This window comes from Gracilibacillus xinjiangensis (assembly GCF_042651765.1).
GTDB classification, from domain to species: Bacteria; Bacillota; Bacilli; order Bacillales; family Amphibacillaceae; genus Gracilibacillus; species Gracilibacillus xinjiangensis.
In genome coordinates this window covers 980,416-1,038,086 of sequence record NZ_JBHSDT010000004.1, presented here as the reverse complement: position 1 = coordinate 1,038,086, position 57,671 = coordinate 980,416, and the positions used below count along the sequence as shown (strand labels likewise).

Below are 57,671 nucleotides of genomic sequence, written 5' to 3'. Positions count from 1 at the left end.
CTGTTACCCCCATTTCATTAATAAAATAACTATTCTAAACAGTATCATATCACTATATGGCAACATTTTCATTTCATAACATTCTCAGTCACTCTATTGTCACAATTTTTTTCTGTCCCCATGGAGCAATCGCAACTGTGACAATTAACTCACCTGACTGCTCGATCTCCAACCCTGTATTATCTTCAATATAATAGCGATTCAATCCATAGTCAACATAATACAAATTTTCAAAATCACTGTAATACTGATAAAACCCCGTTAACATTACTTGTCCGCTTGAAATACCCGGTGGTTCTGCTGTTACTTCTTCGACTTGATAGATGCCATCTTCATTTTCTGCTAGTGTGACAAAAACTTTGTCTCCACTTTCCATCTCCGAACTAATTTTCCATTTAACAGGGTCAATTTCTTCTGCTTCATACCTTAATGTCAGATAATCACCATAGAAAGGATCTTGGGGATCAACAGGTAATGTTTTTAGTTTTGCTTCTTCTCCAACTAAATCAATTAAATAAAATGCTACGGACATCCCTACTAGAAATAAAGCTTGAAGGCCAACGATAACATAGAATAAAATTCGCTTCATTGTTTGTCCACCTCATTATTTTTCGTTTTGACCGACCTTCGATTCTTTTCTAAAAAATAGGCCATGAAAAATAATAAAACACCACCTATAAAGAAGAAAAGTGACTTATCTAAAAATGCCCACGCTAAATGGAAATACGCAACAAATGTACTGATTAAAAATGAGACTGTTCCAAATCCAATTCTCCGGGAATCTTCCTGCTTATATCCACTAAACAATAAACCTAAAGAGAAAATAAATAATGATAACATTGATAAATAATCTCCAGGTGTTCCCGCATAAATCATTGGAATAAATAACACCAATGTTGTAAGTTCTTCGATTCTCTTCTGGACTGTGAATGCAATTGTAAAAATAAATAATGGAAGCCAAATGTAAAAATAAATCCATTCGACTGAGGTGAATTCAAGTATCCCTCCCAAGAAAAATGTATCAAAACAAGTTAAGATAAACACTGCCATAACACTAAAAGATTGAAAAACCGATGCGATTTCTTTCTTACTGAGTAAGATCCCCAAAAGATAAAGCAACAGAAAAAGAATGACAAAAAACTGATATTCAAAACCATTAGCCAAAACTAACACCAATGACTGCAACAGATAACTTATTGCAAACATACGACTGTACCATTTATTCGGGTGATGAAAAACAAAGTGTAAACACCCCGCAAAAAACAATAAGCCTAGTAACCAATAAAACGATTGGTGCACAAATCCATTATAAATCTGCCCTACAGTAATAATAGATATGGTAAATCCAAATAAGACTGGATGCTTATATACAACATAAAGTGCTAATCCCGCTATGGACCAAATAAGAAAAGGCACTGCATTATTATATATGTAATGATACATTTGTCCTGTTAAAAAAAGGCCTGCACCAAAAATAAACAAACCGATGACGATTAAACTCATACCGATTTTCTCAGATTTTTTTCGATAAAAATGATCGCCCATCATATAATAACCGATCATAAACAGGAGAATAATCATCATATTCACATAATCTGGAATACCATTTATATTTGATGCAACAAATGTCAAAAATCCTAGTCCAATAAATAAGCTGGAAAAGAGTAATAACAAAAATGATTTATCCTTTTCTGGATATTGATCAATAATTTTTTCATACTGGTCTTTTGTAATAATCTGTTCAGCTACCCATTTCTTTGCTTCCTTCGCAATATCCTGTTGGTTCATATTTTTTGTATCATACCTTTCTTTTATTTGCTAAATTACTTCGATAAGTAAGACTACGCCACACCCACTCTAATGGCCCCCGTTTAAATTTTTTCAGCCATAAATAGCTTAACACTATTTGAACTGGAAAAACGATGAAAGCAACTAATATTGTTTGGAAAGGATTCAAATCTCCGTACAATCCAAAACCAATCGAATAAAACAATAATACACCTATTACAGATTGAAAAAGATAGTTGGATAAAGCCATCTTTCCGACATAAGCAAACTTATCAAGAATAGATGGTATTTTTTTATAGATTAGCGAAATACTTACAACGTAGAAGATTGCAGAACTTGTACCACCTAACGTATCTTGCATAATAGATAACCATAATGGATTCCCCATAAGATATGGACCAGCTTTGAAAACGATAAACAGTACGAAACTTAGTACCCAAATCGTTCGCAATGTATGGTGATGTGCTTGTAAATCATGAAGCCACTTTTTCCTCGCAAAAATAACACCAATGAGGAAAATAGGTAATAAATTTGCGACAGTGAATAAAAGGTTAAAAATGTCGTTCGAATATAACCAGTTCGTTAAGTTTTGACGAAAGATGTCATTCCAGCTGCCTGCACCAAAACTCTGATAAGATGCTTCGATAGCAGCAGCATTAACCAAAGTCATATAGTCTCTTGCTAAATAGAGTAATCCTGTTAATAGGAGTGCAGGAATGAACAGTAAACAAATACTCCATACAACCAATGTGATATTTTTTCGATACATGAATAATAATAAGAGAAAACCAACAATACTGTAACTTATTAAAATATCCCCATACCAAATAATAAATGCATGAACGATTCCAACAACAAGTAATAACACTTGTCTCCGAGCCATAGTTTTCCTAGGGCTGATTCCTTTATTTCTGAGGTTCTCAAAAATTATCTGCATACCAAAACCAAATAAGAAAGAAAATAGAGAATAAAAACTTGCTTGAAAGAAAATATCAATGATCGCCTGCCATATTCCTGGTTCCCCTTCCCCCCAATAGTTCATACCGTTACCATATAAAAAATATGGACCATTAAATGTCGGAAGATTTACAATAAAGATACCGAATACAGCAAATCCTCTTGCTGCATCTATCCAGATTAGTCTCTGTTTCTCCTGAAGCGGAGCTATTGATTGATCCACTCTTCTCAACTCCTATGTATTATTCTGTATCTATTTTATCTTACAATTGTCCAATAAACTAGCATTATATAGGAATGATTAATTGTAATTTACTTTCACAAACTCACTTTTCACACATAAACTAAATAGGAAATTAGTTTATAGTTAACTGTTAACTTCTCAAGAAAGCTAGGTGAACATCATGCCAGCTATTGTCGGAGCAGTAAAGGTAATTAGTATTGATTCTTCTAGCATCTTTAACATAGGGGATGTATATAAAATACAGCCATACACACAGGCAAAAACTTTTGCTGGTGGCGGTTCATTCAATAGCGGTGATGGTATTCGGATTCATTTAGAGAATGCACAGACAAACATTGTTGACGATGATTACAATGATCAAAATATTACAGGTTTTTAGAAGGTGATTTTATTGCATTTAACTGTGAATCAATCAATCTATATACATTTTTTAAAGGTAGGTACTATTTCCAATTCTTCCGTTCTCCAAATCGGGAGTACAGGACAATTACAAGCACTGGCACAGCTGTATAATACGGGTGGGTTTGAAGCGCCCGCTGAAGAGGCAATGCCAAATGGAGAATCACAAGGTCAATCTCTCGTACCGCTGTCAGCACCTTAATCCAGGTCAACTAAGGAGGATGAGGATAACATGGATTATTCCGCAATAGCTTTTTATGTAAACCAGCTTCAGCAACATATTCAGCAACTTCAAAAGGAAGTCAACTCCTTAGAGTCTAGAATCCTGCAATTAGAGCAAAAGGAACAGTCCCCGAAAACCACAATCGAAAAATTAGAATATCATTTTGACCAATTAAAAATTGAAAAGTTGGATGGGACACTTCATATCGGTATTAGTCCAGAAGAATTAAATCAAACAGAAGACTTCTCCTTGCCATTTCCGAACCAGCCCCCAGCAAGTCATTTTCAAGAACTAAACAACTATGCGGATACAGAATTACCTACCTATATCAGGCAATTAGAAGAAGAGTATCAGTACAGATTAACTGATGATTATCGGCAAACATTAATTGATGATGTAAAAAAGCAACTGCCTGGCCGTATTTCTTACTATGCACAACAGAGCGGGAATGATCCTAACTCGGTTGTGCAACCAATTATAAAAGAGTTACAGCTAGGTTTGCGCAAATGGTTTGATCAACAATTATACAAGGAGTAGATGGTATTGTATTACAATGTGAATAATTGGAGCTTGGAAGTTGGTAATATTTCAATTATGGGGGTATCAAGTTCCTCGTTATTTCTAATTGGGGATAGTGAAAATATTCAGTTATCATCCATATTTGATACACCTCCCGAATCTTATATTGTTGGTGCCCAGTTCCCTATCCCGACACCATTGGAGGAAACAAGTGAATACACGAACGACTAAAGTTAAGGAAATAAATGTTAGCAGTGTGGCATATAGTTCTATCTTTAATATTGGTGATTCCAAATTTATCGAACCAAAAACCGATGTATTGGCTGTTCAAAGAGAAGGTGACGTACCGTCTGATAAAGGATTTAATTTAGAGCAATACCCTATATTCACGGTGGAGAATTACTTACAGCCGAATAAACTGCAAATAAACCAGCAACATATTCAGCATCATCCTACAATTAATGTATCCAAAATTGGTATGATTGGGATGTCATCCTCTTCTGTTTTGCAAATCGGAAACGTGAATACAGTTAAGGTTAATAGCAGAACTAAACATATACGTATAGTAAATGTAGATGAATAAATAGGAATAGATAATTCTTAATCAATAGAAAAAGAAGGAATAGAAAACCTATAAATTTCTATTCCAGTATCCAACTTTAGTTTTCTATAAATTTTAAGCAATTAATTAAAATGTTGTTTTACTACTTACGTAAATTCCGCTCAATGAAAGGTTGTGCAGGTATGCCTTCAATTGTTGGTCCAATTAAAATTAATAGTGTGGATGGTGGTGTTGTCAATTTTGGTGATAGTTTCTATCTTTCACCTAAAAGTGCGTCAAAGTCCGCAGCCGGGGCAGGTTCAAACAATACTGGAGACTTTCTCAACACCAATACCGGCTTTAACATAACGAACACAATTGATCCAGACGCTGTGGACCAGGTGATGAATGCAAATGCCTAAAGGGGCCTCCCCCTTTAGGCATTTATACTTCTACTAATAGTGCTTTATCAAAATAATAGAGATATTTGCTATGAACCGGCTGCTTCCAAATGTTTTCTAATGCTTTCGCGTACAATTCGACCTGGATTTTATATCGATTTCGTAATTTTTCTAGTATTTGCTCATTGATCTGGTCAGTAATCTGGTCTGTTTTATAATCTAATAAAATCCAGCCATCGTCTGTTTTGATTAAACAGTCAATGACCCCTTGTAAGAAGATACGTTCTTCTGCATCATTCCATGCAGGATATACTTCGTTTGCTGGAAGCGTTAAACTGAAGGGAATCTCTCTTTCGACTTCTTGTTGTAATAATATTCTGCCAATATCCGTATCAAAGAATTTTTCAATTGCTTCATAATTAATTGCTTGCCCTTCTTCTCTTGTCAATATCTCATTTGCTTCTAATTCGGCAACAAATTCTACTAAAGAAGCTTCATTCCATTCTCTGTCCAATGGTATATGCTGCATAACCGTATGCATAGCTGTACCAATTTCAGCCTTTGTTAACTGTTTCTTTTGTTGCATAAAACGAGGCCTCTTATTGATCGGCGCACGAAATGGTTCAATAATTGTTTGATCACTATAGCTGTCTTTTATCTCATGCTGTCGTTTCATTTCTGTGACAGTTTGTTTCGCACGGTATTGAATCGCATCCTGATATGGATAGGTATAATTTAAATTATTCTCAACCAGCAATTTTTCGTCATTATTTGCCAGAGAAACAGGTTGCCACTTGTTTACAGCCTCTTCCAATGTTTTCAGCGTTTCTTTACTCGTTTCTTCAATTTCCTGGTATTTACTACTGTGAACTCGTTCCAGCCACCATTTCGACTGATCCTCTAATATTGCTTGCGGAATTTCTATCACCATATCATCAGTACGTAACAGTTCACCGCTCTTATGTCTGACAAGACTTGCTCCTATCCAATCTAAATAAGAAGCAGATTCCAAACGGTAATAGTTTGGTAATACCCACTCATAGTGATTTATCATCGATTTCCATTTCTTTTTCTTTTTTTCTAATGAAGGGACAGTCCCGACAAGAACCAGCTTCTCTCTTGCCCGGGTCAAGGCAACATACAATACACGCATTTCTTCTGCTAATAATTCCCGGTGCATTTCCTTCTTTATTGCGTGATAGATTAATGTTGGATACATGATCCGTTTCTCAGGATCAATATATTTGGAAGCAAAGCCCAGTTCTTTGTGTAACAAGTATTTCTCACGTAAATCTTGTTGATTAAACTGTTTATTCATTGCACCTACAATTACTAATGGGAATTCCAGCCCCTTACTTTTGTGGATGGTCATAATCTTTACCACATCTTCTTGTTCACCTAAAGCTTTTGCTGCCCCGAGATCCTCGCCCTTTTCTTCCATTCGTTCAATAAACCTGAGGAAACGGAACAAACCACGGAATGAGGTAGACTCATAGCCCTTCGCCCGATCATATAATGCTCGTAAGTTTGCTTGACGCTGCCTTCCTCCTGGAATCCCGCCAACAAAATCATAATATCCTGTCTCCTGAAAAATTTTCCAGATCAGATGGGATAATGCACCTTGTCTTGCTTCTCTTCTCCATTTTTCCAACCTTGTAAGAAATGGTTGCAGTTTGTCTTTTATTTCTTTGGTATCGCCTGCCATGGTATATGCTTTTAATGCATCATAATAGGAAGCATTTCTTTCTGCTAATCTTATTGTTGCAAGTTCGTCCTCATTTAACCCAACGATTGGTGATTTCAATACAGATGCTAAAGGTATATCTTGCCGCGGATTATCAATCACTTTTAATAAACTAATCATTACTTGAATTTCAATTGCTGCTAAATAGCCTGTCGCCAGTTCTGCATAGACAGGAATTCCTTGTTTCTTAAACTCTTCCATAATCGTTGGAGCCCATGTCATTGAACGTAATAATATAACAATATCCCGATATTCAGCTTTTCGAGGCATCGATGTCCGCTTGTCCATGATTTCGATGGGTTCATCGTCTCTATGTCCGATCCATTTTTGGATTTTCTCCGCATAGGCTCTAGCTTCTAATTGCGCTTTTTCCAAGTCCTCTTCTATTTCTAATGAATCCTCATTTCGTTCTTCTTTCTCTGTCTCATTTAATTCTTGGTCAATAATAAATACTTCTGTATCAGGCTGTTTGAGGGGCACATCATCATAACCTTTATTGCCATAAATTAATTCAGCATCTTCGTCATACTCAATATCTCCAACTTCTGGATCAAATAGCTGACGGAATACATAATTTGCTGCAGTTAATACATCTCTGCGGCTACGGAAGTTTCGTGCTAAATCAATCCTATATCCTGCATCCTCTTCTTTAGCAAATCGGTTATATTTTTCAATAAAAAGGGTCGGTTCCGCATGCCTGAATCGGTATATACTTTGTTTAACATCCCCAACCATGAACATATTCCCGTATTCTGCTTGATTGGATACACTCATTAAGATTGTCTCTTGTACAATATTCGTATCTTGATATTCGTCAACCATTACTTCTTCATATTTTTGCTGCAGACTTCGGGCAAGAGCCGATGGGCGTTGGGATTGGTTATCTTCCAATAATAACTCTAATGCAAAGTGTTCTAAGTCACTGAAATCCACTAAGCCTTTTTCTTTCTTTGCTTCCTGGTAAGCAATACGGAATGATTTAATCATTTTTGTTACTTCTAATATTGTTGGATACAGTTTTCTCATATCTTCTAAATGGCTTGTTAAATTTCTGCTAAACCACTCCGAACTAATTTTATTCCAGCGTTTTTTTACATCATCCCGTATTGCTTTGACAGCATCTTTTTTTTCTTCATCACAATCCACTTTTTTTCGTGACAATGCTTTAAACTTGCCATTATTAAAGATAGATTGTACCTCGTCCCACGAGATCTCTATTGCCCCTTTTGCCTGCTGCACCATCAACATATCCTGATCTAATGCTTCTGCATAATGGTAAGGTCCGTCACTTTCTCTGGTTATGTCAAGTGCTGTATTTAACTGGGACTCAACTACATCTAACTGTCTATTCATTTCCTTCTTTAAAATATTTAACCATGATGGTTCTTCTGTTAATTCTTCTTCTATATCATATGTTTCGGCTAATTTGTCTAACCATCTGTCTGGATCCGGGTGCTGAATCGAGAATTCATACATTTTCAATATTAAATTCTCCATATCCAAATCATTCCGATCATTAGAAAAACGGTCCACTACTTGAAAAAATGCTTCCTGCTTTTCCATATCTTCCTGTCCATACCACTCTTCAAAAAGTTCCTCTAATACATCTTGTCTGATTAAATCAGCCTCTACACCATCTGCAATGCGAAAGTTTGGGTCAATATCCAGCTGGTAAGCATATTTGCGGACAAGATCCATACAAAATGAGTGTAAAGTGGAGATCGAAGCATGTTGTAAGAGAGATAATTGCTTTTTCAGATGGTTTGACTTCGGATCATTGGCTAATGCTTCTTCTAATGCTTCCCCAATACGATTACGCATTTCTTGTGCAGCTGCATTTGTAAAGGTAACGACAAGCAATTGATCAATATCGACAGGTTTTTCTTTATTAAGCAACTTCTGGATAATACGCTCAACTAATACAGCAGTTTTACCTGAACCTGCTGCCGCTGCAACTAATATATTTCTGCCAGATTGATAGATTGCTTCTTCTTGTTCTTTTGTCCATGCTGGCATTAACCTTCACCTCTTTTCATTGCCTCAAACACTTCTTCGTCTTTTAAATCTTTTAATTTATGATAGTTATTTTCAGATAATGTCGGGTCGAATTGACATACCGAACGATAGGAGCAAAACGTACATGCAACCTGATCCTGCTTTTGAAATGGATTTAGGCTTACTTCCCCATCAAGCATCGCTATTCCTGCACCTGCCATTAACTGTCGAATATAGGATTGCAGCTGGTCAAAGATCTCCTTATCGGCCACTTGGGAGCCTTTATAAAAACTGCCGGTCTTGCTAAAACCTGCCGGTACAATATTACTTCTGCCGGATTCTAACGATGTATCCATCATTTTCACTACATCTTCCTGCTCCAGCAACAGACCTTTCATTTTAAATTGTTTAAAGATCTCTGCCTCAATTTTGTCCTCTGCTAAATTATCTGCTAAGGAGAGCATCGGATTATGAACATGAAAATATAATACACCTGCTGGCGATGCTTCCTGGCCGAGCCACTGCCTAGCATTTGTTAAGACTACATCTAAATATGCCAGCATCTGTAATGCTAGTCCATAATAAACTTCAGATAAATTCAAGCCTTTGGAACTCGATTTATAATCAATAATTCGTAAAAATAGCTGATCTTGCTCAATTGCCTGGTCAACGCGGTCAATTCTCCCTCTTAGTAAGAGCTTATAGTCACCTTTTAAAGGGATTTCTAATGGAGCTAGCTGATTTGGATAACCAAAACCAACCTCTAAACCAATCGGTGAGAACAATGATTTTCTTGCCTGCTCACTTAAAATAAATGTTGCTCTTGCGATAATATTTTCCAACTTCCGTTGAATATATTGATATCTCTTCGAACTATGCAGTATTTGATGCTGCAGTACTGGCGCTAAATGTCCAATTGCCCGATTGGCATAGGTTCTCGCTTCTTTATCATAGATATCTGCGAAATTTCTTCCTTCTTTTTGAACCCACTCTGTTATCTGTTTTAATGCCTCATGGAAAAGCTGGCCAATATCTGGTGCGTCCAGTTTATATGTTTGTCTTTCTTCTAAACCTAAGTTATATCTGGCAAAATGCTGATAGGAACATCTGTGATAGGTTTCCAATCTGGATACACTTGCTTTAATTTCTTTACTGTATAACTGCTCCACTGTCTCTTTGGATAGGTTTTTCGGTCGATTCTGATAAAATAAGCCTTTTAACACCATTTGATTTGTTGCTTTATTCTCCGATTGCTCAATATACCAATTTAAAACATGATCCCAAATGGAATCAATCGGATAGCCTCGTAATATTCGAGCTAATTGAGCTGTCAGTGCTCCTCTAGTTTTCACAGGGGTTGTTATAAATCGTTTAGCATCCATCATTTCTTCCGGATCTTGTAAAGTAATTTTCTCTAAGCGTTCGGGGAAAATCTCCTCGATTCGCTTAACAAGCGGGGAAGCTGCCTTCATTTTGCCTTCTTCATTACTCAGCGGATAGCTAACCCATAAATAATCTGTAGGTAAAGTAAACGCACTATATACGTAAAAGGCATCATCTAACAGTTGACGTTTACTTCCTTCAGCTAACTGGATACCTTGTGTTAATAATACATTGCGCTCTTCTTCTGAGATCAGGCCATCTCCGCCCTGTTTCATCGGCCATGTTCCTTCATTTACACCAAGTAAAAATGCACATTTAATTCCATGCATTCTCGAACGGTCAATCGAACCGACAACAATATGATCAATACTTGGCGGGACATGGGAAAATTGCAATGTGTCAAAACCAGATTCTAAAATGTTACGAAATGCTTTTAAATCAATCGTTTCTTCCCCAGCTATTTCCGTTATCTCTTCTAACAGTTGAATAATTGCATCCCATACCTGGTCTTGTTCACGTCCTTTTTCAATTCGGCCTTCTTGATCATATTGATCACGGATTTTCTCTAATTGTTGCGGCACCCTGATCTGCTCGAGCCAATTAAACAAAACAATTGCTTTATCTTTTATTGTGCTCGCTTCCCTTAAGTCATTGTCAAGTGGACCAATAATTTCTGCTACTTGGTTACGATACATGTTTATTTTTTTCTGTATCGTTAATTCACGATCCGTTTGAGCCGATTGGTCAAATCCTCGGAATCGTTGAAAAAGCCAGGGCTGATCATTTAACCACCTGTTTCTCCCCCTGATTCCATACTCAAGCACATAGTTTTCTAATTGATCAATTGCTTCCTGGTCCAAACGATATTGTTTATCACCTTCAGGAATAAAGCCTGTCTTTAATAAACGGAATATCGCATCATAACGCCAATCTCCTTCAATTACATCAAGCAATGAACGGACACATTCTATGAGCGGATGATTGAGCATCGTCCTTTTCTCATCAACAAAGACCGGAATGCGATAGTCTTCAAAGACCGTTGTAATCAAATCATGATAGACTTCAGGCTCCCGTATCAATATGGCAATGTCTCTGTAACGGTAATTCTGATCTCGTACTAATTTGACAATTTCTTGTGCAGCACCCTCAACTTCTGCCCGAGGGTGCACTGCTTCCGCTAACTGAACAGGTGCTTTTTGTCCGAAGGGTACAGCAGGCCGATCGTCAAAATGCCTGTCCAAATGGACAAAAGCTGTCTCTTCTTTATTTTTTAGTATCTCCGTTTCGATTGATACATTATGTTTTTGTGCTAATTGTTCCATTTGAACATACGTTTCTTTTGTCACATGATATAAATCCAATGGGTCAATTACGGTATCATTTACTTGATCTATTGTTAATGTTATATTAACTTGTTTCGCCTTTTGCAACATTACTTCTATTACCATTAATTCCTGTGGTGTAAAATGATGAAAACCATCAATGTACACTTCCGTGTCATGTAAAAAGTCACTTTCCATTAATTTTCCAATTAATAATTGCAGTCTATCCTCATTATCCATATAAGCACCAGCTAGTGCTTGGACTAATTGATCATAAATGTAATATAAATCATCTAGTTTATTTGTCAGTGCTTTCTCTGTAATCGTTTGGTGCTGAAAACGATCCATTTCCATGATCTGCTCTGTGAGCATATCTGGTGTGATACAATACCGCTTAAATTCTGTAATCATATCTTCTAACTGTTTAAGGAACCCTTGTTTTTCTATTGCTTTCTGAAATACCTTCCACTCAGAGGTTCGCTGTTCAATGATTTTTCGGAGCATCATTTGTATACCTGTTGATGTAATGAATTTTTTCGTTGCCCCTCCATTTTTTTGCATTACACGCCATGCAAGACGAGAGAAACTGTACACTTGTGCCCGAATCGAACCATTGATTTGCGAATCATTTAACAAGGCATATTCCTGTTGAAATGTCATTTGATCTGGAACTAAATAAATAATCGGGGAACCTTGAGGATTTTTTTGAAGTTTCGCTTTGATTTCCGTTACACATTGTTCACTTTTATTTGCTGTTGAACTGCCAATAATATAGCGTAACAAAAAAACACCTACTCTCTCGGTCTTTTTACTGGTTTTTACTAACCTTTCTCTCCATTATACCAAACTAATGTTCTTTTGTTTAGCAAAAAAAATAGGCAAAGATGAGAAAAGATGAGAAAAGAACAGGTTGATTTTTGTTGTCCAGGAATAATCTCTTCCCCATGGCAGCATCTGCTCATATACTTTCATAAGCTGTCGCAGGCACGGTCTAGCCTCCTTTAAAAGACTTTGGAAACTTCAGACACGTGCTGCTTTTTTCTATTAGCAGACTGTATTTGAATAACTTACTTTAGAATTTTATTCAGATTTCCTCTGGTATACACCGTCGGGAGAGGAGAGGTAACTAAGCATCAGCCTGACATTCTCACAACCGCTTGTAGTAAGCGCTTACCTTTTATTAGCGGATTAATTGAAAATCAATGGCTGACATTGGCCAATACAATACGTCCACTTTTCCTACTACTGTTCCTTGATCAACAAATCCAATATCTCTGCTGTCATAACTTTTTCTGCGATTATCACCTAAAACAAATAACTTACCTTCCGGAACCTCTGACACTTCTGTAATCTCTTCCAAAGTGAAATCATTGGTTAATTTCCCATCAACTACTTCACGATATGGTTGCAGATATTCCTCTGCAACTGGTTCACCATTTATATATAATGTATCATCTTTATAAGCAATATGATCCCCAGGCAAACCAATTACTCGTTTGACATAGTCTTCTTTCTCATTTGCATGAAACACAATAACATCAAAACGATCAATATTTTTTAAATCATAAATCATTTTATTTACCATTAGTAAGTTCCCATCATACAATGTTGGCTCCATTGATTTGCCATTTACTACATAACTGGCAAACAGGTAAGAGCGGAAGAAAAAAGCAAGTAAAAGGGAAAATAGTATGATGCGGATAATGGACCACGTCTTTTTCTTTTTCATGGTATTCCCTCCAGCATTTTATTACTAATCTACCCCCATTCTCCCCTTTTTAATCTCTTTATTTCCATTTTTTCTGTTCGGCCCTTTTTTGCAACCGTTTTTCCATATACTTACCGGCTAACCAAAAAACAACAATCCCTATCCCGACAATAATTGACTTTACTGGATTCTTCGCAAAAGATACGATACTATCTCCAATGTACGAAACGGTGAAGACCATGACAGCCTTCCCTAAAAATACAGCTAAAATAAATTGATACAGATTAACTTTAGATAATGCTGCTACCAGGTTGATAACAGCAGATGGAGAAAAAGGGAAACAAAGTAATAAAAATAATGGACCAAATCCATGACGTTCCAACCAATCCATTACTTTTACTACTTGTTTGCTTTTACGTATCCAGCGAAACAATCGGACATTTTTAAAATGGCGTACAACAAGGAAAACAACAACTGAACCTAAACTTGCCCCGATCCATGAAAGCAAAAATCCTTTAAGCAATCCATAGGCTGCAGCATTTGTCATCACAAATACAACCAATGGCAAAAAAGGTAAAAAAGCTTCCAGAAACGGCAGAAGAAAGCCGGGAATCGGGCCTAAGCTTTCATAACTTTTTAATAAGAAGTTAACAAGCTGATCATAATCGTTTGCCTCAATTAATTTCTTTATTTGATCAATATCTATATCTCCAATATTCCTTATATTATATGTGAACATCCTTATTAAGAACCCCTTTTTTTCTAATTAAGTGAGACTTTCTCAGTGAAGCTTTTTCATCCCCCGCAAGGCCTGACGAAACTTTCAGAAAGCGAACACCATGATAGAAGGCAATCTGTTTTTGTTCATCTCTTCTATTTATTTTAATACTTCTTGCCTTTTTTTACTAATAAAAAAATGTTTGTTGCATTTTTGTTCATAACTGCATATAATAGAACACACGTTCCTAAAAAGGAGAGATAACGATGCGATACTTAGAAGAGCATGAATGGAAATTAGCTTCCCGTTTTTTGTTTATGTCTATGGCATTACGCGTGATTAAACATGACTTAACACAACTTCAACAAAATACTCCATTTAAAATCAATGAACCATATATTGCCCTATTAAAACAAATAGAAAAAAAAGCAACAAATGAGCGGAGAAATCTCCAAAAACAGATGTACAAAGAAAAAATCCAAGTAATTACAGCAGAAAAAAAAGAATCCTTTACCACTTACTTATTCATATGTAAAGGGAGAGAAGAGAAACGTAATTACTTTAACCCTGCCATTCGTAAAAAAGTGGAAAGTATTTTAAATGAATGGTTCTTAGAAGAGAAGGAAAGAGATGATAAACCAGAGAAGAAGGAACCGTTATCTTTATGATAACAGTTCCTTATTAACTTTATTATTATTGTGAGAGTAGACTCACTATTTTTTGTTTCCCGTCTATTTCCACTGCTTTTTTAAACGATTCGATGCATTTAATGCAGCCGCCTTTGTTTGTTCGTCTCTGCTATATATTGTGATATTGGAAGCATATCACTTAATTTATCTGAAATCATACAACGATATTGAGCTGTTTTGTTAATTTGATTTAGAATGACAGTATAGGAAACATCAACATTTAGGGTACGTCCGTTTTTAAAAATAATCTTCGTTTGATTGTTGGATAATCTCTCGGTACGATTTACATGTGTGTGGGAAATCCAGATACAAGACTTTTTAGTTGGGGATTCAACAGGGAAGAAATACATATTGCTCATTCTATCAATTACAATGGGAGGTTTATGGCTAGTATCTGTTAGCCGCCGGGCGCCTTCTAATAAACCACGAAGACTGATACCAAACTCACGGCAAGTCATATCCATTACTTTATATGAGTGGATATCTACCTCGTAATCATCTCCTTTCTCATATTCCATTATTCTCGTGCCATAATTCTCTCCTTTACTAACACCAATAACAGCCAGCGTTGTTGGGCTGATTTCACAACCTTTCGACATTATCATTTTGTTTCCTCCTCTAAAATAGTATTTTGTAACCATAAACAATCGTACCAAGACATGGATAAAAAGGGTATGCTTTTTATATGAAAATAGTTATATTTACCTATTAATATATCAATTTTTATGAGGTTGTGGTAAAATTAACAAAATAGATAGCTGTATTGCGGAGTTTATAAGAAAATTTGAATCAAGTAGGTGGTAAAATGTGGAATAAGTTCTTTCGGAAAAAAGATAAGAGTTATCCGGTAAAATCTATTTCTTATGATGAGGTCAAAGAAGCGGTAAGACAATATAGCAAAACATTGCCTAGCAATATTCCACTCAAGATACTCATCAAAGAAGACCGAACGGTAGATTTTGAATTATTAGCACCCTTTTTGAAAGCGTTACCTGACAAAGAATTCTATATGTCAGCAGAAACATACGAATTATTCGAAAAGGAGGATAGGCACATTGCTCTCGCAATAGACAAAATTCAGAAGGCTGTAGACCAATATGTTGCCCAAAAGCAAGAACTCCCTATTATCGACTATGATCCATACCGGAAAGTGAGTTATTATAAGTTAGAACAATTAAACTTGATCACAGACCGGCCTGATATTGATTTTTATATTACGGAGGAAGAGTATTTGATTACAAGAAAAAAACCACAATAATGTGGTTTATGCTTGAAGTACTATTGACTCCCATTGCCTTTCCGCTTGTTTCTCTGTGCTTGCTACTTCTTGCTTTAGCTTTTTCAATTGTTGAATGGTATTGGATACCTTTTGATACATGGACTCTACTTCATTTGCAGATTGATTAATTTTATCCTGTACAAACCAATCCATAACCAGTCCATCAAGGAAATAATCTGCAAAAGTTAAGCCGCCAGATATCCCAATATCTGCATTGAAAGATTTACCAATATCGGACAGTTCATGCGAAAACTTGCGCAATAATCGCTGCGCCTGATGTGTCGCTTGTTTCGCATCATCAATATGACTATGCTTTAAGGAAGTAGAAATAAGTCCACCACCAAACATATCAACTGTTCCCCAATTCTTTGCCTTTTCCAGTGAATCACTTGCAGTCGATAAAGCCCTTTTTACTTTATGTCCAGCATCTAAGGCTTCTTCTATTTCTGTTTGTTCATCTTTTATAGTCCCAATTTTCTCTAAAAGACGGTGAGCTTCTATCCCCTTTTCATTATCTGTATCTAACAAGTGTAAATATTTTTGTTGTAAGATTTCCTGATACCGGGATTCCGGATCACCTAAAGCTGCAATACGACGATCTAGTTCTTGTACATCTGTATTTAGATCTTGCATAGAAGATTTAGCCTCTTCGTAAAACAATTGCGCACTAACAACCTCTTGTTTTTCCTGATCTAATTTTTCATCTTTTTTCCCTGTAACTGTATAAAAAATGCTAGCAATACTAAAGCCTTCTAATTTTTCTACATCAATTTTTTCCTCTTGAAGCTTATGGTACAATTCACGTTCTCGCTCACGCATTTGCTCCAATTGTGACATTAATTGTGTTCTCTCATCCAAATACCGCTTTAACTTCCGCTTTTTTTCTTGTTCATCGATTAATTGTTGGTAAAATTCATCCATTCCTGATCACCTCTTGCTAATAAATACGAACTAGCTTAAGGTTTTGTTTCACGCTTTTCGATGATTTCTTCCATTTTCTCTATTCTTTCCCGAATCGATGGGTGGGACAATCTGAAGAAACGAATCCATGCCGCTGGTGCTATATCTGTTTTCGATTGCTCTGCTAATAGATAATAGGTATGCATCGCAGGTACTAAGTCTTCCGTGTGTTCAATGGCGAAAAAATCGGCTGTTGTTTCCATCTGTCGGGAAACAAATAAACTTACTGGTTGAATGATAGTTAATACAATAGAAGCAGTTAACAATAATTTTAGTAAACGTGTGATGGAATGATCATTTTTCCAGCGAATCGCCAATTGCTGCAGCAGAATCAACAAGATGAGACTAGATAACAAATACAACCCTGTCCCAATATATACATGTTTATATAAGTAGTGTGCGACCTCATGTGCAGTGATAAAAAGTATTTCTGCCTGATCCATTCCATGTAACATAGTGTCCCATAAGACAATTCTGGCATGTCCGAAAATACCAGTTACGTAAGCATTATATGTCGTTACCTTCTCACTTTTATTCACTACAAGAAAATCAACATTTGATAAATTCACACTATCTGTTAATTCCTCCATCTCTGAGCGTAACTGCCCACTTTGTAATGGCCGGAAATCATCGAAAAGCGGGTCAATCCAAATTGGTTGAATGAATACAATGAAAACAGCGATTGGCAATATAGAAAACCATAATATCGTTCCCCATTTTTTCGGCCACTTTTCCATAAATATACGACTGAAATAAATAAGCAAAAATAATGTGATGAAAAATAAGCCAGCCGATAACAATAAATCCAGAAACCATGAAAGGAAAGGCTGTGTAAGTGTTCCTTCACTTCTCGATAAAGAATACCAAGTCATTTGAAAAGGAAGACGTACAAACAAATCCAGCAAAACGAGTAAGGCTGACAGCAAAAAGGACTGAAATAAACGCGAATTATATCTACCAATCCAAAGATAACTGACTTCACTTTTTACTATGCAGTATAATAAGATCATTTGTAATGGAAGCATCGCAAAATAAAAAGCGTGTGATAATGCACCGTAGCGTGAATCACTTAAAGAATTTAGCGGATAGAAATAATAAAAGTAGACAAATAATCCGATGATAAACAGAAAATATGCAGAAAGTAACTTTTTCATAATGACTCCTTATTTATTAACTATATATACAATAGTGTTGACTGTTCAACTAATGATTAAACCGCCTCTCTATTCATTCTAAAAAAAGACTGTCCCCTTTATTCCTTATAGAGACAGTCTTCCGATTTGCAGTTAGTAAATTAGTCCAACAAAGTCTTCTTTCGTTATTTTACCAAGGTAATGAGATACATCTATATCACTTAGAGCTTGGTCTATTGCTTGACGTTCATACCGGATCCCAATAAGCTTCTGTTCTAGGTCTCCAACATCCCCAATACCGAAGAAGTCACCAAAAATTTTACATTGATCAATAATTCCTTTGTTCACATCTAAACGCACATCAACTAAGCCACCATCAAACTTATTGGAATGCTGGACATTAAATTTCGGTGATTTTCCATAATTCCAGTCCCAGTTCTGGTAACGTTCTTTTGATAATTGGTGAATATTAGCCCAGTCTTCTTCTGTCAACACATATTGCGGAACATCCTCTATGTTCTCCACATCAAATATATGACGTAATATATGTTTCTTAAATTCGTCCATTGATAATTTTTCTTCCATAAATTCAGAAATATTGGTTACACGACTGCGAATTGATTTAATTCCTTTTGATTGAATCTTTTCTGTTTTTACATTTAATGATTTAACAACATGCTCTATTTCGGAATCATACATTAATGTTCCATGACTAAACATTCTTCCACGAGTGGTAAATTGCGCATTTCCTGAAATTTTCCGTCCGTCTGCCACTAAATCATTGCGCCCTTTTAATTCTGCTGGAACTCCTAATGCCCGCAATGCTTCAACAACAGGTTCAGTGAACTTCGCAAAATTATGAAAACTATCCCCGTCATCTTTTGTAATAAAGCTGAAATTCAAATTACCTTGATCATGATAAACCGCCCCGCCACCTGACAGTCTGCGAACAACATGAATACCATTTGCATCAACATAGTCTGTATTAATTTCTTCAATTGTATTTTGGTTTTTCCCAATTATAATCGAGGGTTCATTTATGTAAAATAACAGATAAGAATCTGTTTCACCAAATTTTTTTAATACATATTCTTCGATCGCTAAATTAATACGAGGATCTGTTATGCCTTTATTATCAATAAATTTCATCTAAATCGCACTCCTTTTGTAATGGTTACTATTAAATTAGTATAAAAGAATTAATAGAAGAAAACAATTTTTTGAAATTGTACTAATACAAAGTATTGATTTTTTTATTTTGTTATAATACAATATAAATACGACACTTTGTATAAGTGTGATTGTGTGCGGAAAAGATATTGCAGTTTAAAACATGATTCCCTAACATGTTACCTGCACTTATCCCGCCATTTTAACCTATTTGAAGTCTTTTACCCTATATCTTTCGTTCCTTTCATCCTTCTTATCCTGCTGAAAGAGGATGATGAACATTCCCATCCAATTAATCAAGATATATGTAAAAGACAGACACCTGCAGCTAATAAGTAGCTGCTTTTTTTTATTGGAAAAATAACTTACTTCGCGCCCCTTCTAGTTATGGAACTTCTGAGCTTCATATCTCACGGATGAAGGTGGTGTTATGCAGTTATGAATGCTTCTTGGCTTCATATCTCGCGGATGAAGGTGGTGTTATGCAGTTATGAATGCTTCTTGGCTTCATATCTCACGGATGAAGGTGGTGTTATGCAGTTATGAGTCTTCTTGGCTTCATATCTCGCGGCTGAAAATGTAGTTATGCAGTTATGAGTACTTCTTGGCTTCATATCTCGCAGCTGAAAATGTAGTTATGCAGTTATGAGTGCTTCTTGGCTTCATATCTCGTGGCTGAAAATGTAGTTATGCAGTTATGGAACTTCTAGGCATTCTACCTGCTTCACTAACTGAATAAAGACAACCATTCATCTTAGGTACTATCCCTAATCATACATAACCTGTTTTCTCTGGAAAGATACGTTGACAAATCATCATCTATATCTATATAATGAATATCAATATCTGCATAACGAAGATTTGTCTATACATTTCGGAGTATAAGAGTAAAGGCGTTGAAGAGAACGAGTAACTTTAATGGAACTTACAGAAAGCAGCCGGTTGCTGAGAGGCGCAAAGGAAAGTTAAAGTGAAATACATCTTGGAGCTGTGTACCGAACCTTAGTAGGCTGCACCGGGGTTGCTTCCGTAATCAAAGCAAAAGTATCGCTACGGCTGTACTTCAGAGGAGAATTATGTGAGTAATTCTTAAATAAAGGTGGTAACACGTTTTCGACACGTCCTTTAGGCTCTTGCCTAAAGGGCGTTTTTGTTTTTACTCTTATAGAACTTGCAATATTAATTTATTAATATTACAAGGAGATGTTAACTCATGTTTTTAAAACCAGAGGAACAATTAGAAATTATAAAAAAGGGTGCCGAAACCATTGTAGATGAGACAGAATTATTAGCAAAATTAAAACGATCCTATGATGAAAAGACACCTTTAACAATAAAATTAGGATTAGATCCCTCGGCATCCGATATTCATTTAGGACATGCGGTTGTACTCCGTAAAATTAAGCAGATGCAAGATTTAGGACATCGTGCTGTTATTTTAATTGGAGATTTTACAGGGCGGATTGGTGATCCAACCGGCGAAGCCAAGGGACGTGTTGCATTAAGTGATGAAGTCGTGAAGGCAAACGCCAAAACATATACGGAACAAATTTTCAAAGTGCTCGATGAAGACAAATCAACTGTTCGTTTCAATAGTGAATGGCTTTCAAAGCTGTCATTTGAAGAAGTAATTAAATTAGCAGCTTCCACTTCTGTTGCACGTATATTAGAACGTGATGATTTCCAAAAACGTTATAAAAACCATGTGCCTATTGGAAAATTTTTCTATCCATTAATGCAGGCATATGATTCTGTTGAATTGAATGCTGACATTGAGCTCGGTGGAACAGATCAGACATTTAATGTGTTAATGGGCCGTACATTGCAAAAACACTTAGGTAAAGAAAAGCAAATTGCCATGTTTATGCCTTTACTTGAAGGTTTAGATGGTGTGGAAAAGATGAGTAAAAGCTTAGGTAACTATATTGGTGTCCATGAAGCACCTGAGGTAATGTTCAAAAAGGTAATGGAAGTACCAGATAACTTAATAATAAAATACTATGAATTAGCAACAGATGAACATCCGAATGATGTGGATCGTGTAAAGGAACGCTTGGAGAACGGGGAAAACCCGCGAAATATAAAATTAGAATTAGCAGAAATTATTACAACACTATATCACGGTGAAGAGATGATGCAGACTGCTAAGCAATATTTTGAAACAGCATTCCAAAAGCGTCAAATACCGAAAAATATCCCAACCTTAATTATAGAAGAGAAAAACCAGTTACAGGACATCATTCCCCAGTTGATTGAAAGGAATCTCGTTAAGAGCAAAAGTGAGTTTCTACGATTAATGAAACAAAACGGGGTTTCTATAAACGGTGAAAAGATAATAACAGATTCATTGTCGCAAGTTATTAACGAAGACGATGTGCTCCAGATAGGGAAAAAGAAGTTTTTGCAATTTAAAAGATAAATACAAAAAACTAGGGGGCAACCATTGCACCCTAGTTTTTTAAATATGCCAATATCTTCTCAACTGCTGCCTCCCCTTGATCAATACAGTCAGGTATCCCTATTCCCCGATAAGAACTTCCTGATACAAATAGACCTGGGAGATTTTCATTGATATCCTTATCCAACCGATCGACCATTTTTTTATGTCCGACACTATACTGTGGCATCGCATTTTTCCATCGAGATACAACAGAAAATAACGGCTTCCCTTCAATCTTCATTATTTTGTTGAGATCTGATAGAACTAATTCTTCTAATTCACTGTCAGATAAATCAACGACAGCTTCATCACCAGGACGGCCGACATAACAGCGCAGTAGAGCCATCCCTTCTGGCGCTGCTGTATCTGGCCATTTTTTATGTGTCCATGTACATGCGGTGATTCGGTAACTGCTGTTACGGGAAACTACAAAGCCTGTCCCGTCAATATCTTCTTTAATAGCGGATTGATCAAATGCCAAAGCAACATTTGCCACAGAGGTTGCTTTCATATCTTCTGTTTTTGATAAAAAATTGTAAGTCGGCAACATTTTCTTCATCATATTAAATGGTGTAGCAACCATCACAGCATCTGAATAGATGGTTGAATCATCAGATAATGATAGGGTATATCCATCTGTACCTTTTTCAATATGGTTGACCGCAATATTTTTACGGATGATACCATCATCTAATTTCGCCTCAATTGCTTCCACCAGTGATTGCAACCCACCTTTTATACTATAAAACATGCTTCGCTTCTTACCAGGCTGCGGTTTTGGCACTGTCCTTTGTAATCCTTTAACAAGACTACGATGATTTTGTTCCAACTCATAAAAATTTGGGAAAGTTGCCATTAGACTCAGATCATCTATATCTCCAGCGTAAATCCCTGACAATAATGGTTCAATTAAGTTCTCGACAAGTTCATCACCAAATCTTCTTCTGAAGAATTTTCCTAATGACTGGTCTTCTTTCGGTTCACCTTTTGGTAGGAAAAAATCAAATCCTGCCCTGATTTTCCCTGGCCAACTAAATAGATCAGAAGATAAAAAAGGTTTTACTTGTGTAGGAATTCCCATAAACGAACCTTGCGGCATCTGATGAAGTTTGCCATTAACAAGAATGTACGATTTACCCGAGCCATTTGTAACTAATTGTTCACCTAAACCTACTTCTCGAGCAAGCCTTTCGGCAGATTGTTTACGAATCAGGAAAGAATCAGGACCACGTTCAATGGTAAATCCGTCTCTTCGTTCCGTCCTGATTTTGCCGCCTAGCTGGCCACTCGCTTCTATTAAGGTCACTTGATAAGGTAATTGCTGCTCTTTTATCTGTTTATGCAAATAATAGGCGGCAGTAAGTCCTGCAATACCGCCACCTATAATCGTAATCTGCTTCATGATTGATCATTACTTTGGTATTTTTCTAACACAATTGTTGCTAATGTATGAATAAATTCCGGGTGAACATTTGGCATTTCTGGTCGATAATAATTCGCACCAATTTCCTCACAAACGACTTTACACTCATAGTCATTATCGTATAGTACTTCTAAGTGGTCTGCAACAAAGCCGACAGGCGCATAAACAAAGGAGCGGTATCCTTTTTGCTCAAATAGATCACGTGTTAAATCCTGTACATCTGGTCCTAACCATGGATCTGGTGTATTTCCTTCACTTTGCCAGCCAATTTCAACATTTTGAATACCCGCTCTTTCTTGAATCAACTCAGCTGTTTTTCTCAATTGGGCTGGATATGGGTCACCATTTTGTAAAATTTTCTCTGGTAAACTATGTGCTGAAACAACTAATACCGCTTTTTCTTTTTCAGCTTCATCCATTTTATTAAACTCTTCTAAGACAGCCTCTTTCCAATAATCGATGAATCCATCTGCATCATACCAGCTTTCAACAGATTTGATTGTTAATCCGTATTTCTCTGCCTCTTCCTTGGCACGGCCATTATATGATTTCACACTGAAAGTCGAATAATGAGGAGCAAGAACGATCGTTACCGCTTCTTTTATCCCATCATCCGCCATTTGTTTTACCGCATCTTCAACAAATGGTTCAATATGCTTCAAACCTAAATATTGAACAAATTCTACTTCATCCTGCACTTCATTTAACCGTTTTTCCAGAGCTTTGGCCTGTTCCTTGGTGATTCTGGCTAATGGAGAAATCCCGCCAATCGCATGATATCTTTCAGTTAAATCATCCAGCATTTCCTGAGACGGTTTGCGACCATGACGGATGTGTGTGTAATATCTTTCAATATCTGCTTCTTCATATGGCGTACCATACGCCATTACTAGTAATCCTACTTTTTCCTTTGCCATTTTTTGAACTTCCTTTCTCTCTCTTAACGTTTCGAATAACTATGAACAAACTCCGTTAATTTCTTCAATCTGGCGGGACTGATTTCAGGTGTCACCCCATGTCCAAGATTAAAAATATGACTTGGGTGTTGTTTCCCTTCATCAATAATTTGCTTTGTTCTCTCTTCTACAATATTCCAATCCGCCAACAAAAAGGCTGGGTCCAGGTTTCCTTGCAGAGCTTTGGTAACATCTAACTGTCTCGCTTCACTAATTGATAAGCGCCAGTCCAAACCAATCACATCTACAGCGAGGTCATTCCATTCTTTAATTAAATGACTTGCACCAACACCGAAAATGATTAACGGGACATTATTTTTTCTTAATTCAAGGAAAATACGTTCCATAACTGGCTTAATATATTTGCGATAATCTGCAACATTCAAAGCGCCAACCCATGAATCAAAGATTTGGATTGCTTGCGCTCCTGCATTCACTTGTGCTTCCACATAAGTAATTGTCATATCTGCAAGTTTATCCATTAAAGCAAACCATGCTTTTGGATCACTATACATTAATGCTTTTGTTTTATGGTAATTTTTAGATGGTCCACCTTCAATCATATAACTTGCTAATGTAAATGGCGCTCCACTAAAACCGATAAGCGGCACATTTAATTGCTCTTTTGTAAGTAAGCGGATTGTTTCTAACACGTATGGAACATCACTAACGGGATCTATCTTGCCTAATTTCTCTACATCCTTAAGTGATGTTATCGGATTTTCAATTACTGGGCCGATTCCCGATTTGATTTCTACATCCACACCAATCGCAGGAAGTGGTGACATAATATCCTTGTAAAGAACTGCTGCATCCACATCATACATTTCTACAGGTAATCTTGTCACATATGCACAAAGTTCTGGTTGATGGGTAATTTCAAATAAAGAGTACTTCTTTTTTAATTCACGATATTCCTTTTGGGATCTGCCAGCTTGGCGCATATACCAAACAGGAGTATAATCCGTTTCTTCACCTCTAAAAGCCTTTAAAATCGTATCATTAAATTTTGTCATTTTTCCTCACCCTTTTTGTCATTCCACTCTACTATAGAATGTTTAACGGTTTCTGTATAGTTTTTTAAAACATTGTTCACTAAATTGTAATTATTATAACTAAAAAACAATTTTAAATAACAATTATCTAAAAGTCAAACGTTATTGATGTAATATTTGACCGTTCGCCTTCCTTACCTGTCAACCGATTATATGGAACAACGTAATAATTCCCGCTATTAAATACACTGATTTGATCAATAGTGAATTGGCCTTCCCCTTCCACCTCACCAATTAGTGGATCTTCTCCATCTCTCTGTTCGTAAATTCGGTAGATTACTCGTTTATCGTCAGAGGCTGTCCAGTATAGTTTGCCTTTAAAAATAGAGAAACCACCAAATTTAAAGGAACCAGTAACATCTGAAATTGTCGGTAATTCGATCGGATCTTCTAAGTCATTAATATTTTGAGGAACGTTGAAGTTAGATTCCAACCCGATCTGTTTATCGATCTCCGTTAAAATTGCCTTCGTTAATTTAGTTGGTGCCTCACTGCCTGTTGTTAAGTAATTTTGCTCAGATATTTGCGAAAAGCCCATCCATGCTGTCACAACGTATTGTGGCGTAACTCCTGCAAACCACGCATCCTTTACTTCTCCAGCGACTAACGGGTGTTCTGTTGATCCTGTCTTTCCAGCAAGTGCACCGTTGAAGTCTCCGGCCTGGGCAGTACCTTTATCAACGGTTGCTTCAAGCATTCTTAACATATTCCAGGCCACCTGCGGGTTAAACACTTGATTTGTCTTTTGTTCAACTACAGAAAGTTTTTCCCCATTCCGATCTGTTATTGATTGAATACTGCGAGGTTCCAACCATTCACCGTTATGAATAAATGTTCTGTAAGACTCGGTCACTTGTAATGGAGTAACCCCATGTTCTAATCCTCCTAATGCAATCGCCAAGCCGTTATCCTCAACCATCATATTCATTTTCTCTAAAATTGATTTACTGTAACTTATGCCAATTTGGTCCAATGTCCAGACAGCTGGTGCATTCTTTGACTGTACAATTGCCTCATACATCGTTACTTCTCCTGAAAATGCACGATCAGCATTTTGAACACGATAGCCATTATAATCAATATCCTGGTCAGATAAATAATCATACGGCTGAAATGCTTCTAATTCCATTGCTGGTCCATATACTGCAATTGGCTTCATTACAGAACCTGGTTGTTTAGGTACATGAAGATGATTGACTTTGTTTAGTTCAAACTGTCTGCCTGCAATCAATGCTTTTAAATATCCTGTATTCTGTTCCATTAAAACAAACGCACCATCAACTTCCCCGCTTTCGGAAGGGAAATATTGATCTTGCTGCATGATTTCATATGCCATTTTTTGCATCATCGGGTCCATATATACTTCTATTGTATATCCACCACGTTTTAAAGCATCCCTGCTTAGACCATAAACTGTTTCAACTTCCTCTAACACATGAGCAAAATAGTCATCAAGCCATGGTTCTCTATCCTCTTCTTGTGGTTTAACTTTAACGTTCTTTGCCTGGAGGCTTAACATTTCTTCTGTAGAGATTGTTTCAAAATCAGCCATCTGCTGCAATGCGATGTCTCGTCTTTGTTTTGCTTTCTCTATATCTATATAAGGCGAATACGTATTTGGCGCTTTAACCATTCCAGCAAGCAGTGCACCTTCCTCAATCGTTAACTCTTCAATATTTTTGCCAAAATAGTAATTCGCTGCTGTTCCAACCCCATATATTCCATGAGCAAAATACACTTCATTTAAGTAAAGTTCTAATATATTTTTCTTACTGTAATTTCTTTCCAGATGAATGGAGGCCATTATTTCTTTTGTTTTTCGCATCCATGTTTTATCATTAACTAAGAAAAGGTTTTTTGCTAATTGCTGGGTAATCGTACTACCACCTTCCACTTTACTCATTGCCAGTATATCCCTGTAAACAGCTCGAGCAACCGAAGGAAAAGAAATGCCTGCATGACTATAAAAGCGTTGATCTTCTAATGCTAGAAAAGCTGCCTCAACATGATCAGGAATTTGCTCAATCGTAACGTAATCACGATTTTCTGTATATAACTTACCAAGTACAGTCCCATCTTCTGTCACTACTTGTGATGCTGTCGGTAAGATAACAGCTTTTTCATCAAAAAACAAAACGACCGCCGAAAATTATGAATAAATAACCAGATATTGCTATCAAGAACATGGAACAGATAATAATGGCAACCCACTTGAAACGTTTAATCCACTGGATGCCTTTATTCAGCCATTGTTTATATTGTTCCAAACTTTTACACACCTTTCTATGAAAAAAACACACTGATTCTATTTTATCATACTTAACATTCAAATACTTCTGAAACAGGACGGAGGAATAGGTAAATGAAAGCATATATGACAAATGGAACCTATGATTTTTTGGAAAAATTGAAGGAGAAGCATGAGATTGATCTTTTTCTCATCATGCATAATGGAGAAAAAGCAATTGCCTACTATGAAAGCAACGAACGTTCCATTTTCCAGACAAGCCGCAACTATGAAATAATCGCAAAAGAAGGAAATTTAGCTGAGACAGGATATGCTTCTCTGTTACACATGCCGATTACAGAAGAAGGACGACCACTATTTGAACACGAGTGGAAGGAGAAAGTCTCAGACATTGCGCAATTAAATGGAGTGATTTCGGTAAGAATATTGCGCCCTGTTAAAGGGAGAGAATACATTATCTTTACGGAATGGGCACACAATGACGCTTATCAAGTTCAAAAAAATTATTTCACCGAAAATGAAAAAAAACCATACAGTGCAGGAGCCAACTATGAAATGACATATAATGTTGGTGATTTGGAGGAAGAAGAGTAAAGCAAAAGTGGTTCTGATATCAATGAAAAAGCTGATCCCCCTAAAACGGAATCAGCTTTTCTTTTATTCTAATACTTCTGTTTCAAAGAAGTTTTCAAATTCTGTCTGAGGTTGTTCACCTACAATACGTGCAGACTCTTCACCAGCTTCAAAATGCACCAGTGTTGGAGTTGATTGAATACCGTATTTTTGCCATTGGGTCTCAAATTCTTTTAAGTTCATTTTCACCAAATCTACTCCGTATTCCTCCGCTAGCGGTACAACGACTGGGGTTGTTCTTTGGCAATGGATACAGTTCGGGTCATAGAAATATACCGTAACATCTTCACCGTTTTCTAATTTCTCTGCCAGTTCATCTGGCAAGATTTGATTCTGGTACATTGGATCATCCAATTGATCAATTGTGCCTTGGTCTAATTTCGATTTATTATATGGATTTCCCTCTGATGCTTTTTGGTTTTGATAGTTAACGACAAACCATAGTGCTCCGAATATTGCTACGAGCACTAGTACAAAGATGATCATCTTTTTCAAATTAAACTCTCCTTTGTTGTACAATTAAGACAAGGTGTATAACAAAAATTACGATAAATGCGATAAGTGCCTGGAACGGTATCGTTATAAATCCAAGGAACTCCACATAAATTCCATTACATGGAACTAGTCCACAAGCATCCCCTGCTGATGACATACTCGGCACTTGCTGAATAAGATAATGATAAGTAGATACACCAATTCCTATTCCGCTCATTATAAGTCCGGGAAAAGCATAGCGAATATCCTTTTTATAAAGGGCATAGCCGTAAATCAATACAAGTGGATACATTAATATTCTTTGATACCAGCATAGTTCACACGGTATATATCCTTGTACTTCTGAGTAAAATAAACTGCCTAACATCGCGACTAAACTTTGCGCCCATGCAATAAACAGTAACGTCTCTTTTTTCTTATCCATTTATACACCTCTCCTCCACCATTTTATTATACATAGATCAATTATAAAAACAAACATATGAGACATTTAACTAATATGTTTCACAGTTTCGTCAAATTTCACTACTCGAGAGATTTAATTACTTTGATGCAAAAAGGCACATTCGCTTTGTTCTATAATAGAACGGCAAAGAAATATGCATGGTAAAAGGCTTATCAGTCAACATTTACATAGAAAGACTATTAATCTCACAAAGAAAGGAAGCAACCCTATGAGCTGCTCCCCTTCTTAACCTACATATTGATAATAGATTTTCTTTGCTTTAACAATATCTTTCGTACCATGGATGAAAGTACGGCCATCTTTAAAAATAACTATTCGATAACTGTCTACTTCAAAAGAAATAAGAAAAGCGTTTTTCCTTACATTGACTGGTGAATGACGGTTAATATGTACCACTAGTTGATCCAAATCCATCTCTCTCCGATGATTCCCTCTAATTTGGACAGTGTCCCTACCGCATAAAACAGCTGTTTTCATTTGGGCATCGTAAGAGAGGTTTGGATACTCTCCAAGTACACATGAAGGGCATTGATCATCTTTTAACCGTTTCACTTCTAACTCCATTCGTTCATTTTTCCATAAGTCAAATCCGGTTAATTTTCCTGATAATGCTTCTAAATGATTGGTTAAAATTTTTAGCGCTTCTGTCATTTGGTGGGCAACTACCATTTGTACTGTAGGGCTAATAATCCCCACGGTGTCACATGTTGCACCATCATTAGGAATATGATCAAGCAAACAATGTAAACATGGTGTCAAGCCAGGTATGATGGTAAAAGTAACACCATAACTTGCAACACATCCACCATAGATCCACGGTTTCTTATGTTTTTGAGCAATGTCATTAAGGATTAATCGTGTGTCAAAATTATCTGTTGCATCAATGATTAGATCAACTTGCGGTACAATCTTCTCCAGTTCATCTACACCAGCATCTTCTACAATTGCTTCAATCACAATACTTGAATTTACCCGTTTCAGTCTTTGTTGCGCTGCAATTGCTTTCGGTGTTTGCCGTTCCACATCTTGCTCTGTAAACAATTGCTGTCTTTGAAGATTACTTGCCTCAACATAATCGCGATCAATTAATGTTAATTTACCAACACCCGCTCGCGCCAACATTTCTGCACTGCTTGAACCAAGTGCACCAACACCAATAATCAGTACATGACTATTCTCCACCATCGCTTGCCCTTTATTACCTATCGGCTCAAACAATATTTGTCTATGATAACGATTATCCACCAACACTAATCCCTTCCTGAGGACTGCTTGCGATGGCATATTGCTTCTTCCCGATTCGGCCAGCTTCATATCCTAATCTTCCTGCTTCAATTGCCAGTTTCATAGCTTTTGCCATTTTCACTGGATCATCGGCACCTGATACAGCAGTATTCAATAACACGCCATCTGCTCCTAATTCCATTGCATAAGCCGCATCACGAGGAGAACCAATCCCTGCATCAACAATGACAGGTACATTTGCCTGTTCGATAATAAATCTTAAATTTAATGGATTAATAATGCCTTGGCCGGAACCAATCGGGGAAGCTCCAGGCATAATTGCATGTGCACCTAGTTCTTCAAGCTTTCTAGCTAAAACAACATCATCAGAAGTATATGGTAATACCGTAAATCCTTCTTCCAGTAAAATTTCCGTCGCTTTTAAAGTTTCAACAGGGTCTGGTAATAATGTTTTATCACAGCCAATTACCTCTACTTTTATCATGTCACACAATCCGGACGCATCAGCCAACTTCGCAATACGAACAGCTTCTTCAGCATTTTTTGCTCCTGCTGTATTTGGTAAAAAGCGATACTTTTTCAGATCAATTTTTTCTAAGAAATTCGGCTGCTCTGCATCAAAGATATTCATTCTCCTAACAGCAAAGGTTAATACTTCCGTCTCGGAAACCTCTACAGCTTTTTTCTGTATCTCATAATCCGGATATTTTCCTGTTCCTAACAATAATCTTGAGGTGAACTGAAATTTCCCTACTTTTAACATGATTATCCTCCTCCAACAAAATGTACGATTTCTAATTGGTCTCCATTTGAGACACTTACTTTCTTATGATCTTGTTTTTTTAATATGGTTTGATTGTGTTCTACAATTAATGATTTGTCAGTTAGGCCTAAAGCTGTGATTAATTCTTCTATATTTTTCACATCTGTTTGCAATTCTAATGGATCTCCATTAATAATCAGCTTCATCTTCGATAACACACCCTTTACACAAATGCTCGCTGCACTCTGTTTAGAGCAAAGCTTGCAGCATATTTAGCAGCTGCTTTTCCTTCGATTAAATCCGCTACCATCATTCCTGTAATCGGTGACAACAAGATGCCATTGCGATAATGCCCTGCAGCAACATATACTCCATCCCTGCCAGGCACCTCTCCTATATAAGGAAAACCATCGCTAGTTTGTGGTCGAATTCCTGCCCAGAAGTGCTCTAACTGTGCATGTTCGATAGCAGGGATAATTTTCCTTGCTTTTGTTAGTAATTGTTGTACACCTTTCACACGAACCGTTTTATCTGTAATACCATGAAGAGATGTAGCACCGATGATAATGCTGCCATCATTTTTTGGTACTAAGTAGCATCCATCAGAGAATATCGTACTTTCGATTAATGGCTGGTCTGGTCTTACCGAAATGCATTCCCCTTTTACAGGAGTAATAGCTAAATCATAAGGTAACCACTTGGTTGTATCTTTACCTGTTGCCATCACTATTTGATCAGAATAATATAGACCATTTGTTGTTCTTACACCTTTTAGGCCATTTTCCTGTTCGATCAATTCACTAACTTGGGTATGTTCTAACAACACTGCTCCATGGTTTCGTGCAGCTTTAGCAAAAGCTAGTGTTAATTGAGGGGCAGAAACCTGACCATCATCAGGAAAAAATAAAGCAGCAAGGAAATTTCCTGTTAATCTTCTCTCTTTTAATAACGCAGCCTTCTGGGTAAGGAGAAGAGCTGACTCACCAGCTTTTCCTTGAAACCTGGCAATCTCTTTCAATTCAATCAATTGTTTCTCAGTAAATGCTAACTTCATCGTTCCTTTTTGGATTAATCCAATATTAATTCCACTCGCTTCTTCTAATTCCCTTGACAATTCAGGAAAAAAAGCACGGCTTTGTCTTGCAAAGTGAAATAATGCACTATCTGAAGAGAATTCCAACTGTGCTCCTAACATACCTGCAGCAGCACTTGATGCACCACTTCCGATTACATCATTTTCTATTACCAGGACCCGATATCCTCTTTTGCTTAATTGATAAGCAATCGAACAACCAATTACGCCACCACCTACAACAATTTGATCATAATGTTCTCTCAAAATGTTCCTCCTCCCAATGATTGAATCTTTCATAATAAGCCTTTGCCGCTTGCAAAGGCGCAGGCGATTCCCAAAAAGCGGAGATCATCGCTAATCCTTTTGCCCCTGCACCCAAGACTTCCTCCACTTGCTCTGGATGGATTCCTCCCACTGCAATTGTTGGGATGGAGATAGATTTTGCAACACGCTGTAATGCTTGAATTCCTCTAGGCTTTACTCCTTGTTTCGATTTACTGTGGTAGATGTGTCCATATAAAATAAAGTCAGCACCATCTTTTTCCGCTTTCCAAGCTTCTTCGATTGAATGTACAGATTTACCTATTTTTAAATCTGGAAATTGTTTTTTCACTAATGTTACCGGCAGACTATTGTAAGCTAGTTGAACACCAGTACACCCTTTCATCACAGCAAGGTCAACTCGATCATTTATGATGACTTTAGATAATGGGATACCGATACCTGCTAAGAAATCAAGTATTTGCATTAGTTCTGCAGCAGTTTTTGATTTTTCTCTTACATGAATATAATCAAAATAATGATGCATCGTTCTTAATTGTGCTAGTTCCTTTTTTGTTGATTTTCCATTCGTGATCAGGTGAATCCCTTTCATAGCAAAACCTCCAATCCATCCATATAGTGAGGAAAATGGCAGAAAAAAACCACCCTTCCAGTAAAGAAGAGTGGTGTTATGATTTCATAAGTAAAGTACTCACTTGTTCCACCACTTCCCTCCGCTAGTGTTAACCAGATCAGGTTCAAAGGGTCCGAATAAATTCGTCTCAGCCGCATAAGGCTCCCCTAGTGTTCAATCAATTATTCAATTAAAGGATATATCGCTTACATATACAGCATAACATATAATTGGAATTCCCGCCAATATCTATTCATGTCAAATGTTTATTTTACTCGAATATGGGAAGATATATATTAGAAAGAAAATAATGAAAGGATGTTATTACAAATGGCACAAGATCAAGAAAAACTGCAACAGTTATTAGATGGATTGAATGTTGATTTAGCAAACGAATATGCTGCAACTATCATGTACACGTATCACGCATCAGTGGTTTCAGGACTATACCGCTCATTATTAAAACCATTTTTTGAAGATGAAATTAATGATGAGATCGGACACGCTTTATACTTATCAGATAAGATTAAAACATTAGGTGGAACGCCTACAACTACTCCTGCAAAAGTAGAACAATTAACGGATGTACAGGAAATGTTAGAAGCTACACTAAAAGCGGAAACAGAAACAATTGAACGATATGAAAAACGTAAAAAACAAGCAGAAGAATTAGGATTTACAGAACTGGTTGTAAAATTAGATGATATGATTGCAGATGAAACACACCATAAAGAAGAAACAGCAAGATTACTTTCAGACAAATCATTTTTTAGCTAACCCTCTCCCATTATTTATAGATAGAAAACAGACTTCCAGTACAATCTGGAAGTCTGTTTTCTTTTTCCCGCTATGTTATAATTACTCGAAAAAGGAGGGGAAACCATGCTTCACGAATTATTTCAGGAAATAGATAATAATTATGATGAGATGATTGAAATCCGCCGATATTTACACCAGCATCCCGAGCTGTCTTTCCATGAATACAAAACAGCCAAATATATTCAGGAATTTTACAACAAATTGAACATACCTTTCCGGGCAAGTGTTGGAGGCAATGGTGTTGTTGCAAAACTTGTTGGTGCTAAACCCGGTAAAACGATTGCTCTAAGAGCGGATTTTGATGCCCTTCCAATAGAAGACGAAAAAAATGTCCCTTATCGCTCAAAGAATCAAGGGGTTATGCATGCATGTGCCCATGATGGTCATACCGCAACATTACTAACTATTGCGAAAGTACTAAATAAATATAAAGAACAACTTCCCGGCACGATTATATTTATTCATCAACATGCAGAAGAAGTAGCTCCTGGCGGTGCTCAGCCAATGATTGCTGATGGTGCCCTGGACGGAGTAGATTATGTATATGGTACACACCTTTGGACAAACACTCCTTATGGAATTGTTCAAACAGCACCAGGAAATTTTATGGCGGCTGCGGATAAGTTTACCATTACGATAAAAGGGAATGGCGGGCATGGAGGAATCCCGCATCAGACGAAAGATCCCATCGTCATTGGGTCACAGCTTGTCACTAATTTACAACAGATTGTTAGTCGAAAATTAGATCCATTGACTACTGCAGTTCTTTCTATCGGCAAATTTCATGCAGGGAACGCCTATAATGTTATACCGGATACAGCAGTAATGGAAGGAACGGTCCGAACATTTGATCCAGAATTACAACAACTGATTATTACTGAAATGGAAAAGATAATTAAAGGCACATGCCAAAGCTATGATGCAGATTATACATTTGATTATCAAAAAGGCTATCGTCCTGTTGTCAATCACTCCATCCATGCGGAACTAATTATTCAATCTGCGGAAAATTTGGAAGAAGTAAACAGCGCTGAAATGAGTGTTCCGAGTATGACCGGTGAAGATTTTGCATATTATTTAGAAGAAAGACCTGGGGCATTTTTCTTTACTGGTGCTCAAAAAAAAGACCAATTTGTACCACATCATCATCCAATGTTTGACTTTGACGAAAGAGCGATGAAGATTGCTGCCAAAACATTAATTAGTACAGTAATGGAAGCTAATCTACTCTAACCCCGCTACAAAAGAGGCTGGCAAAAGGAGTTAATCCATACTATAATCCGGACGGTTCAACTGAATTTGTCCGGATTATTTGCTTTCCAGGATCTATCATCCTCTATATGCCAGGTTACTGCTTTAGAAGAGAGACTTTCTATGGAATGGATGACCAAACCTAAACTTACCTTACGTGATGCCGTCTTTACAGGATGATCGTTGTTCCACTTATTCGTCTTGTAAACCATTAAAAGCTGAGGTGTTGCCCACGGAAAGCGAGTATTTTCCCCAGCGGTGAGCTAGCATTATCTATATTAGTACATTAGTGAGTGATATATACTTGTGTATTTATTGTTCGGTTGTTAGATTTTCTATTTTTGTTATGTTTCATCCCTCTTTATCTTCGATTAATCTTTGTATGAACATATTTCGGAATAAGGAAAATAGTAAAGATGATTGAAGCAACTACCATTAATCCGCCCGTTAAGTAACTTTCTACTATTAATAAGAAAATCGCAAACAATAACATTTGCACTGCCATTAATTGTTGAAGCCATTTAACAAACTCCTGTTGACGGACTTTTCGCGAGACAGGATACAAATCGAGCCAAAGAATTGTTGTATGATGCTTCCATAGTGGCATTAGTTGGATAATGGTCATATAGCTGAACAAAATAGCAAAGATAAGCTTAAGCCATATATTTGGAACAAAGAAAATCAGCAATGCCCCAATTATTAATAAACGGGTATAGATACCAAAATATTCACTACTTCTTGCACTTGTTAATCGGAATAAATAAGTGTAACTGTTTTTTTGATCAAATGGTACAGATCCTGTTAAAAGACGAGCAAAAAACGTCCGTTTCTTAACAGAAGTTTCTAAATGCGGTACATCTGTAAACATATTAGCCAAACGGTAAAATGACCGCATTCTTAAATAATCTCGCTCAATTAATAATTCCCAATTGATCGCCTTTTGCCTCTTTGACAGGGCTAAATTATAGGAGAATATAACCATTAACAATACTGTAACAATGATCAACAGCAATGTTTCTTGTTTTATAAAAAAATAGATTAATGCACTGATCAGTAAATAGCGGACAATGATATCCATTGTTCTCATTGAATTGTCACGAACTTTTAACATCCACCAATTGGCGGTTAAGCTCCACCCTTTTACAATCAATAGTATTAATAAAAGTAACCCATAAGTATTTCCTTCAAATTTGGTCAGGTATAAAGGTGCCAAAGCTGCAAAAATAAATAAAAATAAATAAATCTGCATAATGTAACTGTAAAATAATGTACGTGTAAAATAACCTTTTAATTGATGTTCAGCAGGAATAAGGAAAACAATGTCAGCCTTTTTCAGCATTGTTTGAATGGGGCTATGTGTTGTGACAACCCCTAACAGGATTGAGATAATAAGAGCTGCCGGAAACGTCTCTGGTAATTGCTCCAGCCATTTTTGATAATAAACCGCTAATGCAGACAGGATAAAAAACATGGCGATCGCAAGATGACCTGTGAGAATATATTTTAAATAACGATTTAATTCTTTCAAATGTGCTTTTAAGCGTTCGATAAACAATGCATTTGCATCAAGCATGGGCATCTGCTTCCTTTGTCAATTGGATATATAAATCATCTAATGTTGCCTCAGGTTGTCCAAACTCAATTCGTAGTTCTGCTAATGTACCTTTTGCTCTGATTTTGCCATCATGTAAAATAACAAAACGATCACAATACCGTTCCGCTGTCGCTAGAATATGTGTGGACATCAACACTCCTGCTCCATTTTCTTTCATTTGATTCATCCATTGTAAATAGGATTGAATCCCAAGCGGATCTAAACCGACAAAAGGCTCATCCACTATATACAATGCAGGCTCAACGAGAAACGCTGCCATGATCATTACTTTCTGACGCATCCCTTTCGAAAAGTGGATCGGAAATGCTTTTAATTTCTTTTCTAATCGAAACTCTTTCAATAATGGCTGGACACGTTTATGAAATGTATCTTCAGATAACCCATACGCCATTGCAGTTAATCGTAAATGTTCTTCTAAATTTAATTCATCATATAATACAGGCATTTCGGGAATATATGTAAATTGTGACCGATAGCTATCCTCAGCCTCATCAAACGTTTTCCCATTGATAGAGACTTTGCCCTTTTTTGGCTGCATTAAGCCAATCACATGCTTAATCGTTGTACTCTTTCCCGCACCGTTTAGTCCAATTAGACCGACTATTTCATTTGGATAAACATCAAAAGAAATACCATGAAGGACATTCCGATGAGTATAACCGCCTTCTAAGTTCTCAATATGTAATAATGATTTCATTCAACCCTTCCTTTCATTCACCAACGACCATGTTAGTAATCAATAAATTTATTTTAATATTCTTATCTATAGAAAAAACCTGCTTTTTTAAAATCTTACCACTTTATTAACAAGTTGCCAAAAAATTATAGTTTCGTGTCTGTAACTTAAAGAGATTGTTGCGCTTCTTTTCAATTATTTATACAATAGAGTCAGATGGAAAAAGCACGAACAATACTCTTAACAAAGGAGCGTCTATAATGACAGTACATAGAGAATGCATTTTTTGTAAAATTATAGAAGGTGAGATTCCTTCTGCAAAAGTGTATGAAGATAATGATGTCTATGCATTTCTTGACATTAGCCAAGTGACCAAAGGACATACACTAATCGTGCCAAAAACACATACGAAGGATATTTATGAAACAAATGAAGAAATTGCAGCGAAGCTATTTAGTCGTGTCCCAAAAGTCGCTAATGCGATAAAAAAAGCATTTCAGCCCAATGGCATAAATATACTTAATAATAATGAGGCGGCTGCTGGGCAATCTGTCTTTCATTTACACATTCATCTCATCCCTCGTTATGGGAAAGAAGATGGATTTGGTGCAAAATGGGTGACTAACGAAAGTGCATATTCAGCAAACGAACTAGCGGACATCGCAAGTACCATTCACGAGCAAATCAACTAATCCTTAAAGAAAGTGGTTTTATTCCAAAAGAAACAGTGAATAATAAGTATAAAAGGGAGTGTGTTATATGATAAATGCAAAGTCTTTATTATTCGGAATTGTTGTAGGTGGAGCAATAAGTGCAACAGCGACTTTATTAAGCACACCAAAGTCTGGCAAGGAATTGCGATATGATGTCAAATATAGAAGTGATGAAGCGATTCAAGCAATTAAACACTTCAAAGAGGATGGTGTTGACTTAAAGGAGCAAATCGCGAAAACTTCTAAAGAAGGTGCTGCTTTAATTAAAGATCTCTCAGCAGATGTGAAACAATCGATTGAATCCTGGAAACAAACGGTGGAACCCCATCAAAAGAATATTCAAAAATATTTAAATCAAATCGAAAAAAGCTTGAGAGAATTAGAAGAAAAAACAAAGAAACAAACGGAAGAAGTGTAATCTTTTCTATGGGAACGACTAAAACTAGTCGTTCTTTTTATATTTAAAATGAATTTGGATGAACTCTTTAATTAAATCTTCGTACATTCCTTCATCCCTTAATGCAAGCATTGTTTGTTCAGGATCAAGCTTCTCACATAGCCCTCCGACAAAGCGGATTAACAATTGTTCATAATTTAAATAACCCTCAAGCTTCCATTCAGAAAACGTTTGTGCCAGTTCGTCCAGCATTTTAAGCAGCATTTGATATTCCTTTTCTGTTACCCCCGATTCCACCAATAACCTTACTAGTGGATGCGAATCAATATTACTAATAGAAAGTAACAAATGAATATGAAATTGTTGTTTCTTTAATTCCCTTTCCATTTCCATATAATGAAAGACAACCTTTCTATTACTTCAAAATATATGCTGCTCTCCTTTATTTATACTCTTAATTTATAGAAGAAGTCAACACATTAAAAAGATATCGTTTACAATTTATTTTTTTTGTAAAATCTATTGCTTTTTACTTCAAATCATACTATAGTCGTGAAGTGCTTTTCTAACAGAGCATATACTGAACTTACAATGATAATTACAATTGAGATAAAACGAGGTGATTCCATGAATTGCTGGGATACAATAAACGTAGAAAAAAAGTTAGGGGTCAGCCGAATTATTATACTTTCATTGATTTTTGGGCTTCTATCATTTATTACATTATATCTACCGTTTACCTTTATTCATACAAAAGCGGTGATTCAAGATTATGGGTTTATCCCATTACTAGCAGGCTTAGCAATATTACCAATATTGCATAAATTATTTCACGTCATTCCATTAAAAATTTCGAACAAACAGTTAAAAATAACTTGGGCATTTGCTCTATACTTTATTCCATATTTAAAAGTTTGCTCCAATACAAAAACATCCAAGCCAATTTTGCTTATTGCATTAGTAGCACCAACTATTTTCATCACCATTCCTTGCATTATTGCCGGGTATCTTTATCCTAGTTATTATCCTTATTTACTGTTATATGGTGCGGTAAATTTAAGCTTATCTTACGTTGATTTTATCTATATCAAGCATTTGTGGAAAGCACCTAAGAAATGTATAATATCTAATGATGAGCAAGGTTATGACATTTTAATTAAACGCTAAAGACAAGGGAGTTATTCCCTTGTCTTTTTTTGTTCACCAAATGAAACCAATCAGACATACTGTTCAAATCTTCTTTTTTTTGTTAAAGTAATAATTGAGATTAAGGAGGTAGATTCATGCTTTTTGTGTTCGTAGTTTTTTCAGTATTTGTTTTATTTATTTTTAATTCATTAACTTATAGATTGTGTATGCAGACAGAAATGGGCGAAGAAAAACAACCGAACGTGTTTCGTACCATCAATGTCTTAATAACGATATTATTAATATCTTCTTATGTAGAAGTTATTTATACGTGAGGAAAATATGTAAAAAGAGAGGAATCTCTTAATTCGCTATTTTTTTTAGCTGAAAATATGTTATATTAATGCGAGAGTTAAAAAATAGCATTAGCAAATAGTAGGAGTGTATGCAGATGAAAAAATTATTAATGACAGTAACAGTCGCAGCAAGTGTTATCGCACTTTCCGCTTGTTCTTCAGATGAGTCTGAAACAGTTGTGGAAACAGAATCAGGAAATATTACGAAAGAAGCTTTATATGAAGAACTACTAGAAACAAACGGGGAACAAGCAATCCAGACTTTAGTTATTCAAACAATTCTTGAAAATAATTATGAAGTAAGTGATGAAGAAGTTGAAGCTGAAGTTAATTCTGAAATAGATACAATGAAGAGTCAATATGGAGACCAATGGGAAATGGTTATCCAAGGTAGCGGGTATGTAGATGAAGATGACCTGAAAGAACAAATGACAGAAGATATTAAATTAAAAATCTTACAGGAAAAAGCAATTACAGAAGATATTGAAGTAACAGAAGAGGAAATTAATACACATTACGAAAGAATGTCAACAGAATTAGTTGCAAGTCATATCCTTGTTGAAGATGAAGAAACAGCTAATGAGGTATTAGATAAATTAAATGCAGGCGAGGACTTTGCCGCACTAGCACAGGAATACTCTTCTGACGGCAGTGCACAAAATGGCGGAGATTTAGGACAGTTTGGTCCTGGTAGAATGGTATCTGAATTTGAAGATGCAGCATACAACTTAGAAGTTGACGAAATTAGTGAACCAGTACAAACACAGCATGGCTACCACATTATTAAAGTAACTGACCGTGTAGCAATTGACGATGTAAAACCATTAGAAGAGATTGAAGATCAAATTAAAAGAGAAATTGCCATGAGAAAAGTGGACAATGCTACTATGCAAACAAAAATGCAAGATTTAATTACAAATGCAAACATTGATGTAAAAATAGATGAGTACAAAGATTTATTTGCAGCACCAGAGACTTCACCAGAAGCAGAAGGTACTGATGGGGCAAACGAACCAGCGGACTCAGAAGAAAATGCTGAGACGGATGAATCAACGGAATCGGGAGATACTGCAGAAACAGAAGAAAATGCTGAGGACGCAGCAGATACGACAGAAGAATAAACAATACCCCTATCTCTTTTCACAAGAGATAGGGTTTTTCATTAAAGGAGTGGAAAAATGGCCAATAAGTATTATTTTTATCAAATGATTCCTATCCAATATTCATTAACCGATCAGCAAAAAGAAGAGATTCTTACTACATATCCTCCCCCAGCATTACCAACTGCTGAACCAGCCTTTAACTTACAGGAGACCAAAAAAGGAATGTCTGTAACGGCAAGAGTATTACTGAATGATTATGATATAAAACAAACAAAAACTAACAAATCCTTTTTAAAAATAACTTTCAGCAATCAGGCTGGTAATATCCCGGCTAAAATGTGGGATAATAACAATTCAGTAGAAACGACGGTACCATTACTGGAGAAGTCAGGTGTCTTTAACATCCAAGGCCAAGTAGATGAATTCAACGGATTTAAAAGTATAACCTTAAACCATATTACGCCATGTGATGAGAAAATAGATCCATTCCAATTACTGGCATATACGAAGCAAGATCTTAATGAGCTTACATCAGAATTATTTGCTTACATTTACGAGTTAAAACAACCTTATCAATCAATTGTACTTAATGCTATGGATAAATTATGGGACAGCTTCAAGCTTAGTCCTGCCGCTAAGGGATATCATCACAACTACTTAGGAGGCCTATTAAAGCATACAATCGGGCTCATGCGTTTTTGCAGATATATCACTGTGATAGAAGAGAATCCATTTCAGGCAGTAATTAAACTGATTCATAAAGTGGAAACCCAATACAAACAAGAGATATGGGAATCTCTCAAGCGTGATGAAGCTATGAATCAATTTATCTGGAAAGGTACGATTGATCATTTGTACAGTATGTTACATGGCATGTCTGAATATAAATATGATTCGATTAATTATGATGCGTTAATGACAAGCATACTGTTTCACGATATCGGTAAATTATTGGAATATGATTATGCCGGGAGAAGTATGGATGTCTTTCATTATCTATACCCTTCGGCTCAATTTGAAGAGCCTCACAGGAAACAATCAGGGATTGCAATGGATCGACTAGGTTCAATGGTTGGACACATTCCTTACGGTGTTTTACTCTTAAATAAGGTACTGGAAGACAACCAGATTGCAGTTAGTATGGAGGCAATTCATCTTATGTCACACTGTATTCTCTGTCATCACGGATTACCTGAATGGGGAAGTGCTGTTAGAAAACCGCTTACTATAGAAGGCTATATCATTCATATTGTGGATTACTTAGACAGCCGTTATGAAAATACAGAAAATGATGAGGAAAAATAAAGGGGTTTAAAGATGAACTGGCAATTTTGGAATCATATTAGTCCAGAGAACTGGCTAAAGATTGGTATTTCGATTGGGGTTTTTCTCTTATTCTTAATCTTAAGAAAACTGTTTACAAAATATATTTTTTATTTAATCGTAAAATTAACAAAAAGAGCGAAATCAGAACTACTCAATCAAGTGGTAGAAGCATTTGAAAGACCTTTAAGATGGGTATTTATTTTTATTGGTATTTTTATCGCAATAGATTTTTTCCCGTATCTTGATCAGGAAAATGATTTATTGATTCAATTATTAAGAGCTGGCTATATTATTGTTATTACATGGGGATTGTATAATTTATCCTCCAACAGTTCTATTTTATTTATGAAAATCAACAGTCATACAGCCATAGAAATTGACCAAATACTTATCCCGTTCTTATCTAAAGCTATTCGGGTGATTATTATTGTCATTAGCGTAAGTGTCATTGCAGAGGTATTTCACTACAATGTTAGTGGTTTAGTAGCAGGACTTGGTCTTGGAGGTTTAGCTTTCGCCCTTGCAGCACAAGAGGTTATCAAAAACCTGTTTGGCGGTATTGTAATTATAACAGAAAGGCCATTTTCCATCGGTAATTGGATTCAGACACCAACGGTAGAAGGGGTTGTGGAAGACATCAATTTCCGCAGTACTATTATTCGTACGTTTGCCGATGCATTGATTACCATTCCTAACTCTACGTTATCCAATGAACCAATAACGAACTGGAGTGAAATGGGTAAACGTCAAATTAACTTTCACTTAGGCGTGGAATATAGCACACCAAAAGAAAAGTTAGAGAACGTAACCAATCAAATTAGAGATTATTTAGTAAACAACCCAGAAATTCACCAGGAAACCCTTTTCGTTCGTTTTACTGACTATAATAGCAGCAGCTTAGATATTATGCTCTATTTCTTTACAAAAACAACGGTATGGGGCGAATACTTACGTATTAAAGAAGAAGTTAATTTTAAAATTATGGATATTTTAGAGAAAGAAGGAGTATCAGTTGCCTTCCCTTCACGTACAATTTATATGGATGAAGATCGTAAGCATATAATGAATAACCCTTCACCAATGGAGGAATAATAGAAAGCCAGATCGGTTTCCGCCGATCTGGCTTCGTTATAGTTGTAAAGCTGTTTCTGATTTCGTATAAGTTGTAAAATAAAAAACTTGATGTTCCTTACTTATCTCCTCTAACACTTGCAGAATAAACGCTTTTCGTTTCGGGTCAAAATGAACAAAACCGTCATCAATAAGAAAAGGCAGTCTTATTTCTGCTGAAGCGATCCTGCTTAATGCTAATCTTAGAGCAATATATAATTGATCTTTCGTTCCTTGTGATAATTCTGCAATGGTAAAAACAAATCCATCAGTATCCATTACCTTTATCCACTCATTTTCATTTGGTATAAAAATTTCTTTATACTTAGCATTAGTTAATTGAACAAAATAACTGCTCGCATATTCAAAAACTTTTGGGATATAATCCGCATAGTACTTAGCTTTTGCTTTTGCTATTTTTTCAGTTGCGATTTGATTTATCGCCCACTCCTTCGCAAGTTGATTTGTCCTTTCCTTTAATTGCTCATATTGATGCCTCATGATTGACGCATCTTCTTTCCCTTCTAACAATGTGATGGATGCCCGAAGATCACTCAGCTTCTGTCGATTACCTGACAGTATCTCTTTTTGCTGTTCGATTTGTTGCTGTAATTGCTGCAGCATTTGTTCTAATGTTACATCATCCTCATATTGCCCTTTTGCAAATTGTTCAATCTCCATCTCATCAAATAAAACGGATAAACTGTCTGTGAGTTGATTTTGCTTCTGCTCCAGCTCGCTTTTCTCTTCAAAGTTTTTGCCATTTGTTATGAAAGCTTCTTCCTCTGTGACATTCGCTTGCTGAAAAAGGTTGCTCATCTCCGTAAAGTATGGCTTTTGCTTTTCCAGATTGGATTGGATATCCACATCAATTTTCTTTATTTGCGATTGTAATTGATGAAGCTTATCCCTTCTCTTCTGTTCTGACTCTATTTCAACAGAAAAATCCTGTTCAGTTGTTTCTTTTTTGGACAAGTCTTCTTGCAACTGCTGCAGATAATGCTTTTTCCGTCTTAACTGGTCTCTAGCCTTGTTGTATTCAGCCAATTTTTCTTTCATTATAAGGAACTGTTGAAAAAGTTTCGACCAATATGTGATATTGATTGGTTCGAGAAAAGGATAGTGCGCAATCTGATCTGCTATTTTTTCATTTAATTGTTGCAGTCTTGCGCGGACAGAATAATATCTCTCTTCTAATTTTAACTGCTCCAGATTTTGTTTCTTTCTATTTCCAATTAATTGTGTTAGGGAATCCTGAATGATCTGTTGTTCCTCGATTACTGACTTTCGCTCAGTTAGTTCTTGTTCAGATAAATGGAATCCTGTTTGTTGCTCTGGCCTAAACCATTGATCAGTTAATCTACTTGCAATCTTTAAACCGAAAAATGGCAAGAATGTAATGACAGCCAATACCATAGCCCACTGTAGCTGGTTTTGCCACAGGAGCAAAATAGCAAAGGCGATCCCGGCAGCAAGTAATAACAAAGAGATAGTAGTCCATTTGTTTAACTGTCTAGCCAACTTTTTATAATTCTTTATTTGGCTTTGTTTATTTCTATATTCAGCCGAAGCATCTACTTCCTGTTTGTATTGGCTCAATATTGCTTCATCCATCAGATTTTGCTGCTCTTGTTCGATGTTTTTATCTAATTCAGCTAATAGCCGCTCACTTGATCGGATTTCTTCTCCGATATATTGTTTCTCCATTTCCAGTTGTTCTTTCTGTTTTGCTAAATCGGACCATAATTCTTCTAAATGAAACGGAAAAGAAATTTCCTCTAATGCTTCTATGGACAATGGAATACCTAATTGCTGTAACTTCGTCTCCAACTCTTCTCTATAGTGATTCACTTCCCTTTCCATCTTTTCAATCATTGGCTTATGGTATGTAATTTCCTCCATAAGGCTGGCACATTCTTGCAATGTTTCAAACTGCTCTGCGGTCAGCTGCTCATTTTGCAGCTGATTTATCTGCTGTGTTAATTCTTGTTTCGTTCGTTCTAGTACATTCGCTTCACTTTGAATTGGCAACAAATTCTCTTTTAATGTATAATAACGGGCTAATCCGCTTGCAGGAAATTTACTTGGGGCTCTTAATCTATTTAATTGCTGGCATAGCAAAAAATAGGACTCGATCATTTGATAATGTGTTCGTTTTTTTTCATATGTTCGGTAATCTGTTTGCATTTCCTGCAATTTCGCTTCCATCAGTTTTATTTCATTCTCTAATATCTTTATTTCTTCTAATTTCTTTTGATAGGTTGCTTCTTCTCTCTTTGTGGACACTAATTTCTCTTTCAGATCAGCCAGCTTGTCAAACAATTGATTAATCTCCGGTTTTTTCCCGTACGGTTTAAACAGTTCCAAACGCCTTTTATCTAGCTGTTTTTCTGTATAGTAAATTCGATCAGATCCAGTCATTCCAATTGCTAGCAATACTTCATTTAATGCTTCATTATTCAACTGATGGATTTTTTGCAAATCCATCGCATCAAATGTGTAAATTGCTTCATAATAACTTCGATCAATGCCTTTCCACTTTTGCTTCAGCCATTCTTCCTCTTTAATCTCTCCGTTCACTAAATAGATAATGGCATTGCCTTTATTTCTTCCATGTATTCGTTCAACTACTATATTTTCCGGAACAATTCCGGATATGGTAAGTTTACCACCTATTTGTGCACCTTGTTTCGGCATAAAAACATCGAGTTTTTTCATTGTTTGTCCAAATAGGATATATAAAATAAACTGCCTTAACGTTGATTTCCCTGCTTCATTTTCACCAACAATTTGTTGAAAAGGTGAGGAGTGAAAAGAAAATTGCTGATCTTGCCATTTTCCAAAACCATAAATATGTACATGTTCAATTCTCATTCGTTATCCTCGCTCTCATTCAATAAATAGTTGGCTTCTTCTTTTGCCAGTGAAAGTAGTTCTTTTTGTTCCTCAACGGAGAGATTGGTTAACCATTTCCTGCCTTCAGGGTGGGACCAAAGAGGGTCAATTATTTCCTCCAAATCATCAGCTTGATCAAATGTTTGTTGTAATTGCTGTAAAAATTGTTCCCCTTCGTTCCATTCATCCAATGTTTTCGCTTTGCTTATCTTTATGCCAATAACCTGGATCCAGTTTGTCTGGTTAGCAAATTGGTCGTTCCAAAATGCCATCCATTCTGCTAGATGTCCATCTTTCTGCCATTTTACAACTATTTCCCCTGCATGATGAAAATGTAATTCAATAAATACTCTTTCGGTTGTTTTTACTACTGTTTCCATAGCTTTTTCTAATTCACTAGTTGCTTCTGAAATATCATTCCAAACAGAGGCATCGATTGTCATTCTTTTAAATTGGATTTGATCTAGCCGGCAAAAGTCTAATTCTGCTCCAGACTCTGATAGAACAACATGGTAGCAGCCTTTTTCCCCTGTCTCCTTGATCGATCTGCCTTGAATATTTCCTGGATAAACAATTGGCGGGTTGTTCGATAATATTTCCCGTTTATGAATATGACCAAGTGCCCAATAATCAAAACCTGATTGTTTCATTTCAGTTAATTGGAAAGGGGCGTAATTGGCATGCTCTGTATCGGTATTTCCTAATGATCCGTGAAGACTAGCGATGTGAAAAGGAACATCGCCCTGCTTTTTATACTGTGGGACCATGTTTTTCTCTATTGCTCGATTATAATAGCTAAAACCGTATATTTTAGCCAGTGGTTGACCCTTTTTTATATAATCAAATGCTTCCACTTGCTCCTGTTCAAATACACTCACATTAGCTGGGTAATTTCGCGGAAAGGTTTGACTCTTAATAAAGTCATGATTTCCAAATGATAAAAATACATGGATACCATGTTCTTTTAAGCGACGAAACCCTTGTAATACTGTCATATATGCCTTCATCGATTGATCCTCTTGATCGAACAGGTCACCAACAATCAATACAAAGTCAACTTGCTTATCTATTGCAAGTTCAATTAGTTGGTTAAATGCGTGAAAAGTACTTTCTCTCACTTGATCTAAGATAGTATTTGGCAAATGTCTCAACCCTTTAAATGGGCTATCTAAATGAAGATCTGCACAATGAATAAAAGAAAGCTGTTGTTCCAACCATTTCACCACCTTTCTTTTATTCTATCAAAAGCAAAACAGGAATGCACGTTCGATTATATAAAAAGGCCAGACTCTTTGTTAGTCTGACCTTTAAAACTTTATTCTTTTTTTGATAATTGGAGTGCTTTTTTTATATCCTTTAAGGAAGTGGAAGTACCATACATTAACACACCACCTCTGTAAATTTTGGCACCAATTATTGCAAAAGCAAAGATCGTAATAATCAGTATCATAATACTTAAACCAATTTCCCATACCGGGATATCTAACATACCAACACGTAAAAACATCGTCATCGGTGAGAAGAATGGTACATAGGATGACATTGTTACAAATTGAGAACCTGGATTTGATAAGCCGATCATCGAAATCATAAATGCTCCTACAATTAGTAAGGTAACTGGCATCATCATTTGCTGGACATCTTCTGTACGACTAACTAATGAACCTAACATTGCAGCCATTGTTGCATAAAGAAAATAACCAAGCAAGAAGAAAATAATCGCATAGATAAATGTAGAGAGACTGACATCAGACAGTCCAAATACCTCAAAGAATCCGCCAACTAGTTCTTCTTGTTTTTGCTTAACAATAATATAACCTAATCCTAAAAATACCGTCATTTGGGTTAAACCCACTAAGCCAATCCCTAAAATCTTTGCAAACATTTGACTAACCGGGGACGAGCTTGAAATTAATATCTCCATAACACGTGAGGTTTTTTCATTGGCAATATCTGTTGCAATCATATTCCCATAAGCTATAACCGCAAAATAAAGCAGAAAAAGTATGATATAAACTAAGCCACGTGCACCGCTTAATTCCTCCTCTGTTTTAAAGGAGGTCCCTCCATCATCTGTTACAATATACTCTGTATGAAATATTACTGGTTCGCTGATAGAGGCAATTACTTCCTGGTCAAGGCCTGCTTGACTTGTTGCCATTATTCTTTTTATTTGTTCCAACTCTTGCGTGAGCTTTGCCTCTGCCGTTACATTCATCCTATCATTCGTGTAATATGTAGCTTCAGGCAAATCTTGTTCATTTATTGTAATATGGAGAACACCGATATACTCTCCCTCTTTTACCAGCTCTTTTCCGTCCTCTATGCTAGCGATAACCTCGATTTGGACACTTGCTTCATCTGTCTCCAGGCTTTCTTTCAACTGGTCAGCAATTGCTTGTTCTTCTGAAACAACCGCGACAGATCGTGCCGATTCTGAAGTTTCTTCACCCTCAAACATATCAATAATTGAGGTGATATTTGCCAATACTAGAATGAATAGAAGGAATAGACCAGTTGTAATTAAAAATGACTTCTTTTTTACTTTGGATAAATAGGTATGTAAAAATACTGTCATAAATTTATTCATAAGACTCACCAGCCTTTTCAATGAAAATATCATTCAAGCTTGGTTCTTCTAATTCAAATTTTCGAATAAATCCTTTTCCAAGTAATGCTTGTAAAATGTCCTGTGATACCTCTTCATTCTCGATTTGACAATTTACCCCTCCTGGATATGTTTGTACTTTTCTAACCCCGGCAATCTGGTTAACAAAGCTGAGATCATAATCTGCCTCAATCTTTAAATTCTTTTTACCAAATGATCGTTTTATTTCCCGCAAATTCCCTTGCAAAATTCGTTTTCCATTTTGAAGCATACACAAATTCTCACATAATTGCTCAACATGTTCCATTCGATGTGATGAAAAAACGATCGTTGTACCAGCTTTTTTCAATTCAATTACTGCATTTTTTAACACTTCTACATTAACTGGATCTAAGCCGGAAAAAGGTTCATCTAAAATTAGCAATTTCGGTTTATGTATGACAGCAGATATGAATTGGATTTTTTGCTGGTTTCCTTTTGACAGTTCTTCCACTTTTTTATCTAAATACTGTGGCACTTTTAATCTGTCTAACCATGTTTTTAACTCCACTTGTGCATCTTTCTTTGCCATTCCCCTTAGTTTCCCTAAGTATACGAGTTGCTCCTGAACTTTCAACTTTGGGTATAACCCTCTTTCCTCGGGTAAATAGCCGATCAAATCACTTTTCCGATAATCAATTTTCTCACCATTCCATGTGATCGAACCGCTAGTCGGATCAATTAAATTAAGTATCATTCGAAATGTCGTTGTTTTTCCTGCTCCATTAGCACCTAGAAAGCCGAATATGTTTTTTTCCTGAATTTCCAATGATAATTGATCAACAGCAGTAAACCCGCCAAATTCTTTACTTACATCTTCTAATAATAAAGTCACTTAGGAACACCCCTTTCATAAATATATATACGTTTGATTTTCTTAAAAGTTTCACCGTTTCGATTACTAATGGAAGGAATAATTTATTAGATAACATATTTAAACCCTGATACGCTTAAATGAGGTATCAGGGTAAAATGAATATATTAAGGATGGAGCGTTACCTTTTTCTTTGTTATATCCCAAGACTTTGGTTCAATAGGTTGGATATTGGTACGATTAGCAATAAACTCAGGTCTTGGTGTAATATTTGCAAATGGTTCAACTAATTTATTTTCAACACTGTTAAATACAAAAAATACATTACTTCGAGGCATTGGTGATACATTACTGTTAGACCCATGCATGGTATTAGATTCAAAAAATAACACAGATCCTGCAGGTCCTGTGGCACTATCAATTCTGCCGCCCTTCTGTAATAACCAGTTGATACTGTCATGGTCCGGGACACCGATATTTTGCATTTTCAATGACTGCTCAAAGTGGTTCTCCGGTGTTTCACCAACACACTGAACATAATAACGATGGGAACCAGGGATCAGTAACAGAGGTCCATTGTACGAATAATTATCTGTTAGAATAATACTGCAGCTAACTGCACGCATGTTTGGCATTCCATCTTCCATATGCCATGTTTCAAAATCTGAATGCCAGTAGAAATCTTTCCCTTTAAAGCCAGGTTTAAAATTTATTCTCGATTGGTTTATGTAAACCTGACTGCCAAGCAGCTGCTGAGCAATGTGGACAAGTCGTTCATGGGAAGAAAGATTGTGGAAGAATTCGTCATTATTATGAACATCAAATACCGAACGAATCTCATCACCACCTGATTCTCTTACGACATACTTTTCATCAGAATCTTTATTATCTTGCATATTGCGTCTTAATTCTTGCTGAAGAATAGTTACTTCTTCTTCCGAAAAGAAATTGGGCATAAATAAGTAACCATTATCTTCATAAAAATCTAGCTCCTGGGCATTTAAAGGCCCATCTCCCTTATTGGAGTTATGAATAATTGGATCTTTTCTTTCTAAAATGGAAGGCATTCCTTTGATTCTAGAAGGATACAAATCTTTCATCGTTCAATCACTCCTTGTCGGTATTAGATTTTACGTCTTCAGTATAATCTTTTAGAATTTGGTAAACAACATTGATAACAAAGCATGTAAAGGGATATACCATATTGACAGCTGCTCAAGAACGAATACATACATCCTGCTACATCTTTCCACCTTTTTCGCTATATTTCTTCAAAAAAGCCAATTACTCTTATTACTGTCGATAAATCTGTAATACTATACTTTATAAATTATATAAATCGTTTATACTTTAGTGTTTAACACGTGAACTTTTTAACAATAAGGGCATAAAAAAACAGGACTTTAAGATTTGCTTAAAGTCCTGCCAGGTTAATTACGCTTCCTGCGCACCATATAATTCTTCGAGTGGTTTTGTAATGATACGGCTAATATCATTAATTAATACATTGACACGCTGCTCTTGCTCCATTAACTTGGAAATGTCCTCATGCTGTTGGACTAGCTCTACAACGCTTTTTGCTTTTTCTACTTCCTCTTCTGTAATTTCCAAACCTTGCATTTGTTTTTGCTGCAATTCTAATTGTGTATTTCTAAAATTATCAAACATTTGTTTAGATGATGGATCATTCATTACTTTATCATATGCTGATTTTAACTCTTTGAACTCATCACTTTCCTGAATTGCTTTTTCCAATTCATGTGCACTATCATGGATATTTGCCATAAAAATAAATCCTCCTAAATTGATTCGCGTTACATGCTAACTGTAAAATTTGCGAACATAACAGCTAACCGCTTATTAATTACATCTACTTCCCCACTATAACAAAGATTCACCACTTATCCAACCAATACAAATAGAATTCCTTGAATGAGTCCAATTATCCCTCCAAGTAATGCCCCTAAATATGTAATCAACTTAAATTCTTTCCGTGATATGGAAAGTATAATATCTTCAATTCTCGCTGTTGGAAAGGAAGCAACTTGTTTTTCGACCATCTTCTCGACTTCTAAATTCTTTAATATTACTGGAACTTTTTCTGTCATTTTATCAAACATCAGATCAATTACCTTCGGAATAATACTTTCTTCAATTTTTGTTTGAACAGGGATGATGAAAGTATGGACAGGCTGTTCTAGCCATTTCTCTAAAGGGATATTACGAACAGCTAAGTCACGAATTCCATCTTGGACAAAGTCTTTCTTCAATAATGGTCGAAAGTCTGACAATCGTTTCTGTTTAAACTTCAAATATTCTTTATCGATAACATTTTTTAATAGTAGATAACCATCTTCTGTTTGCAAGTAATTGGCGACTAATGCTTGCACTTTCTCTGACAGATCATCCCCGCTGACCATTGATAATAACATATTGCCAAGGAAACCTTTCGACTGGGCATATTCATTAATAACTTGCTCCATTTTCTTTTTGGTTTCGGGTTGATGAATGAGTTCAATAATTTGCTGATGAACATAATTTGTAAGTTGCTCCATCTGTGCTTTTAACTCTTCATCCACCTCTGTTGTGATCCAGTCTTGCAGCGACTTACTAGCATGCCCATCAATAAACTCTTCATACTTACTTATAACAAAATCACCAATCTTCTGCTCAACCACTTCTTTATTAACTGACATTTCCAATTGGTTGAGAAGTTGATTCATTGTAAATCCCTTATTTAGAAAATGATGAAATTCTTCCTTTAAAAGGATGGTTACTTGATCTCTCACTTCCCTCTCTTTCAATTTGCTTTGGAGACTGTCTGCTGTTACTAGATGATTCACAACTAACTGCCCTAACTGGACTGCCAGCTGATCACGGCGTTTCGGAATGACCCCAGGAGTAAATGGCACTCTCCATTTCCCGATATACTTTGCCTCATATGGACGAAAGAGCATTTTAATCGCAAGTGAATTGGTTAACCCGCCAATCAATCCTCCAATAATGATCATTGCTGCTAATGTAATAAAAATATTCAACTAATTATACCTGCCTTTCTCCCTAAAATGTATAGTACCCCTGTTTCACGCATAGAATGGACTAACTATGAGATAAATAGTAAGGGATGGATGTCTTATGTTATATAAGCTTCAAGTAAAGGAATATCCGAACACGAAAAATAGGATTATTGTGCCTAATTCCATCTATACCGTTCATAAAAAAGTCCGAAAAATGGTGAATGGACCTAATTACGTTAATTGTGACTGGCTAAGCCATAACAAAGACAATACTACTATTTTCATTTCCTCTGAATTAATGCGCCAGTTACAATTTAAAACAAATAAATTTTATCAATTCAACATAATTGAAACATCATGTATGGTTTATTACCAATTCGGAATATTAACAGCTGGTTGGCAGCAAATTGAACGTCATGCATCTATTTTTCAGGAAATGACACATATTGGCAATCTTTATGGCTTTGACACCCTGCTATTCGGCTATAAAGATATTGATTTCCATATAAATAAGATTAAATGCTACCATTTTGAGAAGAACCGTTGGACAAGTACTATTCAGCCATTCCCGCGAGTAATTTACAATCGGCTCCCAAACCGCAAACTGGAGGCACATCCTGTAGTGAAACAAACAAAACAAATGCTGCAAACAACTTCTATTATATTTAATCCTGAATTTTTTAACAAATGGCGTGTTTACGAAATATTTATGCAAAATAATTCTGTCCAATATTTGTTGCCCCATACGATTTTCCAGCCATCAATAGACACTCTTGGAGAATGGATCGACCATTCTGATATTTACCTGAAACCAGTTCATGGCAGCAAAGGAAACGGAATTTTCCATATTTATAAAAATAATCGTGAATATATGGTTAGTCATTTCATCAATAACAAGCTCGAACGATCCTCTCACTCGACAACAGACTCGATCATTAATAAATATTTCCCATATGGGTTGAAAGATTATGTCATCCAGGAAGCTATTCCTTTATTCGAGAAAGATAAGAGGAAGGTTGATTTTCGTATCCATACGAATAAAAATGATAAAAATAAGTGGGAAGTATCTCTTCATTATGCAAGACAAGTGGATGATCACTTTATAACAACCCATATTTCAAGAGGTGCTTCGATAATAAGTATTTTTGACTTCTTTTCCGAGAAGGATGCAACTATGCTACTACAAAAACTTGAACAGATTGTTCTAACATTGAGTGGAATCATTGACAATTATTATAATGGGGGGACCGGTGAGCTTGGTTTTGATTTAGGAATTGACCAAGAGAAGAAAATATGGCTTCTTGAAGTAAATGCAAAACCTGGTTGGACCGTATTCGATTACCCTGAGTATCACAATGATAAGCACAATATATTTCGTTTATTATACCGTTACGCTTTTTTCCTTCAGAATAAGTAAGGATGAACATAGATTAGGTAAGACAAACTATAACAAAAAGGAGGAATATGTATGGCAAAACCATCTTCAAAAAAAGAAAAAGACTCCCGTGCAGAATATGAAGCAGATGTAGATCGCATGATTAATGAAGGAATGGCTGGTGGAACAACCTACTCCATACACGGCAGAATGCAAATCGAACAATCCAGAGAATTACCAAAAGAACATCAACCATTCCCTGCAGAAAGTGAAGATTAAATTAGTTATAATCGCACATACCAGAAATGTGCGATTTTTTTTAATCTTTTGCGATCAGCTTTTTCTATAATATTTGTTATACTTATAAAATGAACAAGTATTAACGAAAGAGGCTAATATCTATGATAAAGCAATTACAAGAAATGTTTCCGCAACTAATTAAAGCTACTGACAATATGATCAAGGAATACAATGACTATAAATGGTTTTTGACAAATGAGAATGATATTATCGGTATATCGAAATTAGAGCTGTCACAACGTGAGGAAGCGTTGTTAAACATCTTACTTACACCTTATCATGCAAATGAACCTCCCACGAATCATCGGGAGAAATTATGGATGGACGTTCTGTTTCATCAAGAGATTCCTCAAGCGTTGATGGATGACAACACTATGGAAAAATTTCAATTTGTATATTTTTCTTTTTCTGACGAAACCATTGACCCAGATGGGTTTCGAGAAGCTATATATGGACTTTTCCCTCAAAAAACCCCAATCTTATGGGAGAATAACCAAGAAGGTGTCTTAATCATTGAAGAAGAAAGTATGACAGATGAATTTATATCTTATTCAGAAATTATTGAAGTTTTAACAACAGACTTTTATATGAATATACAACTTTTCATTGGACCATTCATTTACGAAATTAAGCGCGCTTCGGATTTTTACCAATGGATTAAGAAATGTTATCAGTTAACAAAAAGGATGAAGCGATCTGTCATTCATTATAATGAAGCTATTCCTTATGTAATCTTGCATGATCTGACTGTAAAGGAACAGCGATTAATCCATGATTCCATTTTAGCAAAAGTGAAAGATGATAAGGAACTGTTAAGAACTGTCCAGGTTTTCCTGGAATCTAATTCGAATATAACACTAGCTGCTAAAAAAATGTTCATGCATCGTAACAGTTTGCAATATCGAGTCGATAAGTTTATCGAAAAAACTGGCATAGATGTAAAACAATTCGACGGGGCATTGGCTGTTTATTTGTGCTTAATCATGCAAAACAAATGGAACTAAACGTACTTTTTGTGCATTGCAGACAAACAAATGTTCAATGAATGCGTTTTCTGTAATCATGCACAAATGGCTTGCCATTTTTTGTGCACGGTAGCTATTTACGTAGAGCTGGTTTATTTGTAAACTAAGTACATAGATGAAACGCTTTCAAATAATAGGAGGGAATATAAAATGGCAGAATTATCCTTAAGAAATATTGATAAAATATATGACAAAGGCGGATCGAAAGCAGTAGATAATTTCAACTTAGAAATTGCAGATAAAGAATTTATCGTATTTGTTGGTCCATCTGGTTGCGGAAAATCAACAACTCTACGTATGATTGCAGGTTTGGAAGAAATCTCTGGCGGGGAATTTTACATTGACGGAAAACTTATGAATGAAGTTGCACCAAAAGACCGTGACATTGCGATGGTATTCCAGAACTATGCCCTATACCCACACATGAATGTATATGACAACATGGCATTTGGTTTAAAATTACGTAAATTCAAAAAAGACGAAATTGAGCGCCGTGTAAAAGAAGCTGCTCGTATTCTGGGTCTGGAAGCATACTTAGATCGTAAGCCAAAAGCACTTTCCGGTGGTCAACGTCAGCGTGTGGCATTAGGTCGTGCGATTGTCCGTGATGCTAAAGTATTCTTAATGGATGAGCCTTTATCAAACTTGGATGCGAAACTACGTGTTCAAATGCGTGCGGAAATCCAAAAACTGCACCACCGTCTTCAAACAACTACTATTTATGTAACACACGATCAAACAGAAGCAATGACAATGGCAACTCGTCTTGTTGTATTAAAAGACGGTATTATCCAGCAAGTTGGTGCACCTAAAGAAGTATATGATAAACCAAACAACATCTTCGTTGGTGGTTTCATCGGTTCACCAGCAATGAACTTCTTTAATGGTACATTAGAAGAAGGAAATATCGTTTTAGGAAACACCAAAGTAGTAATACCTGAAGGGAAAATGAAAATACTTCGTGAACAAGGATATATCGGTAAAGAAATTGTTTTAGGTGTACGTCCTGAAGATATCCATGACGAACCTGTATTCCTTGATGCAAACCCTGGAGCGAAAATCACTGCGACAATTGATGTTGCTGAGTTAATGGGTTCTGAATCATATCTGTACTCTGAAGTAAATGGACAAGAATTTGTTGCACGTGTTGATTCTCGTACAGATATTCACGGCGGTGAAAAAATCGATCTTGCATTTGATATGCATAAATGTCACTTCTTCGATAAGGATTCTGAACAAAGAATTAAATAATAGGATAATCAAAAGCGCAGACCATTCGGTTTTGCGCTTTTTTGCTACTTTAAAAGTTTCTCACTTATGACGATTTCCTCCATATAGTTACATGACGAACAAACACCGAGATGCACACATTGATGATTGTCTTCAGTTCCGGGAACCCCGTCAATTAATTGTGCGTCTTGGATATCAATATATGCGGCATAATCACCATAATAATCGACGACTTTACCTGCATCATGCATATCTTTTTGACATACAGAACATTTCTTATCCATTTTCTCTAAACCATTACATAAATAGCATAGGTACATTTTAATCCCTCAAATAAAATAAAATTTAGAGAAACTTGGTTTGTAGCCAAGTCATATGGTGATAGTTTTCCTTAAATGAATAACTTTAGCCATAGATAGTACAATGGTACATTGGAAAGAGAGACGCTATAAAGCTGCGTCTCTCCTTTTTAATTATTATGATTGTTGCCCATTGCTGAATTGTTGCTGAGCAGTTCTTACTAAACGTTTCGTGATTTCACCACCAACAGATCCGTTAGCACGTGAAGTTGTGTCTGCTCCTAAATTTACCCCGAATTCTTGTGCTATCTCAACTTTCATTTGATCTAGGGCTTGTTCTATGCCAGGCACAAGTAATTGATTTGAGTTGTTAGATGCCATCTTTGATCACCTCCTGTACACATATTGTGAACAAAAGTGAGATCTGTATGCTTTATTTTTTGTAGTAATTTATAACATACCATCCAGTTATATTATAACTTACTTAGGATAAGTCATTTCTTCCGGCTTAATCCATTCATCAAATTGTTCTTCTGTCAACAAGCCTAACTTTACGGCGGTCTCTTTTAATGTAGAATTGTCTTCATATGCTTTTTTCGCTATCTTTGCAGCATTTTCGTATCCTATATGAGGGTTTAGTGCTGTGACAAGCATTAAGGAATCATTTAAATTCTTTTCAATTTGCTTATGATTAGGTTCTAATCCGAC

60 protein-coding genes, 1 riboswitch and 1 other annotated feature (1 of these 62 running past the window's edge) are annotated in these 57,671 nt (G+C 36.2%); of the genes, 23 read left to right on the top strand and 37 right to left on the bottom strand.

The features are described from left to right. Positions 1-88: 88 nt before the first annotated feature. The 3 genes from ACFOY7_RS09015 to ACFOY7_RS09005 are packed head-to-tail and all read right to left on the bottom strand — an operon-like array spanning position 89 to position 2,968. Positions 89-589 carry a GDYXXLXY domain-containing protein gene (locus ACFOY7_RS09015; protein WP_390251535.1) on the bottom strand — a complete coding sequence of 167 codons (501 nt, stop codon included), beginning with the start codon at positions 587-589 and terminating at the stop codon, positions 89-91. Next, the gene (locus ACFOY7_RS09010) at positions 586-1,788 is read right to left on the bottom strand and encodes a DUF2157 domain-containing protein (protein ID WP_390251533.1); all 1,203 of its coding nucleotides are present in this window, start codon (positions 1,786-1,788) and stop codon (positions 586-588) included. The genes ACFOY7_RS09015 and ACFOY7_RS09010 overlap by 4 nt, the downstream gene beginning before the upstream one ends. Positions 1,789-1,798: 10 nt before the next feature. Beyond that, on the bottom strand, positions 1,799-2,968 hold the full coding sequence (locus ACFOY7_RS09005) for a DUF418 domain-containing protein (protein ID WP_390251531.1): 1,170 nt from the start codon (positions 2,966-2,968) through the stop codon (positions 1,799-1,801). A 181-nt stretch (positions 2,969-3,149) separates the two neighbouring features. Between ACFOY7_RS09005 and ACFOY7_RS09000 the strand changes: the two genes are divergently transcribed. The 6 genes from ACFOY7_RS09000 to ACFOY7_RS08975 all read left to right on the top strand — a co-directional run bounded on the left by ACFOY7_RS09000 (position 3,150) and on the right by ACFOY7_RS08975 (position 5,093). Next, positions 3,150-3,368, top strand: a complete 219-nt coding sequence (locus ACFOY7_RS09000; protein WP_390251529.1) for a spore germination protein — start codon at positions 3,150-3,152, stop codon at positions 3,366-3,368. 3 nt (positions 3,369-3,371) lie between these two features. Beyond that, positions 3,372-3,590, top strand: coding sequence for a spore germination protein GerPB (locus ACFOY7_RS08995; RefSeq protein ID WP_390251527.1), 219 nt, complete (start codon positions 3,372-3,374; stop codon positions 3,588-3,590). Positions 3,591-3,620: 30 nt separating this feature from the next. Next, on the top strand, positions 3,621-4,148 hold the full coding sequence (gerPC, locus tag ACFOY7_RS08990; RefSeq protein WP_390251525.1) for a spore germination protein GerPC: 528 nt from the start codon (positions 3,621-3,623) through the stop codon (positions 4,146-4,148). Positions 4,149-4,154: 6 nt separating this feature from the next. Beyond that, positions 4,155-4,361, top strand: coding sequence for a spore gernimation protein GerPD (locus ACFOY7_RS08985; protein ID WP_390251524.1), 207 nt, complete (start codon positions 4,155-4,157; stop codon positions 4,359-4,361). Next, positions 4,342-4,713, top strand: coding sequence for a spore germination protein GerPE (locus ACFOY7_RS08980; protein WP_390251522.1), 372 nt, complete (start codon positions 4,342-4,344; stop codon positions 4,711-4,713). Before ACFOY7_RS08985 ends, ACFOY7_RS08980 begins: the two co-directional genes overlap by 20 nt. Before the next feature lie 161 nt (positions 4,714-4,874). Next, the gene (locus tag ACFOY7_RS08975) at positions 4,875-5,093 is read left to right on the top strand and encodes a spore germination protein (protein ID WP_390252072.1); all 219 of its coding nucleotides are present in this window, start codon (positions 4,875-4,877) and stop codon (positions 5,091-5,093) included. A 22-nt stretch (positions 5,094-5,115) separates the two neighbouring features. Here ACFOY7_RS08975 and addA read toward each other — a convergent pair whose 3' ends face one another. The 4 genes from addA to ACFOY7_RS08955 form a co-directional block, all read right to left on the bottom strand. Then, positions 5,116-8,832: a helicase-exonuclease AddAB subunit AddA gene (addA, locus tag ACFOY7_RS08970; RefSeq protein WP_390251520.1), complete on the bottom strand. Its 3,717-nt coding sequence runs from the start codon at positions 8,830-8,832 to the stop codon at positions 5,116-5,118. Beyond that, positions 8,832-12,299: a helicase-exonuclease AddAB subunit AddB gene (addB, locus tag ACFOY7_RS08965; protein WP_390251518.1), complete on the bottom strand. Its 3,468-nt coding sequence runs from the start codon at positions 12,297-12,299 to the stop codon at positions 8,832-8,834. Before addB ends, addA begins: the two co-directional genes overlap by 1 nt. A 397-nt stretch (positions 12,300-12,696) precedes the next feature. After that, positions 12,697-13,245, bottom strand: coding sequence for a signal peptidase I (gene lepB / locus ACFOY7_RS08960; protein WP_390251516.1), 549 nt, complete (start codon positions 13,243-13,245; stop codon positions 12,697-12,699). 58 nt (positions 13,246-13,303) lie between these two features. Further along, positions 13,304-13,963 carry a TVP38/TMEM64 family protein gene (locus ACFOY7_RS08955; protein ID WP_390251514.1) on the bottom strand — a complete coding sequence of 220 codons (660 nt, stop codon included), beginning with the start codon at positions 13,961-13,963 and terminating at the stop codon, positions 13,304-13,306. Between the two features lie 245 nt (positions 13,964-14,208). Between ACFOY7_RS08955 and ACFOY7_RS08950 the strand changes: the two genes are divergently transcribed. Then, entirely contained in the window at positions 14,209-14,610 is a 402-nt protein-coding gene (locus tag ACFOY7_RS08950) for a YhjD family protein (RefSeq protein ID WP_390251512.1), read from the top strand. A 98-nt stretch (positions 14,611-14,708) separates the two neighbouring features. Here ACFOY7_RS08950 and ACFOY7_RS08945 read toward each other — a convergent pair whose 3' ends face one another. Then, a complete protein-coding gene (locus ACFOY7_RS08945) occupies positions 14,709-15,236 on the bottom strand; it encodes a competence protein ComK (RefSeq protein WP_390251509.1) in 528 nt (175 codons plus the stop codon). Positions 15,237-15,436: 200 nt separating this feature from the next. Between ACFOY7_RS08945 and ACFOY7_RS08940 the strand changes: the two genes are divergently transcribed. After that, complete coding sequence (locus ACFOY7_RS08940) at positions 15,437-15,889, top strand: DUF3939 domain-containing protein (RefSeq protein ID WP_390251507.1); 453 nt, start codon at positions 15,437-15,439, stop codon at positions 15,887-15,889. A gap of 6 nt (positions 15,890-15,895) precedes the next feature. Here the strand turns inward: ACFOY7_RS08940 and ACFOY7_RS08935 are convergent, their stop codons facing one another. From ACFOY7_RS08935 to ACFOY7_RS08925, 3 genes are all read right to left on the bottom strand, one after another. Next, positions 15,896-16,831, bottom strand: a complete 936-nt coding sequence (locus ACFOY7_RS08935; protein ID WP_390251505.1) for a hypothetical protein — start codon at positions 16,829-16,831, stop codon at positions 15,896-15,898. 35 nt (positions 16,832-16,866) lie between these two features. Further along, the gene (locus tag ACFOY7_RS08930) at positions 16,867-18,024 is read right to left on the bottom strand and encodes a M48 family metalloprotease (protein ID WP_390251503.1); all 1,158 of its coding nucleotides are present in this window, start codon (positions 18,022-18,024) and stop codon (positions 16,867-16,869) included. 132 nt (positions 18,025-18,156) lie between these two features. Beyond that, complete coding sequence (locus ACFOY7_RS08925) at positions 18,157-19,152, bottom strand: lipoate--protein ligase (protein WP_390251501.1); 996 nt, start codon at positions 19,150-19,152, stop codon at positions 18,157-18,159. Between the two features lie 908 nt (positions 19,153-20,060). Then, positions 20,061-20,302 (top strand) — a binding site (T-box leader). A gap of 84 nt (positions 20,303-20,386) precedes the next feature. Here ACFOY7_RS08925 and tyrS point away from each other — a divergent pair. Further along, positions 20,387-21,592, top strand: a complete 1,206-nt coding sequence (tyrS, locus tag ACFOY7_RS08920) for a tyrosine--tRNA ligase (protein ID WP_390251499.1) — start codon at positions 20,387-20,389, stop codon at positions 21,590-21,592. Positions 21,593-21,623: 31 nt separating this feature from the next. Here tyrS and hemY read toward each other — a convergent pair whose 3' ends face one another. The 5 genes from hemY to ACFOY7_RS08895 all read right to left on the bottom strand — a co-directional run bounded on the left by hemY (position 21,624) and on the right by ACFOY7_RS08895 (position 27,314). Then, complete coding sequence (hemY, locus tag ACFOY7_RS08915; protein WP_390252071.1) at positions 21,624-23,018, bottom strand: protoporphyrinogen oxidase; 1,395 nt, start codon at positions 23,016-23,018, stop codon at positions 21,624-21,626. Then, positions 23,012-23,953: a ferrochelatase gene (hemH, locus tag ACFOY7_RS08910; protein ID WP_390251497.1), complete on the bottom strand. Its 942-nt coding sequence runs from the start codon at positions 23,951-23,953 to the stop codon at positions 23,012-23,014. The genes hemY and hemH overlap by 7 nt, the downstream gene beginning before the upstream one ends. 23 nt (positions 23,954-23,976) lie before the next feature. Beyond that, positions 23,977-25,008, bottom strand: a complete 1,032-nt coding sequence (hemE, locus tag ACFOY7_RS08905) for a uroporphyrinogen decarboxylase (protein WP_390251495.1) — start codon at positions 25,006-25,008, stop codon at positions 23,977-23,979. Between the two features lie 127 nt (positions 25,009-25,135). Beyond that, a complete protein-coding gene (locus ACFOY7_RS08900) occupies positions 25,136-27,181 on the bottom strand; it encodes a transglycosylase domain-containing protein (protein WP_390251493.1) in 2,046 nt (681 codons plus the stop codon). After that, positions 27,171-27,314, bottom strand: a complete 144-nt coding sequence (locus ACFOY7_RS08895) for a hypothetical protein (RefSeq protein WP_390251491.1) — start codon at positions 27,312-27,314, stop codon at positions 27,171-27,173. The genes ACFOY7_RS08900 and ACFOY7_RS08895 overlap by 11 nt, the downstream gene beginning before the upstream one ends. Positions 27,315-27,409: 95 nt before the next feature. On the opposite strand from ACFOY7_RS08895, the gene ACFOY7_RS08890 reads away from it, so the two are divergent. After that, positions 27,410-27,889, top strand: a complete 480-nt coding sequence (locus tag ACFOY7_RS08890) for an antibiotic biosynthesis monooxygenase family protein (RefSeq protein ID WP_390251489.1) — start codon at positions 27,410-27,412, stop codon at positions 27,887-27,889. A 63-nt stretch (positions 27,890-27,952) separates the two neighbouring features. On the opposite strand, the gene ACFOY7_RS08885 is transcribed toward ACFOY7_RS08890, so the two are convergent. From ACFOY7_RS08885 to ACFOY7_RS08855, 7 genes are all read right to left on the bottom strand, one after another. Beyond that, entirely contained in the window at positions 27,953-28,423 is a 471-nt protein-coding gene (locus ACFOY7_RS08885) for a thioredoxin family protein (protein WP_390251487.1), read from the bottom strand. A gap of 1 nt (position 28,424) precedes the next feature. Continuing rightward, a complete protein-coding gene (locus ACFOY7_RS08880) occupies positions 28,425-28,847 on the bottom strand; it encodes a disulfide oxidoreductase (RefSeq protein ID WP_390251485.1) in 423 nt (140 codons plus the stop codon). Between the two features lie 267 nt (positions 28,848-29,114). Next, positions 29,115-30,173 (bottom strand): MoeB/ThiF family adenylyltransferase, encoded by a 1,059-nt coding sequence (locus ACFOY7_RS08875; RefSeq protein WP_390251483.1) that lies wholly within the window; start codon positions 30,171-30,173, stop codon positions 29,115-29,117. Beyond that, a complete protein-coding gene (locus ACFOY7_RS08870) occupies positions 30,127-30,897 on the bottom strand; it encodes a thiazole synthase (RefSeq protein ID WP_390251481.1) in 771 nt (256 codons plus the stop codon). The genes ACFOY7_RS08875 and ACFOY7_RS08870 overlap by 47 nt, the downstream gene beginning before the upstream one ends. A gap of 2 nt (positions 30,898-30,899) precedes the next feature. Continuing rightward, complete coding sequence (thiS, locus tag ACFOY7_RS08865; RefSeq protein ID WP_390251479.1) at positions 30,900-31,103, bottom strand: sulfur carrier protein ThiS; 204 nt, start codon at positions 31,101-31,103, stop codon at positions 30,900-30,902. Between the two features lie 17 nt (positions 31,104-31,120). Next, entirely contained in the window at positions 31,121-32,236 is a 1,116-nt protein-coding gene (gene thiO, locus ACFOY7_RS08860) for a glycine oxidase ThiO (protein ID WP_390251477.1), read from the bottom strand. Further along, positions 32,220-32,846, bottom strand: coding sequence for a thiamine phosphate synthase (locus ACFOY7_RS08855; RefSeq protein ID WP_390251475.1), 627 nt, complete (start codon positions 32,844-32,846; stop codon positions 32,220-32,222). The genes thiO and ACFOY7_RS08855 overlap by 17 nt, the downstream gene beginning before the upstream one ends. Before the next feature lie 99 nt (positions 32,847-32,945). Next, positions 32,946-33,046: riboswitch (TPP riboswitch) on the bottom strand. A gap of 151 nt (positions 33,047-33,197) precedes the next feature. On the opposite strand from ACFOY7_RS08855, the gene ACFOY7_RS08850 reads away from it, so the two are divergent. Together ACFOY7_RS08850 and ACFOY7_RS08845 are read left to right on the top strand one after the other, a co-directional pair. After that, a complete protein-coding gene (locus ACFOY7_RS08850) occupies positions 33,198-33,644 on the top strand; it encodes a ferritin-like domain-containing protein (protein ID WP_390251473.1) in 447 nt (148 codons plus the stop codon). 105 nt (positions 33,645-33,749) lie between these two features. After that, a complete protein-coding gene (locus ACFOY7_RS08845) occupies positions 33,750-34,919 on the top strand; it encodes a M20 family metallopeptidase (protein WP_390251471.1) in 1,170 nt (389 codons plus the stop codon). Between the two features lie 56 nt (positions 34,920-34,975). Here the strand turns inward: ACFOY7_RS08845 and ACFOY7_RS08840 are convergent, their stop codons facing one another. The 3 genes from ACFOY7_RS08840 to ACFOY7_RS08830 all read right to left on the bottom strand — a co-directional run bounded on the left by ACFOY7_RS08840 (position 34,976) and on the right by ACFOY7_RS08830 (position 37,249). Next, on the bottom strand, positions 34,976-35,149 hold the full coding sequence (locus tag ACFOY7_RS08840; protein ID WP_390251469.1) for a hypothetical protein: 174 nt from the start codon (positions 35,147-35,149) through the stop codon (positions 34,976-34,978). A gap of 149 nt (positions 35,150-35,298) precedes the next feature. Beyond that, positions 35,299-36,510 carry an ABC transporter permease gene (locus tag ACFOY7_RS08835; RefSeq protein WP_390251467.1) on the bottom strand — a complete coding sequence of 404 codons (1,212 nt, stop codon included), beginning with the start codon at positions 36,508-36,510 and terminating at the stop codon, positions 35,299-35,301. Next, complete coding sequence (locus ACFOY7_RS08830) at positions 36,503-37,249, bottom strand: ABC transporter ATP-binding protein (RefSeq protein ID WP_390251465.1); 747 nt, start codon at positions 37,247-37,249, stop codon at positions 36,503-36,505. Before ACFOY7_RS08830 ends, ACFOY7_RS08835 begins: the two co-directional genes overlap by 8 nt. Positions 37,250-37,488: 239 nt before the next feature. Here ACFOY7_RS08830 and ACFOY7_RS08825 point away from each other — a divergent pair, with 239 nt between their 5' ends. Both ACFOY7_RS08825 and ACFOY7_RS08820 read left to right on the top strand, forming a co-directional pair. After that, positions 37,489-37,920 carry an HIT family protein gene (locus ACFOY7_RS08825; protein WP_390251463.1) on the top strand — a complete coding sequence of 144 codons (432 nt, stop codon included), beginning with the start codon at positions 37,489-37,491 and terminating at the stop codon, positions 37,918-37,920. Between the two features lie 67 nt (positions 37,921-37,987). Beyond that, positions 37,988-38,359 carry a YtxH domain-containing protein gene (locus ACFOY7_RS08820; protein ID WP_390251461.1) on the top strand — a complete coding sequence of 124 codons (372 nt, stop codon included), beginning with the start codon at positions 37,988-37,990 and terminating at the stop codon, positions 38,357-38,359. 24 nt (positions 38,360-38,383) lie between these two features. Here the strand turns inward: ACFOY7_RS08820 and ACFOY7_RS08815 are convergent, their stop codons facing one another. Further along, on the bottom strand, positions 38,384-38,725 hold the full coding sequence (locus ACFOY7_RS08815; protein WP_390251459.1) for a DUF1878 family protein: 342 nt from the start codon (positions 38,723-38,725) through the stop codon (positions 38,384-38,386). 240 nt (positions 38,726-38,965) lie between these two features. Here ACFOY7_RS08815 and ACFOY7_RS08810 point away from each other — a divergent pair, with 240 nt between their 5' ends. The 5 genes from ACFOY7_RS08810 to ACFOY7_RS08790 all read left to right on the top strand — a co-directional run bounded on the left by ACFOY7_RS08810 (position 38,966) and on the right by ACFOY7_RS08790 (position 43,343). Continuing rightward, entirely contained in the window at positions 38,966-39,505 is a 540-nt protein-coding gene (locus ACFOY7_RS08810) for a DUF3267 domain-containing protein (RefSeq protein WP_390251457.1), read from the top strand. Positions 39,506-39,621: 116 nt separating this feature from the next. Then, complete coding sequence (locus ACFOY7_RS08805; protein WP_390251455.1) at positions 39,622-39,801, top strand: hypothetical protein; 180 nt, start codon at positions 39,622-39,624, stop codon at positions 39,799-39,801. 116 nt (positions 39,802-39,917) lie between these two features. Then, a complete protein-coding gene (locus tag ACFOY7_RS08800) occupies positions 39,918-40,943 on the top strand; it encodes a peptidylprolyl isomerase (RefSeq protein WP_390251453.1) in 1,026 nt (341 codons plus the stop codon). A gap of 57 nt (positions 40,944-41,000) precedes the next feature. Beyond that, positions 41,001-42,230: an HD domain-containing protein gene (locus tag ACFOY7_RS08795; protein WP_390251451.1), complete on the top strand. Its 1,230-nt coding sequence runs from the start codon at positions 41,001-41,003 to the stop codon at positions 42,228-42,230. Positions 42,231-42,242: 12 nt separating this feature from the next. Next, on the top strand, positions 42,243-43,343 hold the full coding sequence (locus ACFOY7_RS08790; protein WP_390251449.1) for a mechanosensitive ion channel family protein: 1,101 nt from the start codon (positions 42,243-42,245) through the stop codon (positions 43,341-43,343). Between the two features lie 36 nt (positions 43,344-43,379). Here the strand turns inward: ACFOY7_RS08790 and ACFOY7_RS08785 are convergent, their stop codons facing one another. The 7 genes from ACFOY7_RS08785 to ACFOY7_RS08755 all read right to left on the bottom strand — a co-directional run bounded on the left by ACFOY7_RS08785 (position 43,380) and on the right by ACFOY7_RS08755 (position 52,755). Next, positions 43,380-46,235 (bottom strand): ATP-binding protein, encoded by a 2,856-nt coding sequence (locus ACFOY7_RS08785; protein WP_390251447.1) that lies wholly within the window; start codon positions 46,233-46,235, stop codon positions 43,380-43,382. Beyond that, positions 46,232-47,470 (bottom strand): metallophosphoesterase family protein, encoded by a 1,239-nt coding sequence (locus ACFOY7_RS08780; RefSeq protein WP_390251445.1) that lies wholly within the window; start codon positions 47,468-47,470, stop codon positions 46,232-46,234. Before ACFOY7_RS08780 ends, ACFOY7_RS08785 begins: the two co-directional genes overlap by 4 nt. 101 nt (positions 47,471-47,571) lie before the next feature. Beyond that, entirely contained in the window at positions 47,572-48,846 is a 1,275-nt protein-coding gene (locus tag ACFOY7_RS08775; RefSeq protein ID WP_390251443.1) for an ABC transporter permease, read from the bottom strand. After that, positions 48,839-49,738 carry an ABC transporter ATP-binding protein gene (locus tag ACFOY7_RS08770; RefSeq protein WP_390251441.1) on the bottom strand — a complete coding sequence of 300 codons (900 nt, stop codon included), beginning with the start codon at positions 49,736-49,738 and terminating at the stop codon, positions 48,839-48,841. Before ACFOY7_RS08770 ends, ACFOY7_RS08775 begins: the two co-directional genes overlap by 8 nt. A gap of 146 nt (positions 49,739-49,884) precedes the next feature. Beyond that, the gene (gene thpD / locus ACFOY7_RS08765) at positions 49,885-50,817 is read right to left on the bottom strand and encodes an ectoine hydroxylase (RefSeq protein ID WP_390251439.1); all 933 of its coding nucleotides are present in this window, start codon (positions 50,815-50,817) and stop codon (positions 49,885-49,887) included. Between the two features lie 334 nt (positions 50,818-51,151). Beyond that, complete coding sequence (locus ACFOY7_RS08760; RefSeq protein ID WP_390251437.1) at positions 51,152-51,502, bottom strand: YlbF/YmcA family competence regulator; 351 nt, start codon at positions 51,500-51,502, stop codon at positions 51,152-51,154. Positions 51,503-51,618: 116 nt separating this feature from the next. Continuing rightward, complete coding sequence (locus tag ACFOY7_RS08755; protein WP_390251435.1) at positions 51,619-52,755, bottom strand: DUF445 family protein; 1,137 nt, start codon at positions 52,753-52,755, stop codon at positions 51,619-51,621. Positions 52,756-52,852: 97 nt separating this feature from the next. On the opposite strand from ACFOY7_RS08755, the gene ACFOY7_RS08750 reads away from it, so the two are divergent. From ACFOY7_RS08750 to ACFOY7_RS08735, 4 genes are all read left to right on the top strand, one after another. Then, positions 52,853-54,151 (top strand): YheC/YheD family endospore coat-associated protein, encoded by a 1,299-nt coding sequence (locus ACFOY7_RS08750; protein ID WP_390251433.1) that lies wholly within the window; start codon positions 52,853-52,855, stop codon positions 54,149-54,151. Positions 54,152-54,202: 51 nt separating this feature from the next. Continuing rightward, positions 54,203-54,388 carry a hypothetical protein gene (locus ACFOY7_RS08745; RefSeq protein ID WP_390251431.1) on the top strand — a complete coding sequence of 62 codons (186 nt, stop codon included), beginning with the start codon at positions 54,203-54,205 and terminating at the stop codon, positions 54,386-54,388. A 122-nt stretch (positions 54,389-54,510) separates the two neighbouring features. Further along, a complete protein-coding gene (locus ACFOY7_RS08740; RefSeq protein WP_390251429.1) occupies positions 54,511-55,413 on the top strand; it encodes a PucR family transcriptional regulator in 903 nt (300 codons plus the stop codon). 171 nt (positions 55,414-55,584) lie between these two features. Beyond that, positions 55,585-56,685, top strand: a complete 1,101-nt coding sequence (locus ACFOY7_RS08735; protein ID WP_390251427.1) for an ABC transporter ATP-binding protein — start codon at positions 55,585-55,587, stop codon at positions 56,683-56,685. A gap of 44 nt (positions 56,686-56,729) precedes the next feature. Here ACFOY7_RS08735 and ACFOY7_RS08730 read toward each other — a convergent pair whose 3' ends face one another. The 3 genes from ACFOY7_RS08730 to fumC all read right to left on the bottom strand — a co-directional run. Then, on the bottom strand, positions 56,730-56,948 hold the full coding sequence (locus ACFOY7_RS08730) for a hypothetical protein (protein WP_390251425.1): 219 nt from the start codon (positions 56,946-56,948) through the stop codon (positions 56,730-56,732). 192 nt (positions 56,949-57,140) lie between these two features. Beyond that, complete coding sequence (locus ACFOY7_RS08725; protein WP_390251423.1) at positions 57,141-57,344, bottom strand: small, acid-soluble spore protein, alpha/beta type; 204 nt, start codon at positions 57,342-57,344, stop codon at positions 57,141-57,143. A gap of 99 nt (positions 57,345-57,443) precedes the next feature. Next, positions 57,444-57,671: the 3' portion of a class II fumarate hydratase gene (gene fumC / locus ACFOY7_RS08720; protein WP_390251421.1), read on the bottom strand. 1,158 nt of this gene lie beyond the right edge of the window; the window shows 228 of its 1,386 coding nt (coding positions 1,159-1,386); its start codon lies off the right edge, out of view; it ends in the stop codon at positions 57,444-57,446.

What these genes read in the sequence shown, in the direction of transcription:
- ACFOY7_RS08855 (WP_390251475.1), bottom strand. Translation starts at nt 32,846, where the DNA reads ATGAAAGGGATTCACCTGATCACGAATGGAAAATCAACAAAAAAGGAA.
- ACFOY7_RS08810 (WP_390251457.1), top strand. Translation starts at nt 38,966, where the DNA reads ATGAATTGCTGGGATACAATAAACGTAGAAAAAAAGTTAGGGGTCAGC.
- ACFOY7_RS08795 (WP_390251451.1), top strand. Translation starts at nt 41,001, where the DNA reads ATGGCCAATAAGTATTATTTTTATCAAATGATTCCTATCCAATATTCA.
- thpD (WP_390251439.1), bottom strand. Translation starts at nt 50,817, where the DNA reads ATGAAAGATTTGTATCCTTCTAGAATCAAAGGAATGCCTTCCATTTTA.
- ACFOY7_RS08930 (WP_390251503.1), bottom strand. Translation starts at nt 18,024, where the DNA reads ATGAAAAAGTTACTTTCTGCATATTTTCTGTTTATCATCGGATTATTT.
- ACFOY7_RS08940 (WP_390251507.1), top strand. Translation starts at nt 15,437, where the DNA reads ATGTGGAATAAGTTCTTTCGGAAAAAAGATAAGAGTTATCCGGTAAAA.
- hemE (WP_390251495.1), bottom strand. Translation starts at nt 25,008, where the DNA reads ATGACAAAATTTAATGATACGATTTTAAAGGCTTTTAGAGGTGAAGAA.
- ACFOY7_RS09010 (WP_390251533.1), bottom strand. Translation starts at nt 1,788, where the DNA reads ATGAACCAACAGGATATTGCGAAGGAAGCAAAGAAATGGGTAGCTGAA.
- ACFOY7_RS08975 (WP_390252072.1), top strand. Translation starts at nt 4,875, where the DNA reads ATGCCTTCAATTGTTGGTCCAATTAAAATTAATAGTGTGGATGGTGGT.
- ACFOY7_RS08890 (WP_390251489.1), top strand. Translation starts at nt 27,410, where the DNA reads ATGAAAGCATATATGACAAATGGAACCTATGATTTTTTGGAAAAATTG.
- ACFOY7_RS08870 (WP_390251481.1), bottom strand. Translation starts at nt 30,897, where the DNA reads ATGTTAAAAGTAGGGAAATTTCAGTTCACCTCAAGATTATTGTTAGGA.
- ACFOY7_RS08880 (WP_390251485.1), bottom strand. Translation starts at nt 28,847, where the DNA reads ATGGATAAGAAAAAAGAGACGTTACTGTTTATTGCATGGGCGCAAAGT.
- ACFOY7_RS08745 (WP_390251431.1), top strand. Translation starts at nt 54,203, where the DNA reads ATGGCAAAACCATCTTCAAAAAAAGAAAAAGACTCCCGTGCAGAATAT.
- ACFOY7_RS08785 (WP_390251447.1), bottom strand. Translation starts at nt 46,235, where the DNA reads ATGAGAATTGAACATGTACATATTTATGGTTTTGGAAAATGGCAAGAT.
- ACFOY7_RS08955 (WP_390251514.1), bottom strand. Translation starts at nt 13,963, where the DNA reads ATGTTCACATATAATATAAGGAATATTGGAGATATAGATATTGATCAA.
- ACFOY7_RS08725 (WP_390251423.1), bottom strand. Translation starts at nt 57,344, where the DNA reads ATGGCATCTAACAACTCAAATCAATTACTTGTGCCTGGCATAGAACAA.
- addA (WP_390251520.1), bottom strand. Translation starts at nt 8,832, where the DNA reads ATGCCAGCATGGACAAAAGAACAAGAAGAAGCAATCTATCAATCTGGC.
- ACFOY7_RS08750 (WP_390251433.1), top strand. Translation starts at nt 52,853, where the DNA reads ATGTTATATAAGCTTCAAGTAAAGGAATATCCGAACACGAAAAATAGG.
- ACFOY7_RS08825 (WP_390251463.1), top strand. Translation starts at nt 37,489, where the DNA reads ATGACAGTACATAGAGAATGCATTTTTTGTAAAATTATAGAAGGTGAG.
- gerPC (WP_390251525.1), top strand. Translation starts at nt 3,621, where the DNA reads ATGGATTATTCCGCAATAGCTTTTTATGTAAACCAGCTTCAGCAACAT.
- lepB (WP_390251516.1), bottom strand. Translation starts at nt 13,245, where the DNA reads ATGAAAAAGAAAAAGACGTGGTCCATTATCCGCATCATACTATTTTCC.
- ACFOY7_RS08760 (WP_390251437.1), bottom strand. Translation starts at nt 51,502, where the DNA reads ATGGCAAATATCCATGATAGTGCACATGAATTGGAAAAAGCAATTCAG.
- thiS (WP_390251479.1), bottom strand. Translation starts at nt 31,103, where the DNA reads ATGAAGCTGATTATTAATGGAGATCCATTAGAATTGCAAACAGATGTG.
- ACFOY7_RS08775 (WP_390251443.1), bottom strand. Translation starts at nt 48,846, where the DNA reads ATGAATAAATTTATGACAGTATTTTTACATACCTATTTATCCAAAGTA.
- ACFOY7_RS08875 (WP_390251483.1), bottom strand. Translation starts at nt 30,173, where the DNA reads ATGCCATCGCAAGCAGTCCTCAGGAAGGGATTAGTGTTGGTGGATAAT.
- ACFOY7_RS08815 (WP_390251459.1), bottom strand. Translation starts at nt 38,725, where the DNA reads ATGGAAAGGGAATTAAAGAAACAACAATTTCATATTCATTTGTTACTT.
- ACFOY7_RS08935 (WP_390251505.1), bottom strand. Translation starts at nt 16,831, where the DNA reads ATGGATGAATTTTACCAACAATTAATCGATGAACAAGAAAAAAAGCGG.
- ACFOY7_RS08835 (WP_390251467.1), bottom strand. Translation starts at nt 36,510, where the DNA reads ATGCTTGATGCAAATGCATTGTTTATCGAACGCTTAAAAGCACATTTG.
- ACFOY7_RS08840 (WP_390251469.1), bottom strand. Translation starts at nt 35,149, where the DNA reads ATGGTTTACAAGACGAATAAGTGGAACAACGATCATCCTGTAAAGACG.
- ACFOY7_RS08850 (WP_390251473.1), top strand. Translation starts at nt 33,198, where the DNA reads ATGGCACAAGATCAAGAAAAACTGCAACAGTTATTAGATGGATTGAAT.
- ACFOY7_RS08845 (WP_390251471.1), top strand. Translation starts at nt 33,750, where the DNA reads ATGCTTCACGAATTATTTCAGGAAATAGATAATAATTATGATGAGATG.
- ACFOY7_RS08945 (WP_390251509.1), bottom strand. Translation starts at nt 15,236, where the DNA reads ATGATAATGTCGAAAGGTTGTGAAATCAGCCCAACAACGCTGGCTGTT.
- ACFOY7_RS08735 (WP_390251427.1), top strand. Translation starts at nt 55,585, where the DNA reads ATGGCAGAATTATCCTTAAGAAATATTGATAAAATATATGACAAAGGC.
- ACFOY7_RS08740 (WP_390251429.1), top strand. Translation starts at nt 54,511, where the DNA reads ATGATAAAGCAATTACAAGAAATGTTTCCGCAACTAATTAAAGCTACT.
- ACFOY7_RS08805 (WP_390251455.1), top strand. Translation starts at nt 39,622, where the DNA reads ATGCTTTTTGTGTTCGTAGTTTTTTCAGTATTTGTTTTATTTATTTTT.
- ACFOY7_RS08790 (WP_390251449.1), top strand. Translation starts at nt 42,243, where the DNA reads ATGAACTGGCAATTTTGGAATCATATTAGTCCAGAGAACTGGCTAAAG.
- ACFOY7_RS08830 (WP_390251465.1), bottom strand. Translation starts at nt 37,249, where the DNA reads ATGAAATCATTATTACATATTGAGAACTTAGAAGGCGGTTATACTCAT.
- ACFOY7_RS08950 (WP_390251512.1), top strand. Translation starts at nt 14,209, where the DNA reads ATGCGATACTTAGAAGAGCATGAATGGAAATTAGCTTCCCGTTTTTTG.
- ACFOY7_RS09015 (WP_390251535.1), bottom strand. Translation starts at nt 589, where the DNA reads ATGAAGCGAATTTTATTCTATGTTATCGTTGGCCTTCAAGCTTTATTT.
- ACFOY7_RS09000 (WP_390251529.1), top strand. Translation starts at nt 3,150, where the DNA reads ATGCCAGCTATTGTCGGAGCAGTAAAGGTAATTAGTATTGATTCTTCT.
- ACFOY7_RS08800 (WP_390251453.1), top strand. Translation starts at nt 39,918, where the DNA reads ATGAAAAAATTATTAATGACAGTAACAGTCGCAGCAAGTGTTATCGCA.
- ACFOY7_RS08820 (WP_390251461.1), top strand. Translation starts at nt 37,988, where the DNA reads ATGATAAATGCAAAGTCTTTATTATTCGGAATTGTTGTAGGTGGAGCA.
- ACFOY7_RS08730 (WP_390251425.1), bottom strand. Translation starts at nt 56,948, where the DNA reads ATGGATAAGAAATGTTCTGTATGTCAAAAAGATATGCATGATGCAGGT.
- ACFOY7_RS08925 (WP_390251501.1), bottom strand. Translation starts at nt 19,152, where the DNA reads ATGAAATTTATTGATAATAAAGGCATAACAGATCCTCGTATTAATTTA.
- hemH (WP_390251497.1), bottom strand. Translation starts at nt 23,953, where the DNA reads ATGGCAAAGGAAAAAGTAGGATTACTAGTAATGGCGTATGGTACGCCA.
- tyrS (WP_390251499.1), top strand. Translation starts at nt 20,387, where the DNA reads ATGTTTTTAAAACCAGAGGAACAATTAGAAATTATAAAAAAGGGTGCC.